At 63.1% G+C, this 49623-nt stretch carries 45 protein-coding genes and 2 pseudogenes; 20 read left to right on the top strand and 27 right to left on the bottom strand.

The annotated features are described in order from the left end of the window. Positions 1-78: 78 nt before the first annotated feature. The 9 genes from folD to V3W40_RS33890 all read right to left on the bottom strand — a co-directional run bounded on the left by folD (position 79) and on the right by V3W40_RS33890 (position 10997). A complete protein-coding gene (folD, locus tag V3W40_RS33930) occupies positions 79-1071 on the bottom strand; it encodes a bifunctional methylenetetrahydrofolate dehydrogenase/methenyltetrahydrofolate cyclohydrolase FolD (protein ID WP_330216476.1) in 993 nt (330 codons plus the stop codon). A 16-nt stretch (positions 1072-1087) separates the two neighbouring features. Next, positions 1088-2767 carry an APC family permease gene (locus V3W40_RS33925; RefSeq protein WP_315871569.1) on the bottom strand — a complete coding sequence of 560 codons (1680 nt, stop codon included), beginning with the start codon at positions 2765-2767 and terminating at the stop codon, positions 1088-1090. A 74-nt stretch (positions 2768-2841) separates the two neighbouring features. Continuing rightward, the gene (locus V3W40_RS33920) at positions 2842-5151 is read right to left on the bottom strand and encodes a DUF1989 domain-containing protein (RefSeq protein ID WP_330216475.1); all 2310 of its coding nucleotides are present in this window, start codon (positions 5149-5151) and stop codon (positions 2842-2844) included. 2 nt (positions 5152-5153) lie between these two features. Then, entirely contained in the window at positions 5154-6521 is a 1368-nt protein-coding gene (locus V3W40_RS33915; RefSeq protein WP_330216474.1) for an NAD(P)/FAD-dependent oxidoreductase, read from the bottom strand. Positions 6522-6541: 20 nt separating this feature from the next. Continuing rightward, the gene (gene purU / locus V3W40_RS33910) at positions 6542-7408 is read right to left on the bottom strand and encodes a formyltetrahydrofolate deformylase (RefSeq protein ID WP_330216473.1); all 867 of its coding nucleotides are present in this window, start codon (positions 7406-7408) and stop codon (positions 6542-6544) included. 30 nt (positions 7409-7438) lie between these two features. Next, positions 7439-8569 carry an aminomethyltransferase family protein gene (locus V3W40_RS33905; RefSeq protein WP_027603588.1) on the bottom strand — a complete coding sequence of 377 codons (1131 nt, stop codon included), beginning with the start codon at positions 8567-8569 and terminating at the stop codon, positions 7439-7441. A 30-nt stretch (positions 8570-8599) separates the two neighbouring features. Beyond that, positions 8600-9616 carry a heme-dependent oxidative N-demethylase family protein gene (locus V3W40_RS33900; protein WP_065926404.1) on the bottom strand — a complete coding sequence of 339 codons (1017 nt, stop codon included), beginning with the start codon at positions 9614-9616 and terminating at the stop codon, positions 8600-8602. Positions 9617-9627: 11 nt separating this feature from the next. Next, positions 9628-10557 carry a PDR/VanB family oxidoreductase gene (locus tag V3W40_RS33895; RefSeq protein WP_330216472.1) on the bottom strand — a complete coding sequence of 310 codons (930 nt, stop codon included), beginning with the start codon at positions 10555-10557 and terminating at the stop codon, positions 9628-9630. Further along, positions 10554-10997 (bottom strand): dimethylamine monooxygenase subunit DmmA family protein, encoded by a 444-nt coding sequence (locus V3W40_RS33890; protein ID WP_065926402.1) that lies wholly within the window; start codon positions 10995-10997, stop codon positions 10554-10556. The genes V3W40_RS33895 and V3W40_RS33890 overlap by 4 nt, the downstream gene beginning before the upstream one ends. Before the next feature lie 250 nt (positions 10998-11247). On the opposite strand from V3W40_RS33890, the gene V3W40_RS33885 reads away from it, so the two are divergent. The 3 genes from V3W40_RS33885 to V3W40_RS33875 are packed head-to-tail and all read left to right on the top strand — an operon-like array spanning position 11248 to position 13663. After that, the gene (locus tag V3W40_RS33885; protein ID WP_065926408.1) at positions 11248-12294 is read left to right on the top strand and encodes an ATP-binding protein; all 1047 of its coding nucleotides are present in this window, start codon (positions 11248-11250) and stop codon (positions 12292-12294) included. Continuing rightward, positions 12263-12922, top strand: coding sequence for a response regulator (locus V3W40_RS33880; RefSeq protein WP_065926401.1), 660 nt, complete (start codon positions 12263-12265; stop codon positions 12920-12922). The genes V3W40_RS33885 and V3W40_RS33880 overlap by 32 nt, the downstream gene beginning before the upstream one ends. Further along, the gene (locus V3W40_RS33875; protein ID WP_065946542.1) at positions 12923-13663 is read left to right on the top strand and encodes a PAS domain-containing protein; all 741 of its coding nucleotides are present in this window, start codon (positions 12923-12925) and stop codon (positions 13661-13663) included. A 279-nt stretch (positions 13664-13942) separates the two neighbouring features. Here V3W40_RS33875 and V3W40_RS33870 read toward each other — a convergent pair whose 3' ends face one another. The 5 genes from V3W40_RS33870 to ribBA form a co-directional block, all read right to left on the bottom strand. Next, a complete protein-coding gene (locus V3W40_RS33870) occupies positions 13943-15097 on the bottom strand; it encodes an ABC transporter ATP-binding protein (RefSeq protein ID WP_323147066.1) in 1155 nt (384 codons plus the stop codon). A 17-nt stretch (positions 15098-15114) separates the two neighbouring features. Continuing rightward, complete coding sequence (locus tag V3W40_RS33865) at positions 15115-15924, bottom strand: ABC transporter permease (RefSeq protein WP_010567348.1); 810 nt, start codon at positions 15922-15924, stop codon at positions 15115-15117. A gap of 6 nt (positions 15925-15930) precedes the next feature. Beyond that, entirely contained in the window at positions 15931-16848 is a 918-nt protein-coding gene (locus tag V3W40_RS33860; RefSeq protein ID WP_065926398.1) for an ABC transporter permease, read from the bottom strand. Beyond that, entirely contained in the window at positions 16845-17870 is a 1026-nt protein-coding gene (locus V3W40_RS33855; RefSeq protein ID WP_330216471.1) for an ABC transporter substrate-binding protein, read from the bottom strand. Before V3W40_RS33855 ends, V3W40_RS33860 begins: the two co-directional genes overlap by 4 nt. A gap of 228 nt (positions 17871-18098) precedes the next feature. Beyond that, positions 18099-19208: a bifunctional 3,4-dihydroxy-2-butanone-4-phosphate synthase/GTP cyclohydrolase II gene (gene ribBA, locus V3W40_RS33850; protein WP_250948260.1), complete on the bottom strand. Its 1110-nt coding sequence runs from the start codon at positions 19206-19208 to the stop codon at positions 18099-18101. Positions 19209-19277: 69 nt separating this feature from the next. Here ribBA and V3W40_RS33845 point away from each other — a divergent pair, with 69 nt between their 5' ends. Next, the gene (locus tag V3W40_RS33845) at positions 19278-19571 is read left to right on the top strand and encodes a DUF1330 domain-containing protein (protein WP_065946546.1); all 294 of its coding nucleotides are present in this window, start codon (positions 19278-19280) and stop codon (positions 19569-19571) included. Positions 19572-19648: 77 nt separating this feature from the next. Here V3W40_RS33845 and V3W40_RS33840 read toward each other — a convergent pair whose 3' ends face one another. From V3W40_RS33840 to V3W40_RS33815, 6 genes are all read right to left on the bottom strand, one after another. Beyond that, positions 19649-20212, bottom strand: coding sequence for an NUDIX hydrolase (locus tag V3W40_RS33840; protein WP_330216470.1), 564 nt, complete (start codon positions 20210-20212; stop codon positions 19649-19651). Between the two features lie 2 nt (positions 20213-20214). Continuing rightward, a complete protein-coding gene (locus tag V3W40_RS33835; RefSeq protein ID WP_027603600.1) occupies positions 20215-20967 on the bottom strand; it encodes a GntR family transcriptional regulator in 753 nt (250 codons plus the stop codon). A gap of 130 nt (positions 20968-21097) precedes the next feature. After that, on the bottom strand, positions 21098-21583 hold the full coding sequence (locus V3W40_RS33830) for a flavin reductase family protein (protein WP_027603601.1): 486 nt from the start codon (positions 21581-21583) through the stop codon (positions 21098-21100). 12 nt (positions 21584-21595) lie between these two features. After that, entirely contained in the window at positions 21596-23077 is a 1482-nt protein-coding gene (locus V3W40_RS33825) for an aldehyde dehydrogenase (RefSeq protein ID WP_065926393.1), read from the bottom strand. After that, positions 23074-23907: an alpha/beta fold hydrolase gene (locus tag V3W40_RS33820; RefSeq protein WP_027603603.1), complete on the bottom strand. Its 834-nt coding sequence runs from the start codon at positions 23905-23907 to the stop codon at positions 23074-23076. Before V3W40_RS33820 ends, V3W40_RS33825 begins: the two co-directional genes overlap by 4 nt. A gap of 39 nt (positions 23908-23946) precedes the next feature. After that, positions 23947-24537 carry an amino acid synthesis family protein gene (locus V3W40_RS33815; RefSeq protein ID WP_027603604.1) on the bottom strand — a complete coding sequence of 197 codons (591 nt, stop codon included), beginning with the start codon at positions 24535-24537 and terminating at the stop codon, positions 23947-23949. Between the two features lie 183 nt (positions 24538-24720). Here V3W40_RS33815 and ltnD point away from each other — a divergent pair, with 183 nt between their 5' ends. From ltnD to otnI, 5 genes are all read left to right on the top strand, one after another. After that, positions 24721-25695 (top strand): L-threonate dehydrogenase, encoded by a 975-nt coding sequence (gene ltnD, locus V3W40_RS33810; RefSeq protein WP_256097762.1) that lies wholly within the window; start codon positions 24721-24723, stop codon positions 25693-25695. A gap of 10 nt (positions 25696-25705) precedes the next feature. Then, complete coding sequence (gene otnK / locus V3W40_RS33805) at positions 25706-27004, top strand: 3-oxo-tetronate kinase (protein WP_330216469.1); 1299 nt, start codon at positions 25706-25708, stop codon at positions 27002-27004. Beyond that, the gene (gene otnC / locus V3W40_RS33800) at positions 27001-27645 is read left to right on the top strand and encodes a 3-oxo-tetronate 4-phosphate decarboxylase (protein WP_065946550.1); all 645 of its coding nucleotides are present in this window, start codon (positions 27001-27003) and stop codon (positions 27643-27645) included. Before otnK ends, otnC begins: the two co-directional genes overlap by 4 nt. A gap of 97 nt (positions 27646-27742) precedes the next feature. Then, positions 27743-29203 (top strand): GntT/GntP/DsdX family permease, encoded by a 1461-nt coding sequence (locus V3W40_RS33795; RefSeq protein WP_315871578.1) that lies wholly within the window; start codon positions 27743-27745, stop codon positions 29201-29203. A gap of 15 nt (positions 29204-29218) precedes the next feature. Then, positions 29219-30004 (top strand): 2-oxo-tetronate isomerase, encoded by a 786-nt coding sequence (gene otnI, locus V3W40_RS33790; RefSeq protein ID WP_330216468.1) that lies wholly within the window; start codon positions 29219-29221, stop codon positions 30002-30004. 157 nt (positions 30005-30161) lie between these two features. Here otnI and V3W40_RS33785 read toward each other — a convergent pair whose 3' ends face one another. The 4 genes and pseudogenes from V3W40_RS33785 to V3W40_RS33775 form a co-directional block, all read right to left on the bottom strand. Next, on the bottom strand, positions 30162-30983 hold the full coding sequence (locus V3W40_RS33785; protein WP_065926387.1) for a DeoR/GlpR family DNA-binding transcription regulator: 822 nt from the start codon (positions 30981-30983) through the stop codon (positions 30162-30164). Positions 30984-31074: 91 nt separating this feature from the next. Further along, positions 31075-31590 (bottom strand): annotated as a pseudogene (locus V3W40_RS35090) (methyl-accepting chemotaxis protein); the annotation flags it as partial. A 348-nt stretch (positions 31591-31938) separates the two neighbouring features. Beyond that, positions 31939-32862: pseudogene (locus tag V3W40_RS35085) on the bottom strand (HAMP domain-containing protein); the annotation flags it as partial. A gap of 300 nt (positions 32863-33162) precedes the next feature. After that, complete coding sequence (locus tag V3W40_RS33775) at positions 33163-34053, bottom strand: bestrophin family protein (protein WP_065926385.1); 891 nt, start codon at positions 34051-34053, stop codon at positions 33163-33165. Positions 34054-34314: 261 nt separating this feature from the next. Here V3W40_RS33775 and V3W40_RS33770 point away from each other — a divergent pair, with 261 nt between their 5' ends. From V3W40_RS33770 to V3W40_RS33750, 5 genes are all read left to right on the top strand, one after another. After that, positions 34315-35193, top strand: a complete 879-nt coding sequence (locus V3W40_RS33770) for a hypothetical protein (RefSeq protein ID WP_065926384.1) — start codon at positions 34315-34317, stop codon at positions 35191-35193. Beyond that, positions 35178-36206: a GGDEF domain-containing protein gene (locus tag V3W40_RS33765; RefSeq protein ID WP_330216467.1), complete on the top strand. Its 1029-nt coding sequence runs from the start codon at positions 35178-35180 to the stop codon at positions 36204-36206. The genes V3W40_RS33770 and V3W40_RS33765 overlap by 16 nt, the downstream gene beginning before the upstream one ends. Positions 36207-36328: 122 nt before the next feature. Further along, entirely contained in the window at positions 36329-36592 is a 264-nt protein-coding gene (locus tag V3W40_RS33760; protein ID WP_137213080.1) for a hypothetical protein, read from the top strand. Then, entirely contained in the window at positions 36589-37344 is a 756-nt protein-coding gene (locus V3W40_RS33755) for a Fic/DOC family protein (protein WP_330216466.1), read from the top strand. The genes V3W40_RS33760 and V3W40_RS33755 overlap by 4 nt, the downstream gene beginning before the upstream one ends. A 7-nt stretch (positions 37345-37351) precedes the next feature. After that, a complete protein-coding gene (locus V3W40_RS33750; RefSeq protein WP_330216465.1) occupies positions 37352-37813 on the top strand; it encodes a metallophosphoesterase family protein in 462 nt (153 codons plus the stop codon). 8 nt (positions 37814-37821) lie between these two features. Here the strand turns inward: V3W40_RS33750 and V3W40_RS33745 are convergent, their stop codons facing one another. After that, on the bottom strand, positions 37822-38133 hold the full coding sequence (locus V3W40_RS33745; protein ID WP_027603612.1) for an ArsR/SmtB family transcription factor: 312 nt from the start codon (positions 38131-38133) through the stop codon (positions 37822-37824). A 78-nt stretch (positions 38134-38211) separates the two neighbouring features. Here V3W40_RS33745 and V3W40_RS33740 point away from each other — a divergent pair, with 78 nt between their 5' ends. Further along, positions 38212-39303, top strand: a complete 1092-nt coding sequence (locus tag V3W40_RS33740; RefSeq protein ID WP_074846065.1) for an NADH:flavin oxidoreductase/NADH oxidase — start codon at positions 38212-38214, stop codon at positions 39301-39303. A 275-nt stretch (positions 39304-39578) separates the two neighbouring features. Beyond that, positions 39579-41705, top strand: coding sequence for a TonB-dependent siderophore receptor (locus V3W40_RS33735; protein ID WP_330216464.1), 2127 nt, complete (start codon positions 39579-39581; stop codon positions 41703-41705). A 152-nt stretch (positions 41706-41857) separates the two neighbouring features. Here the strand turns inward: V3W40_RS33735 and V3W40_RS33730 are convergent, their stop codons facing one another. Continuing rightward, entirely contained in the window at positions 41858-42580 is a 723-nt protein-coding gene (locus V3W40_RS33730; RefSeq protein WP_330216463.1) for a FadR/GntR family transcriptional regulator, read from the bottom strand. 48 nt (positions 42581-42628) lie between these two features. Continuing rightward, positions 42629-44365, bottom strand: coding sequence for an IlvD/Edd family dehydratase (locus tag V3W40_RS33725; RefSeq protein WP_027603618.1), 1737 nt, complete (start codon positions 44363-44365; stop codon positions 42629-42631). A gap of 192 nt (positions 44366-44557) precedes the next feature. On the opposite strand from V3W40_RS33725, the gene V3W40_RS33720 reads away from it, so the two are divergent. Genes V3W40_RS33720 through V3W40_RS33705 form a run of 4 tightly spaced genes read left to right on the top strand, consistent with a single transcriptional unit; the run spans position 44558 to position 49362 of the window. Next, positions 44558-45880, top strand: a complete 1323-nt coding sequence (locus V3W40_RS33720; RefSeq protein WP_053139479.1) for an MFS transporter — start codon at positions 44558-44560, stop codon at positions 45878-45880. A 15-nt stretch (positions 45881-45895) separates the two neighbouring features. Then, positions 45896-46888, top strand: coding sequence for an AraD1 family protein (gene araD1, locus V3W40_RS33715; protein WP_330216462.1), 993 nt, complete (start codon positions 45896-45898; stop codon positions 46886-46888). Positions 46889-46898: 10 nt separating this feature from the next. Continuing rightward, positions 46899-48479: an aldehyde dehydrogenase (NADP(+)) gene (locus V3W40_RS33710; RefSeq protein ID WP_065926376.1), complete on the top strand. Its 1581-nt coding sequence runs from the start codon at positions 46899-46901 to the stop codon at positions 48477-48479. Positions 48480-48498: 19 nt separating this feature from the next. Beyond that, positions 48499-49362, top strand: a complete 864-nt coding sequence (locus tag V3W40_RS33705; RefSeq protein ID WP_065926375.1) for an SMP-30/gluconolactonase/LRE family protein — start codon at positions 48499-48501, stop codon at positions 49360-49362. The last annotated feature ends 261 nt before the right edge of the window (positions 49363-49623 follow it).

The raw sequence follows: 49623 nt of genomic DNA, 5'->3' as shown, positions 1-49623 counted from the left end.
TAAAGCAAGATCAAGAGCGGCTCGCTTCGCATCGTGGTTACCGTTGTGGATACCTAGGCGCCTACAGCGGTCTGCCAGTCAGCTTGGTTGTAGCTGAGCCACGGCCATCGGGGGCAAGTTCCCTCCCGCATTTGCCTTGCTGCGTTGCAGCTGGCTCGCCACCAGGGTGTTCTTCAGCAGGTAGGCAATCGTCATTGGCCCCACACCGCCGGGCACCGGCGTGATCGCGCTGGCCACGGTGCGTGCGCTGGCGTAATCCACATCCCCCACCAACCGCGTGCCGGTCTCGGTGGTGATGCGGTTGATCCCCACATCAATGACCACTGCGCCGGGCTTGAGCCAACTGGCGTCGATCAACTGCGGCCGGCCTACGGCGGCGACGACGATGTCGGCCAAACGGCACAGCGCCGGTGCATCGACGCTGCGCGAGTGCACCACGCTGACCGAGCAGTTGGCCTGCAGCAGCAGGGTTGCCATGGGTTTGCCGACAATGTTCGAACGACCGATCACCACCGCGTGCAAGCCGCTCAAGTCGCCGCAGGTTTCGTGCAGCAGGCGCATGCAGCCGCTGGGCGTGCAGGGCGTGAGCACCTCGATGCCTTGCACCAGGCCACCGACGTTTTCGCGGTGGAAGCCATCCACATCCTTGATCGGGTCGATCGCGTGGATCACTGCCGCTTCGTCGATATGCGCCGGCAGCGGTAACTGCACCAGGATGCCGTTGACCGTCGTGTCGGCGTTCAACTGGGCAAGCAGGTCGAGCACCTGCGTCTGGCTGGCATCCTCCGGCAGCCGGTATTCCAGGGAGCGAATCCCGACTTCCTTGGCCCGCAGCAGCTTATTGCGCACGTAGACGTGGCTGGCCGGGTCATCGCCCACCAGCAATACCGCCAGGGCCGGGTAGATTTGCTGCGAGGCAAGCAGCAGGACCTCTTCGCGAACCTCGTCGAGCACCTGGGCAGAGATGGCCTTGCCGTCGATATCGCGGGCAAGCGTGGGGAGAGAGCTGGTCAAAAGCGTCACCGTTGTCTGGGGAGATAAGGCGCTGAGGGATAAGACTCCCTCAGCCATAGGCAGGCCGGAAGGCTCAGGCTACCAGTTGATGGCAGGCATACACCACCAGCACACCGGCGACCAGCGTGGCATAGGGCAGCCAGCCGGCGCGGCGCTGGCCGTCATCGGCCTGGATATACAGGTCGGTGAGCATGGCGGCAGGGAAGCGGCCCTTGTCCTGTACATAGTGGCGGTAGCAGAACACCGGCAGGATCAGCAGCGCCAACAGCAAGCCGGTGACCAGCGTGCCTGCGCCCCAGATGTCCGCGCCCAGGCCCATGCAGGCCAGGTTGACGAAACTCAGCACGCCGCCGGCCGCCAGCAGCACGGTGGGGGCTTTGTACGGGCGCACCCAGTCGGGGCGGTCCAGGCGGTGGATCCAGCCGGCATTGAGGTTGAGGAAGTTGAAGATGATGTAGCTGACGTTGGACGCCGCTAGCACGAACACGTAGTCCGACATCAGCAACAGCAGCAGGTTGAACGACAGGTCGGTCCACATCGCCGCCGTCGGCGCGCCATGTTCGTTGGTGCGCCCCAGGTACTTGGGCAGCCAGCCATCCACCGAGGCCTGATACAGGGTGCGCGACGAACCGGACATCGAGGTCATGATCGCCAGCAACGTCGCCAGCACCAGCATGATCAGCACGATATTGGCCACCACCTTGCCGCCGCCGATGCTGTCGGCCATCACCTGGCCAACGCCCATGCCGCTGTAGATCGCCGGCGAGAGCAGGCCGCTGTACACCGCGGGCGTCACGATTGCGCCACTGGCGTCGAGCACCGCCGGCGTCACCAGTTGGCCCAGCCCGAGGCTGCCTTGGAACGCCAGCGGCACCAGGGTGAACACCAGGATGCACAGCAGGCCGGCGTAGAAGATCGCCTTGAAGGTGTCGCGCTTGGGGTCCTTGAACTCACGGGTGTAGCACACCGCCGTTTCAAAGCCGTAGGTGGACCACGCCGCCATGAACAGCCCTCCGGCCATCAGTGACCAGCCGGACATATCCCACGGCCCATCGATGACTTGCCCGGCCGCGTCATGGGCCAGGGGGTACAGCGGCAGGAAGTTGGCCTGGGTCGCATCCCCGGTGAACAACGGCACCACGCCCACCAGCAGCAGCGGAATCAACGAGGTGACGCCGAGCACCAGGGTCAGGCGCGCCGACCGCAGGATGCCGCCGTGCTGCACGGCAAACACCGTGAGCAAAATCAACAAGCCAATGGCGAACGTCGCGTTGATGCGCAACGACAGGCCGCTCTTGACCCAGCCGAGGTCCAGCAGGGTCAGTTGCCAGGTGTTGATCAACGCATCGGCGGGAAACAGCGCCGTGAGGATATACCCCGCCGCCAGCCCCGAACCGATGGACAGCACCGGCGACCAGGCCAGCCAGTTGCACCACACTGACACCGGTGCGATCAGCTTGCTGTAGCGCACCCACGCCACCGCGCCGTACACCGAGGCGCCGCCGGATTTGTGCGGGAACAGCCCGGCGATCTCGGCGTAGGTGAAGGCCTGTATAAACCCGAACAGGATCGACACGATCCACACGATCCATGCCGGTTTGCCCACCGTGGCGGCGATCGCACCGATGGAGAACAACACCAGCGCGGGCACGCCACTGGCGACCCAGAAGGCCCCGCGCCAGTCGATCTTGCGGTGCAGGCTGCCCACCGAGCCGGCAGCCTGCGGTACAGCCTCGAACGTCGTCGCTTCCATCTTCGTATTCCCATGTCTGAATAGCGGTTAGGTTGGGGCAGTCAAAATGGGTTGGCACACACGTTTCGGGACGATCAGCTGCGCACCCGGCTTTTGTCCGGGTCGTAGAAAATCGCTGCGCTGACCGTGGCGCTGATGCGCTTCTGCAGGCCATCGACTTTGCCAATCTCAAGTTCAGTGCCGGGCTCGGCGCAGCTCACGTCGACCCGGCACAACGCGATATTGCTGGCCAGCAGCGGTGAGCGGCAGGCACTGGTGATCACCCCGACCTGGGCTCGGCCCTGGTACACCGGGTCGCCATGGTGGGCGGTCTCGTTGCCGCTCAGGTGCAGGCCGACCAGCTTGTGGCTGGGGTGTGCGCTGCGCCGCAGCAGGGCGTCGCGACCGATAAAGTCATCGGTCTTGCTCTTGAGCGGCACGCTGAAACCGATACCGGCCTCGAACGGATCGGTCTGGTCGCTGAACTCGTAGCCGGCGAAAATCAGCCCGGCTTCGATGCGCAGCAGGTCCAGGGCTTCCAGGCCCAGGGGCACCAGCCCCAAGGGTTGGCCGAGTTGCCAGATGCGGTCCCAGACCCGTTCGGCGTCTTCGGGCTGGCACCACACCTCAAAGCCCAGTTCGCCGGTGTAGCCGGTGCGCGAAATCATCAACGGGCAGCCGTCGAAACCGTCCAATCGACCGACCAGGAAGCGAAACCAGCCGAGGGTTTCCACACTCGGTTGCGTGGGCGGGGTCCAGACCATCTGCTTGAGCAGCTCGCGACTCAGCGGCCCCTGCACCGACAGGTTGTGAATCTGCTCGCTGGCGGACTTGACCCACACCTTCATGCCCAGTTTCTGTGCCTGCTCGCGCAACCACACGCCGGCGTAGTCTTCGCCGCAGATCCAGCGGAAGTTGTCCGGGCCCAGGCGCAGCAGGGTACCGTCGTCGAGCATGCCGCCGTGGGCGTGGCACATCGCCGAATACACCACCTGGCCCACCGCCAGGCGCCGTATGTCGCGGGTCAGGCAGTACTGCAACAGGGCTTCGGCGTCGGGGCCGATGATTTCGAATTTGCGCAGGGCGGTCAGGTCCATCACCGCCACCCGTTCGCGGCAACCGAGGTATTCCTCGGTGACGCCGTAACCGTCGTAGCGCAGCGGCAGCCACCAGTTGCGGTAGTCGGTGAAGCTGCCGGTGAGGGCGCGGGTACGTGAGTGAAACGCGGACTCACGGGTGAGGATCGGGTCGGCATCCGCCGTGGTTCGAGTGCTCATGGCGATGGAAAAACGCTCCTTCTCGCTGTAGATGCGGACATGGATATCGGTCGGGTTCCAGCCATTGGCCGGGTCAATGTCATCCGGGCACGAGGTACTGCCACACAGCAGGTCGGTCATGGCCCGCAGCAGCACATAATCGCCGGGCCGTGACCAGGGTTCATCCAGGGTCATCTGCTGGTGCGCATCGATACCGGTGTTGAAGAAGAAATTGATCGCCGGCCAGCCGTTGCGCGCCTGCACGCCATGGGGGGCGAGGACGCGGCTGAGGTTGTCGCTGCAGTTGTCGTGCCCGAAATAGCCATGGGTTTCGTAGTAGCGCGCCGCGCAGGCCAGGGCGAATGAATCGTGGCGCCCGACGGTGTCTTGCACCACCTCCAGCATCGGTTGCATATGGCGGTCGAAAAACTTCGAAAACAGCCCCGGTGCCGGGTAGGCGCTGCCGTTCAGGGTGCGCGTGACGGTCTGGTCCAGGTCCAGCTCGACGCCGCGATCCAGGGCGCGCCGGTCGAGGGCGACGAAGTCCGAACACTGGCGGCCTGCGACGTCCAGCACCTGGATGTACTGCCCTTTGGCGACGGTGTAGCTGTGGGCCGTGCCCGCGCGCAGGGTGAATTCGTCGAGTACATCGCCCAATGGCTCGGGCAGGGCCGGTACCAGCAGCGGCGAGGGGTTGGCCCGCGTCACCCGCAGGCGCAGCTCGCTGGGCCGGTATTGCCGGTCGACGGCGGTGGCCTCGGCGGGGGCGGCGACGATCACCAGCAGCGCGTCCTCGGCGACAAACTGCCGGCTGTGGCCGGGCGGGCTGTCGGCGTCCCACAGCGAGGCAGCCAGCGGCAAGGCCTGTGCGTCGATGCCGCGCCGCTGGAGCGCCTGGCCGATACGCCCAGGCACGCTGCACGCCGTTGACCCGCTCAGCCCCCAGCTCGCCAGGGCGCTGCGGCCGCCGGCGTCGAGGGCCAGCAGTGCGCAGGTTTGCAGGCCTTCGACGTCGATCACTTGCAGACCGTCGCCGGGCTGCAAGTCGACCAGGGTCACGCCGCCGGCGGCCACACGGTAGCGTTCCAGGTTCGGCGCGCGGGCAAACAGCCCGGGTTCGCGGGGATGGGAAACACGCGGTGCATTCATCATCAGCCGACCGACTTGATGGGTGTCGTGGGCTCGCCCAGGTACGCCGCCATCGAGTCATCCAGGGCCTGCAACCACGGCGTGTGGTGCGGCGGCGACTGGGTGCCGGTCATCAGCGAGCGATAGGACTTGTCGCGATAGCCCATGATGTTTTCCGCCTTGTCGTGCTTCCAGTGCAGAAAGGTTTCGTTGACGGCGGCGATGTCGAAATTCGGGTAGTCGGTGGCGTCCACCAGCTGCTGGATATAGGCGCCCTGGTACTCGAACATCTGCTGGTTGGTTTCCAGGGTCTGTTCCCGTGCGTGCCATGCTTGGCTGTCGGCGACCATGTCGGCGTGGCCGGGCAACTGAATGCGCCCGAGGATCACGTCGCGGGCATACCAGGCCTGGGCGTCGAACATGTTGAAGGAGTACCACTGGTCCTGCATGCCGAGGTAGATCAGGCGGGGGTTGGGTTCCCAGAACACGCCCTTGTAGAGGTTCATCGGCCACAGGCGGTTGTCGGTCTTGAGGCTCAGTTCATCGGGCAGGAACGGGAAGTGGTGCTTGTAGCCGGTGCACAGAATCACCGCGTCGATGTGCTTGCTGCTGCCGTCGATAAAGTACGCGCGGTTGTTTTCCAGGCGCTGGAGCAGCGGTTTTTCTTCCCAGTTATCCGGCCAGGCATAGCCCATGGGCGCGCTGCGGTAGCAACTGGTGATGCTGCGCGCGCCGTATTTGTAGCATTGCGAGCCGATGTCCTCGGCCGAATAGCTGCTGCCGACGATCAGCAGGTCCTTGTCCTTGAACTCCAGCGCCTCGCGAAAATCGTGGGCATGCAGGATGCGCCCGGCGAACTGTTCGAAGCCTTCGAAGTACGGCACCTTGGGCGTGGAGAAGTGGCCGCAGGCGTTGATCACGTAGTCGAATTCTTCACAGGTCAAGGTGTCGCTGGTGTAGTCGTGGGCGTAGAGGGTGAAGCGCTGGCTCTGTTCGTCGAAGGTGACTTGGCGCACCACATTGTTGAAGCGGATGTAGTCGCGCACGCCGGCCTTTTCCACGCGGCCCTTGATGTAGTCCCACAGCACTTCACGCGGCGGGTAGGAACCGATGGGCCGGCCGAAATGCTCTTCGAAGGTGTAGTCGGCGAACTCCAGGCATTCCTTGGGGCCGTTGGACCACAGGTAGCGGTACATGCTGCCGTGCACCGGCTCGCCGTTCTCGTCGAGGCCGGTGCGCCAGGTGTAGTTCCACATGCCACCCCAGTCCTGCTGTTTTTCAAAGCACACCAGCTCAGGGATGGCGGCGCCTTTGTCGCGGGCCGACTGGAACGCGCGAAGTTGCGCCAGGCCGCATGGGCCGGCACCGATGATTGCAACACGTAGGGTCATGAGCGTGCCTCCTGAAGGTTTCAGCGAAAGATCACTGTCTTGTCCTGGTTGATGAACACCCGGTGTTCCAGGTGGTATTTCAGGGCTTTGGAAAGGGCCACGGTTTCGGTGTCGCGGCCGATGGCGACCAGCGAGTCGGGCAGGTGGGTATGGTCGACGCGCTGGATTTCCTGCTCGATGATCGGGCCTTCATCCAGGTCGCTGGTGACGTAGTGGGCGGTGGCGCCGATCAGCTTGACGCCACGGTCATAGGCTTGGTGATACGGCTTGGCGCCCTTGAATCCTGGGAGGAACGAGTGGTGGATATTGATCGCCCGGCCCGACAGTCGCTGGCACAGGCCGTCGGACAGGATCTGCATGTAGCGCGCGAGCACCACCAGGTCGGTCTGGGTGTCTTCGACGATGCGCATCAGCTCGGCTTCCTGGCCGGCCTTGGTGTCCTGGGTGATCGGCAGGTAGATGAAGCGGATGCCTTCGCGTTCGGCCATCGCCCGCAGGTCCAGGTGGTTGGAGACCACGGCGGTGATGTGCATGTCCATCTCGCCCTTGCGGTGGCGGTAGAGCAGGTCGGTGAGGCAGTGGTCGAACTTGCTGACCATCAGCAGCACGCGGGTCGGTTGGCGTGAGCTGAACAACTGCCAGTGCATGTCGAAGCCACCGGCCAGGTCGCCGAGGCCTTTGCGCAGGGCGCCGATGTCGCCGCTCACGCCAGTGTTGAAGCGGAACACCGCGCGCATGAAAAACTGCCCGGTGAACTCATCGTCGAACTGTGCCAGCTCGCTGATGTAGCACTGCTGTTGGGCCAGGCACGCGCTGATCGCGGCGACAATCCCGGACGCCGCCGGGCAGGTGATCTTGAGGATGTAATGTTCGCTGGAGGCGTCCATCGAAGGCTCCTGAATTGCGTGAAGGAAGGCTCAGCCCTTGGCCGTGCGCTTGGTTTTTTGCGGGTCGTCGAAGGGCAGGGCGTGGGTGCTGGCGCTGGCCTCAAGGCTGCCGCGAACCTGCAAGGCAATACCGGGTTCGGAACAGGCGACGCTCATGCGCGCGATGGCCATCGAGCGTTTGCTCAGGCGTGAATACATGCCGCAGGTGATCACGCCGACTTGTTGGTTGCCTTGCCACACAGTGTCGCCGGCCTCGGCGGCGCGGACGCCCTCAAGCAGCACGCCGGTGATTTTGAAGCGCTCCTGGCCGCGCAGGCGCAGGTGTTCTTCGGCGCCACGGAAGGCGTTCTTGCCAGGTGAAACAGTGAAATCCAGGCCCATTTCCCAGAGGGTGTCGCCGGCCTTCTGGTCGGCGAAGGGGTACATCTGCGAGTTGTCGTAGGGGAAAAACATCAGCGAGCTTTCCACCCGCAGCCAGTCCAGGGCGGTGAAGGCGCAGGGGATGATCCCCAGGCTCGCGCCTTGTTCGAGGATGCTGTCCCACAGGAACGGCGCATCGGCGGCCTTGCAGAAAATCTCATAGCCACGTTCGCCGGTGTAGCCGGTGCGCGAGATCATCACCGGGCGGTCGAACAGGCGGGTTTGCAGGTGGTGGAAGTACGCCAGTTGGCGGATGCCCGGCACGTGTTCGGCGAGGAAATCCACCGCCAGCGGACCTTGCAGCGACAGGTCGTGCAGGTCGTCATCGAACAGCACCGCCACTTGCCGGCCCTGGGCCGAGCGCACGAGCATTTCATGCCCGGTGCCGGCGCCATGCACCACCATGAACGCGTTGGGGCCGGTGCGGTAGACGATGCAGTCATCGACGAACTTGCCGTCCTCGTCGAGCATCGAGGCATACACCGATTTGCCCGGGTAGAGCTTGGCGATGTCGCGGGTGGTAGCCCACTGCAACAGGCTCTCGGCGTGGGGCCCCACGTAATGGACTTTTTTCAGGCCGGACACGTCCATCAGGCCGGCGCGGGTGCGGATCGCCTGGTGGTGGTCGGCGAGGTCACTGCTGTAGGTCCAGGCAGTGCCCATGCCGTTCCAGTCTTCGAGGTGGGAGCCGAGGGCGCGGTGCCGGTCGGCCAATGCAGAAATACGCCATGAGTGGGTCATGTGAGGTTCCTTGTCGTAGAAGAAGGGGCATCAGGCCTGTGGGTCGAACTGGCTCAGCCACTCGACCAGCGTGTGGCGGTAGCGGGTCATGCCCTTGTAGTCGGCGATGGGGTCGGGCAGGTCGCGCAGCACGCGGTGCAGGCGGCAGCCCCAGCCGGGTTGCGTGACCAGCTCGTCCAGGCTGATCAGGTAGGTGCGGATGCTGAACATCACCGCGTGGCTGCGCGGCAGGCGCGCCATCACTTGCAGCTCGACCCGCAGGTGCACCTGCTGGCCGACGTTCTGCGCGGTGATCCGGCCGCGATCGGCGCCCCATTCATGGAAGGTTTCCGGCGACGAATCCAGGCGCGGGTTGATGGTCAGGGTCCAGTTCAAGCGCCGTACCGGCTGGCCGACCTGCAGGTTGAGCAGGTACTTCAGCGCCCGTTCGAACACGCCCATCTGATGGGCCATGGGCACCGGTGCGTGCCATTGCTTGAAACTCATGCCGGCGTCGAACGCCAGCGACCAGTCGGCCGGGCTGGTGACCAGGCCGGCGTCCATGTACAGGTCGCCGTCGCGCTGGTCGAGCAGGGCGAAATCCCCCTGCACCTGGCGGCCGATGTACTCCAGCGGCGCACAGGGCAGGCTGCTGGCATCGCCGAAGATGAAGGCCTGGTCGATGTCCAGCAGGTGGTTGCGCCACTGCCAGCGCTCGCCGTTTTGCGTCAGGCTGAACGACTGCGGGTAGTCGGCGGCCAGGTGTTCCATGATCATCTGCAGCGCATCCCAGGCCGCCACTTGCATGTGGGGCATCACCAGGTAGCGGCGTGGGTCCTTGTCCAGCACCAGGGCGCGCTCGGCCATTTCCGAGCGGTAGTGCTCGTCGATGTCGAAGGCGTGCTCATAGATCGAGCCGGGGTCGCGGGAGATGGCCGGTTCGATGTTTACCGAGTACAGGTAGCTGTCCTCGATAAAGGGAAAGGGGAAACGCCGGATCGCTGCCGGGCTGTTGCGAAAGCTGAAATCGTCGCGATAGCTCAGCACGGGGCTCGTTTGCAGGGGCATGGCACTCACTCCTATAGGTCCAGCGAAACGCAGGGGCCGCTGCCGCGCGAGACGCAGGGCATCAGAAAGTCGGCCTGCTCGGCCGGGCTGAGGAAGCTGTCGCGGTGTTCGATGGCGCCGCCCTGGTGGCGCGTGATGCACTGGCCGCAGACCCCGCCACGGCACAGGTTGGGCACCTGCAGTCCGGCGTGTTCCAGGGCTTCGAGCAGGCTTTGCTCGGCCTCGACCCGCAGGCGTCGGCCGCTGCGCAGCAGGTGCAGGTCGAATGGCTGGCCGGGTTGTGCGCCCTTGAAGGCTTCCGAATGCACACGCCTGCTCGGCCAACCGAGGCGTGAAGCGTGTTGCTCAACCGCCTCGAGCAAGGGCTGCGGACCACAGGTGTAGACGTGGCTGCCCAGCGGCCGGTTGCCGAGGATCCGGTCCAGATCCGGGCGTCGGTCGTAGGTGTGCAGGCGCGGGCCGAGGCGCTGTTGCAACTCGTCGAGGTAGGCGTCGCTGAGGCCCCGGCGGAACAGGTAATGCAGTTCGAAGTCGGCCTGCTGTTGTTCCATCGCGGCGATATAGGCCATGAACGGCGTGATCCCGATCCCGGCGGCGATGAGGATATGCAGGCGCGCGGTGCCATGGGGTGCGAACAGATTGGCCGGTGGTGAAATCTGCAAGGTGTCGCCGACCTGCACCTGCCTGTGCAGGTACTGCGAGCCACCGCGCGAGGCATCTTGCAGGCGCACGGCGATGCGGTAGTGCTGGGTGTGCGCCGGGTCGCTGGTGAGTGAATAGGCGTTGCGCACCGTGCCCTCGCCCAGCGGCAGGTGCACCTGCACGTGGCTGCCGGGCGAGAAGCCGGGCAGGCTGCCCGTGGCGGGCGTCAGGGTGAATTCGCGCACCACCGGCGTGAGCATGCGTGCGGCGCTGACCTGGACGTTGAGGGCCGCGCTCATGGCTGGAACCCCGCGTAGGGTTGGTCGGGGTTGATGCACACGCCGAGATACGCCCCCAGACGCCGGGAAAAATGCGTGCGGACCTCCAGCCCGACGTGGCAGCCGATGCAGTTCAACAGCGGCTCCGGCCCGGCCGCCTGGGTCAGGCCGCAGTGTGCGCAATACACCTGGCGCAGGCCGGGGATGCAGGTCATGTCGATCTCGTCGTGTTCCAGGCCAGCGACGCGGGCCTCGCCGTGCACACGCCAGATAAAGGCTTCGTCGCCCAGCAGGTAGAGCCGGCAGCCCACGGTGGCGCTGGCCAGCGCCTGTTGCAGGCGTCGCGCAAACTCGGGGTGTTCGCCGTTCAACAGCACGGGCATGTGCAGTTCGCTGATGAACGCTGCGCTGGCGGCGGCTGATTGCATCACCACGATGGGGCGGCTGCGGGTAGGCGTCATGCGGGCTCTCCACGGTGTGTGTTTGTTTCCTGTTGGGAGAGATACTTTCCTATGGGGAAAATCTTCTCAATCTGGAAAAAGGGCTATGCCTTTGGAGATAAGCCTTGCGCGCCGGCCATTCGGGGCATGGAAGTTGCTGGGCCTTTCGACCACACAGAGCAACCGGACGGGGAGTTATCAAAGAGTGCTGACACGACCAAAAGGCTGGCCGCTCTGGTTGGGGCCTGTACGCGCCGAACAGGCGCGCAGCGTGCGCAGGTTGTTGGCCGGGTTGCCCCTGCACGCTGACGGTGCCTTGTCGGGTTTCCTGGACCGTTTCGACGCACTGCTGCCGCCTGCCCGGCTTAACCTGATCCTCGGCGGCGAAGACCTGGGCCCGACGCGGCGAGGGTGGGTCGACGGCTGCCAGGCGGTCGCGCGTTGCCCCTGGCGCGACGCCAGCGTGACGGACGCTCCCCAAGCCTGCGGACCTTGCCGGCAACGGGGCGTGCACCGTCTGGTGTGCGCCTTGCCCGAGGGTGAAAAGGGCGCATTGCTGCTCGACACCCCCCGGCGCGCCGGTGCCAGTTGGCGCCAGTTACTGGAAGAGGCGGCGCAGGCGGTAGGCGTGAGCGTACGCCTGCGCAGCCACAACCGTGAGCAGCAGCGCAAACAGGCGACCTCCCGCCACGGCGCCCTGGCCCGTGAGCTGCACGATTCGGTGGCGCAGCAGTTGGGCTACCTGTCGTTCCAGGCCCATGGCTTGCAGTCGCAGCTGGGCGAGCCGGCACTGCAGGACTTGTGCACCGGCCTGAGCCAACTGCAACGCCAGGTGCGCGAGCTGATCACCAGTGCGCGTCTGACCATGGACGGGCGCTCGCTGCGCCAGGCGCTGGCCGATTCGGTCGCGGAGTTCTCGCGGCGCTGCATCATTGTCTTCGAACTCGACAACCGCCTGGCCGACGACGCCCTGAGCCCGGAAACCGAATTGCAGATCCTGCAGATCATTCGCGAGGCCCTGGCCAATGCGGTGCGGCATTCCCACGCGCGCCACGTGCGCATCGAACTGCGCCAGACCCAGGACGGCGACGCCTCGGTGTCGGTGGAAGACGATGGCATCGGCTTGATCCCGGCCTGCGACGAGCACAACCATTTCGGCCTGGCGATTATCCGCGAGCGCGCCGCCAGCATCGGCGCACGGCTGAGCATAGAAGCGATCCGCCCGCACGGGGTGCGCGTGCACCTTGGCCTGCGCCGCCACCACGATCTGCCACAGGGGAGTCTCGATGGACTGCACGACCTTATTACTGATCGATGATCACCCGTTGTTTCGCAAGGGCCTGGCGCAGTTGTTCGATGCCAGCGGCGACTTCGAAGTGGTGGGGCAGGCGGCCAGCGGCCGCGAGGGCATCAACCTGGCCGTGAGCCTGACGCCGCAACAGGTGCTGCTGGATTTGCACATGCCTGGCCTCAGCGGATTACAGGTGCTGGATGAGCTGCGCCAGTTGCGCCTGGATTGCCAGGTGGTGGTGCTCACCGCCTCCATGGACCGCGCCGAGTTGCTCACGGCCTTGCGCCTGGGCGCCAGCGGTTATGTGCTCAAGGAAACCGAGCCGGATGCGTTGCTGGCGTATATGCGCAACTGTCACAAGGGCGCGATCGTGCTGGATTCGAGCCTGATTGCCTTGCTCGCCGACCAGGCGGAGCCCACGCAAGCGTGTGAGGCTGCGGGCAGCGAAAACCTTACCGAGCGCGAAGGCCAGACCCTGGCGCTGATCGCCGCCGGCATGAGCAACAAACAGATCGGCCGGGAGCTGGGGATCAGCGACGGCACGGTGAAAATCTACGTACGCAGCCTGTTGCAGAAGCTCGGCCTGCATTCGCGCCTGGAGCTGGCGGCCTGGGTGCACAGCGGCGCCTTGATGAAACACGAGGAGCGCCACTAGATGAGGGACAGCCCCGAAGCGTTTGCGCCCCCGCCGATTGACCTGATGGATTGCTTTCCCGCCGCCTTATTGCAACTGCGCGACAACGGCCAGATCGCCCACTTCAACCTGGCCTGGGCCGAGTTGATGGGCCCGCCGGGCGCGGAGCGCAACCTGATGGACTACGTGCACCAGGAAGACCGCCCGCTATGGCGCCAGGCCCTGAATGAACTGCGCCGTCGCCCCGACACCTCATTCAACCAGCGCCTGCGCTTTGTGCACCCCAGTGGCGAACTGCGCTGGTTCGAGATCAGCCTCAAGCGCGGCCCCCAAGGCTTCTATTTGGTGGCCGGGGACGTTACTGCCCACAAGCGCCGCGAAATCGCCTGGCAGGCCAGCCAGCGCAGCAGCATGAGCTTGCTCGACAGCATGCCGGGCCTGATCTATCGCGGCCGCAACAACCGCGACTGGACCATGGAATTCGTCAGCGCCGGCTGCCTGCAACTCACCGGCTACCCTGCCGAACGCCTGGTGGACAACCATGAGTTCACCTACAACAGCCTGATCCTGGCGCAGGACGCTGACTACGTATGGCGCGAGGTGCAATATGCGTTGTCACGGCAGGAGCCGTTCGAGCTCAATTACCGGATTCGCTGCGCCGACCGCTCGATCAAGCATGTGTGGGAGAAGGGCGTGGGGATTTATGCGGATACCCGTGAGGTGTTGGGGATCGAGGGGGCGATTTTCGAGCGCAAGAGTTGACGGATAAACGCACTTCAAATGTGGGAGGGGGCTTGCCCCGATGAGGGAGTGTCAGTGAATGCATCTTTAACTGACACAACGCTATCGGGGGCAAGCCCTAATGCCAGTCAGTTAAGCGTACATCGCCTCCTGTAGGAGCGAGCTTGCTCGCGAAAAACGTCAACGATAACGCGTGCTTCCTGAATGAACGCGGCGCCTGTGAGTTTTTCGCGAGCAAGCTCGCTCCTACAAAAAGCCTTAACTGACTGGCATTAGGGCAAGCCCTCTCCCACATGGGATTCAATGCGCGCCTGCGGCCTTGTTCAGATCACTCTCCGCCCACTCCGTATACACACACGCATCCGCCGTCGCCCAGCGCACACGCACCGGGTCGCCGGCCTTGAGGGGCATGCCCGCAGCGGACAGCGCCTTGACTGTCATCGATGTGCCGCCGAGGGTTTTCACTGTGCAGGTCTGGCTTTCGCCGAGGAACAGCACCTCACCCACAATCGCCGACACTTCATTCCAGCCCGCCGCCAGCGGTTGCTCAGCGGCCTGTTCGACACTCAGCGCCAGGGCTTTTTCCGGGCGTACCATCAGCAGCACCTCCTGCTCGGTGTGCAGGCCGCTGGTCAGGCGGATCGACACGGATCGGCCTTCGAACGCCGCCGCCGCGTTGCCCTGGGCCTTGAGCTTGAGGAAGTTGGAGTTGCCGAGGAACGACGCCACGAACGCGTTCGGCGGGTTCTGGTACAGGTCGAAGCCGCTGCCCAGGCCGACGATCTTGCCGTGGCTGAAAATCGCGATGCGCTGGGACAGGCGCATGGCTTCTTCCTGGTCGTGGGTCACGTAGACGATGGTGATGCCCAGGCGCCGGTGCAGTTGGCGCAGTTCGTCCTGCAGGTCTTCGCGCAACTTCTTGTCGAGGGCGCCGAGGGGTTCGTCCATCAGCAGGATGCGTGGTTCGTACACCAGCGCGCGGGCGATGGCGACCCGTTGCTGTTGGCCGCCGGACAATTGCGAAGGGCGGCGATGCGCAAATTGCTCAAGCTGCACCAGCTTGAGCATGGCGTCGACGCGCTTTTCGCGTTCAGCGCTGGCCAGTTTGCGAATCGCCAGGGGGAAGGCGATATTGTCGCGCACCGACAAATGCGGGAACAGCGAGTAACGCTGGAACACCATGCCGATGTCGCGTTTGTGCGGCGGTACGTTGACCAGCGATTGGCCACTGACCAGGATCTCGCCGCTGCTTGGCGTTTCGAAGCCGGCCAGCATCGACAGCGTGGTGCTTTTGCCCGAGCCGCTGGAGCCGAGGAAGGTGAGGAATTCGCCGTCCTGGATGTCCAGCGAGATATTGTCCACGGCAGCGAATTCGCCGTAGTGCTTGTTCAGGTTGCGCAGGCTGACCAGGGGTTGGCCATGGCTCTGCGCGACATCGTTGATCACTGCACTCATGTTCTTCTCCTCGGCGCTCAAGCGCGGGTTTCGGTACGCCGGCGAACGGCGGCGGCAATCACCATGACCAGCACCGAGAGGCCGATCAGCAGCGTCGACGCGACGGCGATCACAGGCGTCAGGTCCTGGCGCAGGGTGGTCCACATTTTTACGGGAAGGGTTTGCAGGGTCGGGCTGGCCATCATCACGCTGAGCACCACTTCGTCCCACGAGACCAGGAAGGCGAACAGCGCACCGGCGACCATCCCCGGACGAATCGCCGGAAAGGTCACCTTGAACACCGCCTGCAACCGCGAGGCGCCGCAGATCACCGCCGCGTCTTCGATCGACTGGTCGAACAGTTTCAGCGAGTTGATGATCGAGATGATGGTGAACGGCAGCGCCACGATCACATGGCTGACCACAAAGGCGAACATCGTGCCGGTGTAGCCAAGCTTCAGGAACAGCGCGTACACCGCCACGGCGATGATCACCAGCGGCACGATCATCGGCAGGGTGAACAGGCCGTAGAGCAATTCGCGGCCGGGGAAGCGCCCGCGCACCAGGGCAAAGGCGGTGGGCAGGCCGAGGGCGACGGCGAACACGGTGGTCAGCACGGCCACCTTGAGGCTGGCCATGGCCGCGTTCATCCAGTCGGCGTTGGAAAAGAACTGGCCGTACCATTTCAGCGTCCAGCCCGGTGGCGGGAACACCAGCCATTGGGACGAGCCGAACGACAGCAGCACGATGAACACGATCGGCAGCAGCAGGAACAGGCCGATCAACCCGGTGGTGGTGTAGAGGCCCAAGCGCATCCTGCGGCTCATGGCATTGGGGGTCAGGAGCATGACGGCTTACCTCGCGTTGCTGGCGCCAACCGGGGATTCCGGCTGAAGCTTCAGGTAGAAGTAGAACAGCACCAGCGTGATGAAGATCAGCAACGCGGCGCCGGCACTGGCCAGGCCCCAATTGAGGAACGATTGCACCTGCTGGATGATGAACTCGGGCAGCATCATGTTCTGCGCACCGCCGAGCAGCGCCGGGGTGACGTAGTAACCGAGGGACATCACGAACACCATCAGGCCGCCGGAGAACAATCCCGGCCGGCACAGCGGCAGGAACACGCGGAAGAAGTTGGTCCACGGGCTCGCGCCGCAGATCGAGCCGGCCTGCAGGATCATCGGGTCGATGGCCTGCATGGTCGCCTGCAATGGCAGCACGATGAACGGGATCATGATGTAGCTCATGCCGATCACCACGCCGGTGAGGTTATGCACCATCTCCAGGGGCACATCGATGATGCCCATGGCCATCAGCGCCTTGTTGATCACCCCGGAGGCTTGCAGCAAGACCAGCCAGGAGTAAGTGCGGGCGAGCAGGCTGGTCCACATCGACAGCAGCACAATATTCAGGATCCAGCGCCCCCAGCCGCGCGGCACCAGGGTGATCGCCCAGGCCAGTGGAAAGCCCAGCAACAGGCTGAACAGGGTCACCAGGCCCGCCACCGAAAAGGTGTTGAGCAGCACCCGTGCATAGGCCGAGTTGGCGAACAGCTGTTCATAGTTGCCCAGGCCCGGCACCGGCTCCAGCACGCCGCGCAGCAGCAGGCCGATCAGCGGCGCCAGGAAGAACAGGCCGAGGAACAGCAGGGCCGGGATCAGGTTGCTCGAGCCCCGCCAGCGCTGTGCCAGGGACGGTGCCCCGGCCTTGGGCGAAACCGCGCCGGCAGCGCCGAGGGCGCTCCCGGTCGGTGTGGTTGCCGTCATTTTCATTTGACTAGCCATTCATTCCACCGTGTCGCAATGGCCGGACCGTTCTTGGCCCAGTAGGCGAAATCGAGGGTGATCTGGTCCTTGACATAGGCGGTCGGCAGGTTCGGCGCGAGCACCGAATCCAGGCGCTGCACGCTGTCGATGTTCACCGGCGCATAGGCGGTCAGGTTGGAGAAATCCGCCTGGCCCTTGGCGCTGCTGGCGTTGGCGAGGAATTTCATCGCCGCCGCTTTGTTTTTCGAACCTTTAGGCACGACGAGAATGTCGGCCATCACCAGGTTCTGCTTCCAGCTCACGCCCACGGGCGCGCCGTCTTCCTGCAGGGCGTGGATGCGACCGTTCCAGAACTGGCCCATGCTGACTTCGCCGGAGGCCAACAACTGTTGCGACTGCGCACCGCCGCCCCACCAGACGATGTCTTTCTTGATGGTGTCGAGTTTCTTGAAGGCGCGGTCCAGGTCCAGGGGGTAGAGCTTGTCGGCCGGGACGCCGTCGGCCAGCAGCGCCAGTTCGAGCACGCCGGGGCTTGGCCATTTGTAGAGGGCGCGTTTGCCGGGGTAGGTCTTGGTGTCGAACAGCGCGGTCCAGTCCTGGGGCTTGCCGGCGCCGAGCTTGCCTTCGTTGTAGCCGAGCACGAAGGAGAAGAAGAACGAGCCCACGCCATGGTCGGAGACGAAGCGCGGGTCGATCTTGTCGCGCTGGATCACCGAGAAGTCGAGGGGTTCGAGCAGGCCTTCGGCGGCGGCGCGCAAGGCAAAGTCGGCCTCGACATCCACCACGTCCCACTGCACGTTGCCGCTTTCGACCATAGCCTTGAGTTTGCCGTAGTCGGTGGGCCCATCCTGGACCACGGTAATGCCGCTGGCCTTGCTGAACGGGTCGGCCCAGGCCTGCTTCTGCGCATCCTGGGTGCTACCGCCCCAGCTCACGAAATTGACGCTTTCGGCCGCCATGGCCGCGTGAGTGGTCGTGGCCAATAAACCCGCGAACAGCACTGCGGTTGCACGTTTGTTCAACACCATTTTCACGCCCTCATTTGTTTTGTTATTGAGCGGGCTTGGTAATGCCCGCCTATCGGGAGCAGTAGGTCCATCCGGGGCCTCTAATCGAGGCCCCAAAAGGCGACCGTGCCAAGGGCTGTTATTGGTGCTCTCCCTGGCGGGCGCACTTGGCGGAAGCGTTCGGTCTATGGAATATCATATTATGGTATTCCAAACTTTGTGCAAGCATTTTGCCTTACCGGTTATCCGTCATTCGGTGAAGGGAATGCTCTCGACCACCTCCAGGTCGTAGCCGGTCAGCCCGGCGTATTTGAGGGGCGGGCCGAGGTGACGCAACTTGCCGACGCCGAGGTCCTGCAAGATCTGCGCCCCGGTGCCCACTTCGGAATAGATGCGCGACTGCGAGCGGTTGAACTGGCGCGGTGCCTGAGTCAGTTGCGGCACGCGTTCCAGCAGCGCCTGGGACGACTCATGGTTGGCCAGCACCACCACCACGCCGCTGCCTTCAGCGGCGACACGTTGCAAGGCCGCCCACAGCGTCCAGTTGGACGGGCCGCTGTAGTCGGCACCGACCAGGTCGCGCAGCGGGTCGATCACATGCACGCGCACCAGCGCCGGGGTATCGCGGCGCAACTGGCCCATCACCATTGCCATGTGCACGCCGCCGTCGATGCGGTCTTCAAAGGTGATCAGGCGGAACGTGCCGTGCACCGTGGGCAGGTCGCGTTCGCCGATGCGCACCACGGTGCGTTCGGTGCTGAGGCGGTAGTGGATCAGGTCGGCGATGGTGCCGATCTTGATGCCGTGCTTGCGCGCGAAGATTTCCAGTTCCGGACGGCGGGCCATGGTGCCGTCGTCGTTCATCACTTCGACGATCACCGACGCCGGGGTGTGCCCGGCCAGGCGCGCCAGGTCGCAGCCGGCTTCGGTGTGGCCGGCGCGCGTCAACACGCCGCCATCCTTGGCGCGCAACGGGAAGATATGCCCCGGCTGCACGATGTCGGCCGGCCCGGCATTGACATCTACGGCCGCTGCCACGGTGCGTGCGCGGTCGGCGGCGGAGATGCCGGTAGTCACGCCGCTGGCGGCTTCGATGGACACGGTAAACGCGGTGCTGAACACGCTGCCATTGCTCGGCACCATCTGTTCCAGGCCCAGGCGCTGGCAGTGTTCGTCGGTGAGGGTCAGGCAGATCAGGCCACGGGCTTCGCGAGCCATGAAACTGATAGTCTCGGCGGTACAGCAGGCCGCAGGCAGCAACAGGTCGCCTTCGTTTTCCCGGTCTTCGTCGTCCACCAGGAGCACCATCTTGCCTTGGCGGTAGTCTTCGATGATGTCTGCGATGCTGTTGAAGGACATGGAGAGTGCTCGATTTGTTGGTTGTATGTATTATGGTATACCACAAAAACTCAACAAGAGGATGTCACGATGAAGGCCTACTGGATTGCCCATGTGGATGTGTCCGATGCCGAGCAATACACGCAGTACACCCAGCGCGCGCCGGCGGCGTTTGCGAAGTTTGGCGGGCGGTTCCTGGCCAGGGGCGGGCGCAGCGAGGCAATGGAAGGCGGGCCGGCACGGCAGCGTAATGTGGTGATTGAGTTTGAGAGCTATGAGCAGGCGGTGGCGTGTTATGAGTCCGCTGAATATCAGGAGGCGAAGGCGCACCGTGAAGGGGCGGGGCTGGCGCAGATCATCATCGTGGAAGGGCTGGCGCGCTGATTTTTCCAGGTATAAACCGATTCAAATGTGGGAGGGGGCTTGCTCCCTCACACATTTGGACCCGGTTTACCTGAAGATCAGCGGATAAAGTGGATCTTGCCGCTGTCGTCATTACCGATATAGATGCCATACACCCCAGCCTGGCGTTCCTCGATATACCGTTCGAGAATCTGCCGGATCGCCGGGTAGTAGATGCTCTCCCAGGGAATCTCCTCGGGCGCGAAGAACTTGTAGTCGAGGGTTTCCGGGCCGAACTGGCCGGTGATCTCCAGCGCGATGGCGCGGAAGATGATGTACACCTCGCTGATTTTCGGCACGCTGAAGATCGAGTAGGGCGAGAGGATCTCGGCACGTACGCCGCTTTCTTCCCAGACTTCACGCAACGCCGCCTGCTCAGTGGTTTCGCCACCTTCCATAAAGCCGGCAGGCAAGGTCCAGGTGCCCGGGCGGGGCGGGATCGCCCGTTGGCACAGCAGGTATTTGCCGTCCTGCTCGATGATGCAGCCGGCGATGATCTTGGGGTTGATGTAGTGGATATAGCCGCAGCCCCGGCACATCAGGCGCTCATGGGTATCGCCCGGTGGCAGCTGGTGACCGAGGTCACTGCCGCCGCATGTCGGGCAAAAACTGGGGCTGGCCAAGGTCAGTGACCTATGCGCGGTTCTTTCAGCGCGATGGGCAGGGTGATTTCCGGAATCTTGCCGGTTTCTTCCTGTTTGCGCTTGAGGTAGTCCAGGGCCACAGCGGCGGCGGCGCGCACGTGATCGACGCAGGCCTGGTGGGCCGCCAGCGGGTCGCCGCTCTTGATCGCCTGGACCATGCGTTCCATTTCCTGGTTACTGGTGCCGCGACGGTTTTCCTGGGACACCGAGGTGGCGCGCAGGTAGCTGATGCGCGCTTGCAACTGGCGCAACTGGGTGGCCGCCACATGGTTGCCCGAACCTTCAAGCAGCACGTCGTAGAAGCCCTGGACCGAGTCGATGACCTGTTGCAGCTCACCGTCCTTGAGGGCCTTGCGGTTTTCTTCCAGGGCTTTTTCCAGGGCCTTGATGTCCTTGGCCTTGGCGCGCAGGGTAAACAGCTGCACGATCAAGCCTTCGAGCACGCAGCGCAGTTCATAGATGTCGACGGCGTCGGCCAGGGTGATGATCGCCACCTGCGGGCCCTTGGCATCGGCGAATTCCACCAGGCCTTCGGACTCCAGGTGACGCAAGGCTTCGCGTACCGAGGTGCGGCTGACGCCGAGGCGGTCGCACAGGTCGCGCTCCACCAGGCGGTCACCGGGCAGCAGTTGGAAGTTCATGATGGCGCTGCGCAGTTTTTCCAGCACGATTTCGCGCAGGGTGACCGGGTTGTGATTGACCTTGAAGCTGTCGTCGAGGGGCGCGCGTTTCATGGGGTCTGCTCTGAATTTAGCGGTTAACTGGAGGCCTCGGCCGGCCGGGGCCGATTGAGGGCCGAAAATCGTGCCCAAGTTTATCATGCTGCGTTCCTTAAGCGACAAACCCTCACGGCCCCCGCGCGCCTCAGGCCAGGGCCGGCAGCGGGCCCAGCTTGCCCTTGTGGTAGATCATCGGCGTGACCGGCTCCTTGGGCAGGATCAGGTTCTTTACCGCGCCGACGATGATCGCGTGATCGCCGCCGTCGTATTCGCGCCACAGTTCGCACTCAATGATCGCCGTGGCCTTGGCCAGCAGCGGGTTGCCCAACTCGCTCAGGTGCCACTCGATGCCCTTGGCCTTTTCCTTGCCTTTGCTGGCGAAAGCATAGGCCTCGGCGGTCTGGTCGGCGGACAGCAAGTGGATCGCGAAGCGCTTGCTGTCGCGCAGGATCGGGTAGGTGTCCGACCCATAGTTAGGGCAGAACAGCACCAGCGCCGGGTCGATCGACAGCGCGCTGAACGCACTGGCGGTAATGCCGACGATACCGCCGTCCGGGTCGAGGGTGGTGACCACCGTGACCCCGGAGGGGAATGAGCTCATGACGTCTTTGTAAATGCCGGGTTCGATCATGGTCGGGGTCTCTTAGCGCATCACGAAAGGATCAGGCATGGGCGCCTGGGAGAGGTTGATCCACACCGTCTTCAGCTCGGTGTAGGCGAGCACCGAATCAATGCCGCTTTCACGGCCGTAGCCGCTGTTCTTGAAGCCGCCGATAGGCGCCATTGCCGACACGGCACGGTAGGTGTTGACCCAGATGATCCCCGAGCGCACGTCCCGCGCCAGGCGGTGGGCGCGGCCGAGGTCGCGGGTCCAGATGCCGGCGGCGAGGCCGAATTGCGAGTCGTTGGCGATGGCCAGCGCTTCGGCTTCGTCCTTGAAACGGATGACCGAGGCCACCGGGCCGAACACTTCTTCCTGCATGATCTTCATCGAGTTGCTGTCGCACTCGAACAAGGTTGGCTCATAGAACCAGCCTTCACCGAGGTTCTGCGGGCGTTTGCCACCGGTGCGCAGGCGCGCGCCTTCAGCGATGGCATCGGCGACCAAGCCCTCGACCACGGCCAGTTGCTGCGCGGTGGCCATGGGCCCCATTTCGCTGGCGTCGTCCTGGGGGTTGCCGATGCGGATGCGCTCGGCACGCGCCACCAGGCGCTCGACGAATTCGTCGTAGATCTCATCCTGCACCAGCAGGCGCGAACCGGACACGCAGCTCTGCCCGGACGCCGCGTAGATACCGGCAATCGCACCGTTGATGGCGCTGTCGAGGTCGGCGTCGGCAAAGATGATATTCGGCGATTTGCCGCCCAGTTCCAGGGACAGCCTGGCGAAGTTCTCCGCGCTGCTGCGCACCACGTGGCGGGCCGTGGCCGCGCCGCCGGTGAAGGCGATCTTGCGTACCAGTGGGTGGCGGGTGAGGGCGGCGCCGGTGCTGGGGCCGTAGCCGGTGACCACGTTGACCACGCCCGCTGGGATCCCGGCTTCGAGGGCCAGGCGCGCGAGTTCGAGGATGGTCGCCGAGGCGTGTTCCGACGGTTTGATCACGATGGTATTGCCCGCCGCCAGGGCCGGCGCGAGTTTGATCGCGGTCAGGTACAGCGGGCTGTTCCACGGAATGATCGCGGCGACCACGCCCATGGCTTCGTGCACGGTGTAGGCGAACAGGTCCGGCTTATCCAGCGGCAGGGTGCCGCCTTCGAGCTTGTCGGCCAGGCCGGCGGTGTAGTGGAAAAACTCCGGCAGGTAGCTGACCTGGCCACGGGTTTCGCGGATCAACTTGCCGTTGTCGCGGCTTTCGAGCTGGGCCAGTTGCTCCTTGTTGTCGGCGATCAGGTCACCCAGGCGGCGCAGCAATTTGCCCCGTGCGGTGGCGGTGAGGCCACGCCAGGCCGGGCTGTCGAAGGCGCTTTGGGCGGCCTGCACGGCGCGCTCCACATCGGCCTCATCGGCGTCGGGCAGTTGCGCCCAGGGTTCGGCCAGGGCCGGGTTGAGGCTGTCGAAAGTCTTGCCGGACAGGGCATCGACCCATTCACCGCCGATGCACATCTGGAAGCGTGTGAGTGTCATGCAACGATCCCCTTGATTGGATTGTTTTGGGCGTACACCGTGTCGAGGAAGCCCAGCAGCAGCTGGTTGACCAGGCGTGGCGATTCTACCGGCATCATATGCCGTTGCTCGGCCAGCACCGCAACGGTGGCGCCGGGAATACGATCGGCCAGTTGCCGGGCCATTTCCGGGGTTGAACCGGGGTCGAGTTCGCCGGTGGCGACCAGGGTCGGTACGCGCAAGCCCTTGAGGTCGTCGGCGCGGTACATGTCCTGGGTCGCAAACAGTTCGTAGGTAGTCAGGTAGCCCTGGGGGTCGTTGCCCGCCAGGGTTTCACGCAGGGCGGCGATCTGCGCCGGGTTGGCCGCCTGGTATTCACGGCTGAACCAGCGCGACAGCGCAGCTTCGGCATTCGCATCCGGGCCGTGTTCGGCGGCCTGGGCGGTGCGTGCGATCACGCCGGCACGCTGTTCGGGGCTGCGGTTGAACACACTGTTGAGCACTACCAGGGATGTGAGGCGCTCGGGGTAGTGCAGGGCAAACGCCCGGGCGACCAGGCCGCCCATGGAAAAACCGATCACCGTGGCCTGGGGCAATTGCAGGTGGTCGAGCAACTCCAGCAACTGATCGGCATACCCCAGCAGCGGCGTGCCGGCGGCCGGGCGCGGGCTGGCGCCATGGCCGAGCATGTCATAGGTGATCACGCGGTAATTCGTGGCCAGGCCAACGACTTGCCCGCCCCACATTTCTTTATTCAGGCCCACGCCGTGGATCAAAACCACAGGCTGGCCTTGGCCGGTCGCCAGATAACTGGTGCCAGCCGGGGTGCGTTCAGCGGTGAGCCGAATCATGGAGCGCTCCTGCATGCTTTTTGTTTTGGCCGGTCTTGCTTACTGGGCTTTTTCAGCGGCCAGCTCTTCCAGGTCGATATAGCGGTTGCCGATACGAGGGTGCAGGCGGCCGCCATCGGCGCAGCCCAATACCACGACGATTTCATCGGCACGCGGCGAATCCTCGATGTGCATTTCCAGGGTGATGTAGTGCGAACGCAGGCCTTCGTCGTCCTTGTGCATCATCGGGATCTGGATCGAGGTGCCCGGGCCGCCGCGCTTGTTGGTGAAGCTCAGGTAGCTCTTGGCCTTGACCGCTTCACGGTAGTGATTGCCGAAGCGCAGGGTATGGATGATCGCGCTGGCGTGTTCGATCTCGCCATCGGCCCCGACCACAGCAGCCTTGCCATACGCCTCGATGTTTTCGGCGCCGCCAATGATGCCCACCAGGCGCTCGACCATCAGCGCGCCGAGGTCGGAGCAATTGGCCCGGATTTCCGGCTTGAGGTCTTCGACGAAGCCACGACCCAGCCATGGATTCTTCAGCACCACGGCGAGGCCGACCATCTTCACCGGGGTATCCGAGGCCTTGCCGCCTTCGATAAAGGTTTCTTCAACGTAGCTGACGATCTTGCGAATTTCGAAACTCATGAGCGGCTCCATCAGGTGTGGGGGAGTGGATTACGTATGATGGTATACCATAATACGCAAAGCACAAGCGTCGCAAATGAGTTTGCGTGGGTAAGGCGATAAAGGGGGTGTGAAATTCTTCTTGGGGCGATGTTAAAAAATGTTAGATCGAAAAAATACTTCACATAATCCGTTCATTGGTGGATGATCGATCCCAATTCCAACGCGGCTCGCCGGTGTGGTGTCAGCCGCCGTTTTCCCCTGGAGTACCCCATGAATAATAAGAATGTCGGTGTGATCGGTCTGGGCGCGATGGGGCTGGGCATTGCCCGCTCGCTGTTGCGCGCAGGTTTCAATGTGCATGCCTGTGATGTACGCGAGGCGGTTACCCGGCAGTTCGCCGGCGAAGGCGGGGTGGCGTGCGCGTCGCCGGCGCAGATGGCCGAGGCCTGTGATGTGCTCATCACCGTGGTGGTCAACGCCGAGCAGACCGAGACCGTGCTGTTTGGTGAGGGCGGTGCCGTGGCGGCGCTGCGTCCCGCCAGCCTGGTGATCGGCTGTGCCACCGTGGCCCCGACCTACGCCGTGGACCTCGGCCAGCGCTTGGGCGAACACGGCCTGCTGTACCTGGATGCGCCGATTTCCGGCGGTGCGGCCAAGGCCGCCGCCGGTGAGATGACCATGATGACCTCCGGCCCGCAGGCCGCTTATGCCAAGGCCGATGCAGTGCTGGCGGGCATGGCCGGCAAGGTGTATCGCCTGGGCGACGTCCATGGTTTGGGCTCCAAGGTCAAGATCATCAACCAGTTGCTCGCCGGCGTGCACATCGCCGCCTCCGCCGAAGCCATGGCCCTGGGCCTGCGCGAAGGCGTGGACGCCGATGCCTTGTACGAGGTGATCACCCACAGCGCCGGCAATTCCTGGATGTTCGAAAACCGCGTGCCGCACATTCTCAAGGCCGACTACACGCCACTGTCGGCGGTGGATATTTTCGTCAAGGACCTCGGCCTGGTGCTGGATACCGCGCGTGCGAGCAAATTCCCGCTGCCGTTGTCGGCCACTGCGCACCAGATGTTCATGCAGGCTTCCAGCGCCGGTTTTGGCCGCGAGGACGACTCGGCGGTGATCAAGATTTTCCCCGGCATCGACCTGCCGACTGCCAAGCCCGAGCCGGTGTAAGGAACGCGTTATGACTAACCACACCACGCGCCCGTTGCTGGGCTGCATCGCCGACGATTTCACCGGCGCCACCGACCTGGCCAACATGCTGGTGCGCGGCGGTATGCGCACGGTGCAGAGCATCGGCATCCCCAGCCGCGAAGTCGCGGACGGGCTGGATGCGGACGCCATCGTCATCGCCCTCAAGTCGCGTACCACGCCGGTCGCAGAGGCTGTGGAGGAATCCCTGGCCGCGCTGGACTGGCTGCGCGAGCAGGGCTGCGAACAGATTTTCTTCAAGTATTGCTCGACCTTTGACTCCACTGCCGCCGGCAATATCGGCCAGGTCAGCGAGGCCTTGCTCAAGGCGCTGGGCAGTGATTTCACCCTGGCCTGCCCGGCGTTCCCGGAAAACGGCCGGACGATTTTCCGTGGCCACCTGTTTGTGCAGGACCAGTTGCTCAATGAGTCGGGCATGCAACATCACCCGCTGACGCCCATGGGCGACGCGAACCTGGTGCGCGTGCTGCAGAGCCAGACGCAACTGCCGGTCGGGCTGCTGCGGTACGACAGCATCGCCGCGGGCGTCGAGGCGACCCGTAAAAAAATCGCCGCACTGCGCGAGCAAGGCGTGGGCATTGCCATCGCCGATGCGCTGTCCGATCAAGACCTCTACACCCTCGGCAGCGCCTGCGCCGACTTGCCTTTGCTCACGGGTGGCTCGGGCCTGGCCTTGGGTTTGCCAGGCAATTTCCGCCGTGCCGGTAAGCTGCGCGACTTCGATGCGGCGACGCTGCCGACTATCAGCGGTGGCGAGGTGGTGCTCGCCGGCAGTGCCTCGGTAGCGACCCTCGGCCAGGTCGCGGCCTGGTGCGAGGCGGGCCGCCCGGCATTGCGCATTGATCCCATCGCCCTGGCTGCCGGTGAACCGGTGGTGGCGCAGGCGCTGGCGTTTGCCCGCGACAGCGCACACACCGTATTGATCTACGCCACCAGCACCCCCGCCGAGGTCAAGGCCGTGCAAGAGCGGCTCGGCGTCGAACGCGCCGGGGCCCTGGTGGAGAACGCCTTGGGCGAGATCGCCGCGGGCTTGCGCGAGCAAGGCGTGCGGCGTTTCGTGATCGCCGGCGGGGAAACCTCCGGCTCGGTGGTCAAGGCCCTCGGCGTCAACCTATTGCAGATTGGTGCGCAGATCGACCCTGGCGTGCCGGCCACCGTCAGCAGTTCCGCCGAGCCGCTGGCGCTGGCGCTGGCGCTCAAATCCGGCAACTTCGGTGGCCGTGAGTTCTTCGCCAAAGCCCTCGCGCACCTGGCCGGAGGTGCCCAGTGACTGGCATCGACGAACAGGCCCTGCGCGAAGAAATCTGCGATGTCGGCCACAGCCTGTACCAGCGTGGCTACACCGTCGGCAGCGCCGGCAATATCAGTGCGCGCCTCGACGATGGCTGGCTGATCACCCCCACCGATGTCTGCCTCGGGCGCCTCGTGCCAGGCGCTATTGCCAAGGTCAACCTGAAGGGCGAGTGGGTGTCCGGGGACAAACCGTCCAAGACCCTGGCCCTGCATCGCCAGGTGTATGACCGCAACCCCTCGGTGGGCGGTGTGGTGCACACCCACTCCACCCACCTGGTTGCGCTGACCCTGGCAGGCGTGTGGAGCGCGGAGGATATCTTGCCGCCGCTCACGCCTTACCAGGTGATGAAGGTCGGTCACATTCCCTTGATCGGCTATCAGCGTCCGGGTTCGCCCAAGGTCGCCGAGCAGGTCGCGCAACTGGCCAACAGCGTGCGAGGGGTGATGCTCGAACGCCTGGGGCCGGTGGTCTGGGAGAGTTCGGTGGCCAAGGCCAGCTACGCCCTGGAAGAGTTGGAAGAAACCGCACGGTTGTGGTTGATGAGCAACCCCCGGCCGGCGCCGTTGGATCAGGCTGCACTGGATGAATTGCGCGAGACCTTCGGCGCGCACTGGTAACCCGCAAGACGACACGGCAAGTGCTGCCCGAGCGCCTGGTTTGACGCTCGACGGACCCGGCTTGCCTAAAAAAACAATAACAACAGGACATTCTTGAATGAGCCCACTGATTTTGATGTTGACCGCTGGCGCGGGTATCGCGCTGCTGCTGTTTCTGGTCCTCAGGTACAAATTCCAGCCGTTTGTCGCGTTGATGCTGGTGAGTATCGTGGTGGCGCTGGTGGCCGGGGTGAAACCGGCTGACCTGGTGGCGACGATCGAGGGCGGCATGGGCAAGACCCTGGGCCATATCGCGATCATCATTGCCCTGGGCGCGATGATCGGGCGGATCATCGAGCTGTCCGGCGGTGCCGAGGCCCTGGCCAAGTCGTTGATCGAGCGCTTCGGCAACAGCCGTACGCCGCTGGCGCTGACCATCGCCGGGTTCATCATCGGCGTGCCGGTGTTCTTTGAAGTCGGGGTGATCATCCTGATGCCGTTGGCCTATGGCGTGGCACGCCGGGCGCGCAAGCCGCTGCTGGTGTTCGCCTTGCCGATGTGTGCGGCGCTGCTCACCGTGCATGCCTTCCTGCCGCCCCATCCGGGCGCCGTAGCCGCCGCCAGCCAACTGGGCGCTGACCTGGGCCGGGTACTGATGTTCGGCCTGCCGATCACCGCATTGTTGTGCTACATCGGCTACCGCGTGGCGGGACGCATGACCCGGCGCTTCTATCCGATGACCGACGATATCCGTGCAGAAGTCTATGGCCCCCACGTGACCAATGAAGACCTGCGGGCCTGGACCAACGGCAATCACCAGGCGGTGCAACAGAGCGCCGTGGCCGAGTCCCATATGGGATTGGAAGAGTCCACCAGCGCCATTGCCGCCAAGCTGCCGGCGGCGCCTGCACCCGGTTTTGGCCTGATTGTGAGCCTGATCCTGCTGCCGATTGTGCTGATTTTGCTGGGCACCCTGGCCACCTCGCTGCTGCCGATCGAATCGGCGTTGCGTGGGGTGATGACCGTGCTGGGCGCGCCGTTGGTGGCGCTGCTGATCGACACCTTGCTGTGCGCCTGGTTGCTGGGTTCGCGCCGGGGTTGGAGCCGCAGCCAGGTGTCGGATGTGATCGGCTCGGCCTTGCCGGGCGTGGCCATGGTGATCCTGATCGCCGGCGCCGGGGGCGTGTTCGGCAAGGTGCTGGTGGACACCGGCATCGGCGCGGTAGTCTCCGACATGCTGCGCACCACCGGCCTGCCGGTGCTGGCCCTGGGCTTTTTGTTGACCATGCTGCTGCGCGCGGTGCAGGGTTCGACCACCGTGGCCCTGGTGACCACGGCGGGGATCATCAGCCCGCTGATCGTGACCCTCAACCTCACGCCCAACCACCTGGCGCTGCTGTGCCTGGCCATGGGCGGTGGCGGGCTGGCGATGTCGCATATCAACGACGCCGGCTACTGGATCTTCACCAAGCTCGCCGGGCTCAACGTGGCAGACGGTCTGCGCACGTGGACGGTGATCACCACCTTGCTCGGTACCTTGGGGTTCGTGATTACATTGTTGATCTGGCCTTTTGTCTGACTCTTGGGAGCTTTTATGCCTCGTTTTGCTGCCAACCTGAGCATGCTGTACCCGCAACATGATTTTCTCGAGCGTTTCGCGGCGGCGAAGGCCGATGGTTTCGACGCGGTGGAATACCTGTTCCCCTACGACTACAGCGCCGAGGCACTCAAGCAACGCCTGAGTGACTACGGCCTGGTCCAGGCCCTGTTCAATGCACCACCGGGCGATTGGGCGGCGGGGGAGCGCGGCATCGCCACGCTGCCGGGGCGTGAGGCCGAGTTTCGCAGTGGCTTCGACCGCGCGTTGGAATACGCCGCCGTGCTCGGCAACGACCGCGTGCACGTCATGGCCGGCTTGCTGCCCTCGGAAAACCTGCGTCAGCGCCATCAGGCCGTGTACCTGGAAAACCTCGCCTACGCCAGCGCCGCTGCGGCCAAGGTCGGCGTCACCGTGTTGCTGGAACCGATCAACACCCGCGACATGCCCGGGTTTTTCCTCAACCGCCAGGGCCAGGCCCACGCCATCTGCCGGGAGGTCGGCGCGCACAACCTCAAGGTGCAGTTTGACTGCTACCACTGCCAGATCGTCGAAGGCGACTTGGCCACCAAGCTGCGTCGCGATTTCGACGGCATTGGCCATATCCAGATTGCCGGGGTACCGGACCGTCACGAGCCTGACCTGGGCGAGCTGAACTATGGGTTCCTGTTCGAACTGATGGACCAGTTGGGCTACGACGGCTGGGTCGGCTGCGAATACCGGCCAAAGGGCGACACCTCGGCGGGCCTGCAATGGTTACGGGACTGGAAAGCGGCTCGGTAGTCGACGAGCCTCTGTGTCGGTTCGGTTCAAATGTGGGAGGGGCGGTGCGACGATTCGACTTGCCCCCGATAGCGGTATGTCAGCCAACACCTCTACCAACCCTGCCACCGCCATCGAAGCCTAGCTAAAGCTCGACCTCTCCTACAAAGGGAGGGCATCACGCCGGCAACGGATCACCCGGCAGCATCAATTCAATCCCGCGCTTGCGGATGCCATCTGCCGCTGCCGGGGCCAGGGCGTCGTCGCTGATGATCACGTCGAACGGTTCCAGCCCGGCGATGCGGTACATGCTGAAGGTGCCGTATTTGGAACTGCTCGCCACCAGCACCACCTGGGACGCCGATTGCATCGCCACTTGCTTGACCTCGACTTTCAGCGCCGAGGGGGTGGTGATACCTCGGTGCAAATCCCAGGAGCTGGTGGACACAAAGGCGATGTCCGTCACCACCTGGCGCAGGGTTGCCACGGCCAGCCCGCCGACGGAAGAATGGTTGTCATGGTCCAGTTGGCCGCCGGTGTGGATCACCGTGACCTGTGTCGCATCCATCAGGGCCTGCACGATCCCGAAGTCATTGGTGACCACGGTCATCCCCGACAGCGCCTTGATATACGGGACGATCTCCAGGGTGCTGGTGCCGGCATCCAGGTACACCGTCATGTCCGCGTGCAGCAACCGTGCGGCCAGTCGTGCCATGGCCTGCTTTTGCGGCAACTCCACCACGGCTTTGGATTGATGGCTGGGTTCGCTGTGCAACTGGCTGGCGATCCGGACCCCACCGGTGACGGAGTACGCCCGGCCTTCCTGCTCCAGCAGGGCGATATCGCGGCGCACGGTCATGTGCGAGCAGTCGAACATCTCCATCAACTGGTGCACGCTCATCACCTGATGCTTGCGCAACTGCCGCAGGATCTGTTCGCGACGCTGCTCGGGAATCATCGGGGTGCTGCTGTCGGTGGCCGTGTCCTTCGGGTTGGGCATTAAGGCTCCGCAGTGGTTGGGTAAGAGGCGGGGAGTGCGTGGCTATAGTAGCCAATACACGCCCCCGCCGGCGACCCCGGTGTGACAGCGGTCAGAACTTGAACCGCCCCACCAACCCCTTGAGCTGACCGGAAATATCCGTCAACCGCCCTGATCCGGTCTGCGCCGAGTGGGCAAAGCCTTCGACCAGTTGCGCATCGGCATGGATCTGCGCGATGTGCCGGTTGATCTCTTCGGCCACCTGGTGCTGTTCTTCGGCCGCGGTGGCGATCTGGGTGTTCTGGTCGCGGATCGAGTCCACCGAGCCTTGGATCTTGTCGAAGCTGTCGCGGGCCTGCTGGATGCGTTCCACGCTGGTGTGGGACACCAGCAGGCTGCCCTGCATCTGCTGGGTGACTTCCTGGGTGCGGCGGGCGAGGTTGCCCAGCAGGCTGTCGATTTCACCGGTGGAGTCGGCAGTGCGGCGCGCCAGGGCGCGGACTTCGTCGGCGACCACGGCAAAACCGCGGCCCTGGTCACCGGCGCGCGCGGCTTCAATCGCGGCGTTGAGTGCCAGCAGGTTGGTCTGTTCGGCGATCGAGCGGATGGTGTCGAGGATGGTGTTGATGTTCTGGCTGTCCTGCTCCAGCAACTGCATGGTCTGGGTCGACTTTTGCAGGTCTTCGCTGAGCTTGAGCACGCTGCCGGTGGCTTCGCCGATGTGCTGCTGGCCATTGTGCACGTCGCGGTAGCCCTCGTCGGCACTCGCGGCGGCGGCGCTGCAGGAGCGCGCGACTTCGTTGGCGGTGGCTACCATTTCGTTGAACGCGGTGCTTACCAGCTCCACGGCTTCACGTTGGCGCCCGGCGGCCTGGTTCATGTTGTTGGCGACTTCGCTGGTGTCGGCGGCGGCGGTTTGCAGGTCGGAAGAGGCGTTGCCGATGCGCTGTACCAGTTGCGCGATCATGCTCAGGAACTGGTTGAACCAGCCCGCCAGGCTGGCGGTTTCGTCCTTGCCTTGCACCTTGAGTTGGCGCGTCAGGTCGCCTTCGCCTTCAGCAATTTCTTGCAGGCCGTCGGCCACCCCGCGAATCGGGCGTACGATCATGCTCGCAAAACTGGCGCCGACAATCGCGAACACCACGGCCAGGGCGGCGGCAATCGCGGCGATCAACCACGTGAGGCTGGTGGCGCCGGCCATGACTTCATCGCGTTTGATCAGGCCGATAAAGCGCCAGCCCAGATCCTTGGAACTGACCACGTTGGCCATGTAGGCCACGCCGTCGATGTCGATCTGGGTCACGCCGTCGCCGCGCTTGGCCAGTTCGGCGTAGTTGGGGCCCAGGTCGGCCATCGGCTTGAAGTTGTGCTTGGCGTCGCTGGGGTCCACCAGCACGTTGCCGTTGGCTTCCACCAGCATCAGGTAGCCGCTGTCGCCCAGCTTGATGTTGCGCACCAGCTCGGTGAGCTGCTTGAGCGACACGTCCAGGCCGACCACGCCGAGTATGTTGCCGGTGGCGTCGGCGACGGTGTGCACGGTGCCGATCAGGACCACGTCGTCCGGTGCCCAGTAATAGGCGCCGGTGCGCACGGTGGCGCCTGGCGCGGCGATGGCGGCTTTGTACCAGGGGCGTACGCGTGGGTCGTAGTTGTTCAGTTTGGTGTCATCAGGCCAGCTGGCATAACCGCCGTCGGCGAGGCCCAAAGACAAGTAGGCGGTGCTCGGGTGGCTCTTGGCGAACTGGTCGAAAATCGCCAGCAGGTCTTTGTTGGTCTGGGTCAGGGGGATTTGCGCGGCGTCGGCGCCGGCGTAGCTCTTGAGATCCTTGGCCGCGACAACGCGCGGGTCCTTGGCCACGAAGTCGACGTTCTGGCTGATGCCATCGAAGAACTGCTTCATGCCGTTGTCGATCTGACGGATCTCGCGACCGCTGCTGTCGAGGAAATTGGCCAGGGCCCCCTCGCGCAGATTCAGCACTACCAACACGGCCACCAGGATGACCGGGAGGCACGCGATAGCCGCGAACGCCCAGGTCAGCTTCTGCTTGATATTCATGACTTCACCTGCGGGTATTTATAGTTTTGGCAAGGGGAAACGCTAGTGCTGAATGCCGCATGTGTTGTTATGAAGGGGGTAAGGCCCATGCGTACCTCCGGTTTATCGACCGAAGGGGCACGCACTTTAGGGCGCGGGGCGTGATCAGCCGATTGAGTGGTCGGCCAGGGCGTCGCGGCGCATCGATTGCAGGTTCTTCTCGATGGTTTCGCAGATGGCTTCCATCTGGATCTGGTGTTCGCTGGAGCGGAACGGGCTTTGCAGGTCGGTGCCGATGCGTTCGATGGCCAGCAGCATAAAACCCACCACGGTGGACGCCAGCGGGGTGAACCAGCCCAGGGATTCCACCAGGCCCACGGGCACGATCAGGCAGAACAGCGAGATAAACAGGCGTGGGAAATACACGTAAGGGTAGGGCAGTGGTGTGTTGGCGATCCGTTCCATGCCGCCCTGGGCATTGGACAGATCCACCAGGGTCGACTCCAGCCGCGCCAGGCGAATGCTGTCCAGGTGCCCGGCCTTGTATTCGCGGGCCAGCAACGCCGCCGAGCCGGTGAGGATGTCATTGGCAAAGTTGTTGGTGGCGCCGTTGCGGGCGAATTCCTCGGTGGGGATAAAGGCGCGTACTTCATCAGGGCACGGTTCGCCCCTGAGGTGCGCGGCCAGGCAATTTACGTAGGCCACGTGGCGGCGCAGCAGGGTGGACTTGATCGGGTTCACTTCGCCGTCAGGATCGTCCAGCAAGGTCAAAACCTGACGGGCAAAACTGCGCGAATTGTTGACCATCGCACCCCACAGCGTGCGCGCTTCCCACCAGCGGTTATAGGCGCTGCTGTTGCGAAAGCTGATGAGCACGATCAGTGCCGAGCCCAGCAGGGTGAGGGGCATCAGCGGCAAGTTGATCTTGGCGGTGAGGAACAGCATGAAGTCCACGGTGACGGCGACGTCCCACAACAACAGCCAGAACAGCGACCAGCCCACATAGCCCATGGTCTTGATGATCAGGCGGTACTTTTTGATGATGGCGGCTTTCAAACGACAACCTCGCGGCGAGCAGTAGGCAACAGTGCCTTAGCTCGGACGTCGGCTGGCGGGGAAGGTTCGCTGCGGCGCCTGAAACGGTTAAGCCGCCTGAGTTTTCTGGAACAATTTTGGTAGCGACGGTGTCCTCAGAGCTAATCACGCTAGATTGCGCCCAAGGCAAAACGCCATTATCGGTGCTGCAATTGAGATCAGTGGATCCAAGTTGTTTGATCAGGGCTCTTTCTCATGTGCAGTGGTTCGTTAAAGTTGGCGATGGAACAGTCGGCGCGGGCGTTTGAGCGCCATGTGGAGTTTGAAGCGAGTATTCGTACCCATTATTCGATTTTGCTGGAGTCCTATTCAAAAAGACCGTTTTTCTACAAGACCGCACTGAAGTTCAGTCGCTTGATGGTGTCCTTTACGTTATTGAGCACGTATTTCTCCAAGCCAGTTCCCTTACTGTCCGAGGTGAAAGAGTTTTGTGTGGCGCGCGGGTTCTGTTCGAGAAACAGCCTGGAGTCGATCTTCCTGCTGTTCAGGGTCCTGGGGTTCATGACGGTGTCGAGGCATGCGGATGACAGTCGTTTGCGGGTATTCAGTCCGTCATCCCAAGCCTGCGAGGAGATCAGGCTGATGCTTACGTCCGTGGTCGAGCCGCTGGGCGTGATGTGCCCGGAAACCGAGGTGTGCGGGTCAATGGCCGGGTTGGATGATCGCGCCTATCTGGCCCGTTATTTCAAAGGTTTTTCGGTGCTTCTGCGCCAGAACGTGACGATTGACCTGTTGATGCCTGATTGTTATTGGCTGGTAAAACGCGATGCCGGACATATGTTGATGCTGGCGATCTATAACGATGCGTGTGCGCTGGATAATCAAGGGGCAAGTTTCAGGTCTTCGTCCTACCTTTCCATCGCTGAGCAACTCTCGGTGTCCAAGACCCACGTTATTCGTCTGGTGCAAGAGGGGGCCGACCGGGGCTATTTCAAGATTCATTCCAAGACACTGCTTGAAGTCCTGCCACCTTTTATCGTGTTGGTAAGGCGGTTCATGGCGTATTCGTTTGCGACCTGCCTGCACAGTCTTCAACTGAGTCATGTCGATAATAAAGCGGCCACTCATGCACAGGGAGTGACGGGATGCCGGCTAATGTAAAGCTCAGGCCACGGATGCAAAGGCTGCTGTCGCCCGCCATTGCCCAGGCCGAACTGATCGGGATTTTCGCCTGGCTGGCGGTGTTGCTGGTTGATCGCGGGAGGATGTTCGGCTGGCCGGTCGTGCTGGTCACGATGGGTCTGTGCGCGGTGTATGGGGTCCACCGGGTGGTGACTCAGTATGTGCTGTGGCGGGCGCTGGGCGTGGCCTACATGGCGCTGCTGTCCGCAGGTTTTGCCTATGTGGTTCACACCCGGCCTGCGTTGCAGGTGTTTGCCTTGCCGCTGGCCGTGACCCTGGTAATGAGCAGCGCAATCCTGTTTATCGTGGTTCAGGATTTTCTGTTCTGCGCCGCGTTGGTCTGGTTACTGACGTGGCCCCACATTCAGTTGAGCCTTTACGCAGGCGTCGACACCTACGTGTTTATCTTTTGCGCCGCGTCGGTGGCGATCGGTTCTGTCTTGAATGTCTACTACCTGAAAAACCTGCGCTCCGTGTTACTGGTCGAGAGTGAGTTTCGGGAATTGGCCGAGACGGATTACTTGACCTCCATCCTGAACCGGCGCGCCTTTATGGAGAGCTTCGCCAAACTGATTGCGGCCGGTGATACGGGCTACTTCATGATGTTGGATATCGACAGTTTCAAATTGAAGAATGACCAGTTCGGCCATGACGTCGGCGACAGGATTCTCTGTGCGATGGCCGCGTGCCTGAAAGCCACCCCCGGCAGCCACAGTTTCGGCAGGATTGGCGGTGAAGAATTCGGCGTGCTGCTGGTGGGCGATGACCCTGATGTCGCCACCGACTACGCGCTGCGCCTGCTGCAGGGGATTCGGTGCAGTGTCGCGCCGCCCCATCACTACACCTGCAGTGCGGGCATGACACGCTTTACGGCCGGGGCCGATATGTCGGCGGTCCTCAAACGTGCCGACCGCAACCTCTACGCCGCCAAGGGCAACGGCAAGGACCGTGTATATCTGGATGGCGCGCCGGTCTGCCATGGAGTGCCTTAGCTCGGACGCCGGCTTGCGGGGAAGGTTCGCCCTGAACCAGAAACGTTTAAGTTACGTGCGCTTCGGTTGAGGTGGAAGGAGGGCACCATGCTATGCTCTGGAGGCTAATTGAGGGATTTCAGATGACTAAAACAGCCGATATCAGTATTGCCAGCCACGTGCGTCGCCTGGCCAGGGCTCATCATGTTACCGCTGAGCGTGATGGCATAAGCCGAATGGCTGCTGCGATTACTAGCCTGGCTGGCGATGTGGTCGAGTTGGATGGTGTGGAGCAGTTGTTGGTCAATCTCAAGAGGAAGGGCGTTCTGAGTAAATCGGAAACCATGGCGCTTCAGGGCAGTTACCTCCAAGAGAAGCGACGCTCCAAGAAGAAGCTAAGCGCATGAATTTTGATCCCTTCGGCGATTTTGAGACCGCTGGGTACCTTCAAAATGCTCTACAGCTTAAAGATCCCATCGAAGTAAAAGAGTCAGAGCATCTATCGTTCGAACTGAGCATGGAAGACGCGCTTCGATACTTGGCCCAAAAAAAAAGTATCGATTACTCGTCCGTACTCAAAGTACACGAGCTCCTGTTCTCTGATTTTTATCACTGGGCGGGTAAGGATCGAACTGAGCTTGTTCCACATCTTGCCGTTTTCAAAGGTTCTCAAGACGATCCACACCATACCCCGTTTGAGCATCCGGCATCGATCAGACTCTCCGTCGACTATGCATTTGAGCTGGCGTCGAACAAGAAGCGCTTCAGGGATCGCCCTGGTGACGTCATGGGCCAGTTGGCATTCGCGCATCCTTTTCTCGATGGCAATGGGCGCACGATTCTGCTGGTTTTCATGGAACTTTGTTATCGAGCCAAGTTCGCCATTGAATGGTCAAAAACCAACAAGGATGATTACCTCCGGGCACTCAGTGCGGAAATCAAAGAGCCGTTTAAAGGGCATCTGAATGATTACCTGCAACCCTTCGTGGTCGATATTGCACATCGTGACGAATGGCCAGGAATGATAGGTGGTCTAAAAGGTTTGGATGGGCTTGATAAGGAAAGGATTACCTACGAAAGCCTTGATAATCCTGAGGTTCAAAAGATTTACACAACCTACAGAGCGCAATCGCTCGCTGCGCCTTCATCCAAAAAATAGGACCACGATGCCCAGAGTTGGCTTGATTTCCGATACCCATGGCCTGCTGCGGCCTGAAGCGGTGGCGGCCTTGCAGGGATGCGAGCAGATCATCCATGCCGGCGATATCGGCAGCCCTGAGATTCTTCAGCAATTGGCACAGATCGCGCCCCTGCACGTGGTGCGTGGCAACAATGACCAGGACGCGGCGTGGGCGGAGCAGGTGCCCGATCATCTGATGCTGGAGGTGGACGGATGGCGGACGTTGGTGGTGCATGATATCGCCGACGTACCCGCCTTACTCCACACGTCTACTCGGCTGGTGATCACCGGCCATTCGCACAAGCCCCTGATCGAATGGCGGGGCGCAACACTGTACGTAAACCCCGGCAGTGCAGGGCGGCGGCGCTTCAAGTTGCCGGTGACGTTGGCGGTGCTGGACGTGCGGGAAATGACGATCGAGTCGCAGCTGATCGCGCTGCTGGACTGATCCGGCTTTTATCGTTGCGTCAGGATGCTCTGCAACAATCCCGGAAACCGTTCCTCAAGCACCTCGCCGCGCAATGAATTCATGTGGGTAGTGCCCACGCTGCGGGTGTGTACCAGGCCGGCATCGCGCAGGACCCGGAAGTGGTGGGACATGCTGGACTTGGGGCGCCCGCCGTCCAGTTCGCCGCAACTGGCCTCGGGCACGCCGGCCAGGCAGCGGACAATCTCCAGGCGCACCGGATCACTCAGCGCGTATAGCAGACGCTCGAGGGTCAGGTCTTCCGGGGTGGGGTGTTTAAAGGCTCGCATGAAACGAATCATAACAGGGGGCTATCATCGAATACCATAGTTCGATTACCATCGAACTATCGAATCATCCACTCGCTCCCGGAGTTCTCAATGTCCGCTTTGTTCGAACCGTTCAAACTCAAAGACGTCACCCTGCGCAATCGCATCGCCATCCCGCCAATGTGCCAATACATGGCCGATGACGGCATCGTCAACGACTGGCACCTCGTACACCTGGCCAGTATGGCTCGGGGTGGTGCCGGTTTGCTGGTGGTCGAGGCCACCGCTGTAGCGCCTGAGGGGCGTATCACCCCAGGCTGCGCCGGTCTCTGGAGCGACGCCCACGCCGAAGCGTTCGTGCCCATGGTCAAGGCCATCAAGGCCGCCGGTTCGGTGCCCGGCATCCAGATCGGCCACGCCGGTCGCAAAGCCAGCGCCAACCGCCCGTGGGAAGGGGACGACCACATACCTGCCTCCGATGCGCGCAGCTGGGAAACCATCGCGCCGTCGGCCATCGCCTTTGGTGCCAACCTGCCGCAAGTGCCACGCGCCATGACCCTGGACGACATCGCTCGGGTCAAGCAGGACTTCGTCGACGCCGCCCGCCGTGCCCGTGACGCCGGTTTCGAGTGGATCGAACTGCACTTCGCCCATGGCTACCTGGGCCAGAGCTTCTTCTCCGAGCATTCCAACCAGCGCACCGACGCCTACGGTGGCAGCTTCGACAACCGCAGCCGTTTCCTCCTGGAAACCCTGGCTGCCGTGCGCGAGGTCTGGCCGGAAAACCTGCCGCTGACCGCGCGTTTTGGCGTGATCGAATACGACGGCCGGGACGAACAGACCCTGACCGAATCCATCGAACTGGCCCGTAACTTCAAGGCCGGCGGCCTGGACCTGCTGAGCGTCAGCGTCGGTTTCACCATCCCCGACACGAATATCCCGTGGGGCCCGGCCTTTATGGGCCCGATCGCCGAGCGCGTGCGCCGCGAAGCGGGCATCCCGGTGACCTCGGCCTGGGGCTTTGGCACGCCGCAACTGGCGGAGGGTGCGTTGCAGGCTGGGCACCTGGACCTGGTCTCGGTCGGTCGTGCGCACCTGGCTGACCCGCATTGGGCGTACTTTGCGGCCAAGGAACTGGGGGTTGAGAAGTCGTCCTGGACCTTGCCGGCGCCTTACGCCCATTGGTTGGAGCGGTATCGCTGATCGGATCCTGACGACGTATAGAAATCCAAATTTGGGGGGGCTTGCTCCCGATAGCGGTGGAACAGCCAGCTTATTTTCAGCTGATCCACCGCTATCGGAGCAAGCCCCCTCCCACATTGGGTTCGCATCAAACTTCCTGCATGTCGATACCAAGGGGTTACCTGAAAAATAGCGAATGAGAACAGATGTCAAACGCGAATGGATTGGTATACCATTCGCGCGAATTTTTGGCAGGTTTGCCGCCCCATCTGGCTCATTCACTAGGTTCAACATCCATGCGTCGTACCCTGATTTCCCTCTGCGTGCTTCAGGCGTTTTCCCCGTTTACCTGGGCCGAGGTTGTCCCTGCCGACAAGGCCAGTCTTGAGCTGCAAGCCACCAATGTCACCGGCGAGGCGGACTACGAGACGGCTCAAGGGCCGGTCAAGGGCTACCACGCCACACGTTCGGCGAGTGCGACGCGCACTGACACCTCGATTCATGAAACCCCGCAGTCCATCAGCGTCGTGTCCAAGGATGTGGTCGAAGACATCGGCGCCACCCGTTTGCAGGACGCCCTGGACTACGCCGGTGGCGTCGGCCGCGCCAATAACTTCGGCGGCCAGGGGCTCACCACCTTCACCGTACGTGGCTTCACCACCGGCGAGTTCTACCGCAACGGTTTCCCGATCAACCGCGGTTACCCGAACATGCCGGACGCCAACACCATCGAACGCCTCGAAGTGCTGCGCGGCCCGGCGACCATGCTGTATGGCCGTGGCGATCCCGGCGGCACCTTCAACGTGGTGTCCAAGCAACCGCTGGCCGAGCCGACCGTGACCCTCGGCAGCCAACTGGATGACCAGGGCATGCAGCGCGCCACCCTCGACGCTTCCGGCCCGCTGGACGAACAAGGTCGCCTGGCCTATCGCCTGAACGTGGTGGGCGAGGGCGGTGACACGTTCCGTGATCACGTCGAGACCGAACGCTACGGCGTGACCCCGGTGATCACCTGGCAGGCCAGCGATGACACCAAGGTGATCTTCGAAGGCGACTTCATGCGCAACAACCACCCGCTGGACCGTGGCCTGACGCGCTACCCCAATCAAAAAGGCACTGCCTCGCGCGACACCTTCTGGGGTGAAAAAGACGTCGGCAAACTGCACAACGACAACAGCATGGCCCAGCTGCGTTTCGAGCACCTGCTCAATGACAGCTGGACCCTGGGCGGTGGTTTCCAATGGCTGGACGGCACCTTGCAAGGCAATGCCATTGAAGCCAACGGCCTGGCCGCCGACGGTCGCACCCTGGGCCGCAACTTCAACTATCGCAAACTGGAGTGGACCGACAAGGACACTCAGCTCAACCTCACCGGGCATTTCTCCACCGGTGGTTTCGACCACACCTTGCTCACCGGCGTCGAATTCGAAGACTACGACTACAAGTCGATCATCCAGCGCTCCAGCGGCGCAGTGGGTGCTTATTCAATCGACATCTTCAACCCGGTCTACGACCAGGCGCGCCCGAACCTCACGCGCACGCCGACCCACGACAAGGAAAACCTCAAGACCTACGCGGCCTTCGTGCAGGATCAGGTGGCCCTGACCGAGCGCCTTAAAGTGCTCGCCGGCGCACGCTTCGAGCGCTTTGAACACGACTACCACACCTACGTGCCGGGCGGTAAAAGCTGGGAAGCCAGCGACAACGCCGTCACCCCACGCGTGGGTGTGATCTACGACCTCACCGACACCGTTGCGGTCTACGCCGACGCCGCGCGTTCGTTCAAGCCCAACACCGGCGCCAGTCGCCAGGGCGGTGGTTTTGAACCGGAGAAAGGCAAATCCTACGAGATGGGCATCAAGTGGGAAGCCCTGGACCGTCAACTGAGTGTCGACGCCGCGATCTACCAGATCGAGAAGAAAAACGTGCTCACCACCGACCCTCTCGACTCCACCTTCAGCGTCGCCGCCGGCCAGGTGCGCAGCCGTGGTTTCGACCTGAACGTGGTGGGCAATATCACCCCCGAGTGGCGTGTGATCGGTGGCTACGCCTACGTGGATGCCGAAGTGACCAAGGACAACACCCTGCGCAGCGGCACGCGCTTGCTGAACATCCCGCGCAACAGCTTCAGCCTGCTCAACGTCTACGAGTTCCAGGACGGCGCCCTCAAGGGCCTGGGCCTCGGCGCGGGTGGCAAGTATGTGGATGAACGGGCCGGGCAGACCTCCAACAACGCCTTCTCGATGGATGCCTACACCGTGGTCGACCTGCTCAGCTACTACAAGGTCAACGACAAGGTGCGGCTGAACCTGGACGTGAAGAACCTGTTCAATCGCGACTATGAAGAAGGTGCGTTCGGCAACGTATACGCCTACCCCGGCGAACCGCGCACGGTGCAGGTAGGGATCGCCTACACCCTCTAACGGCTTGCACAGTGCCAGTGTGGGGGCTTGCTGTGGTGAGGGGGCTTGCTGTGGTGAGCGGGCTTGCCCCGCGTTGGGCTGCGAAGCGGCCCCAATACGGGGCAAGCCCGCTCACCACAGCAAGCCCGCACCCACATTTGATTGCATTTACATTACAGCGGCGTCAGCACATTCATCACCGTATCCAACGCCACCCGCGTGTCATCCAGCTGCACCAGCGACGCATGCCGCGCGCCAAGGGCGTCGCGGTTTTTTATCGCGGTGAGGATCGCCTTGTGCCGGGGCAGGCTCAGGCCTTGGATGTCCGGGCGGCGGTTGGTGATGTTGATCGACTCGCGCAGCGGCAACGACAGCATGTTGCACATATAGGCGAGCAGGTCGTTGCGGGTGGCGTCGGCAATGGCGCGGTGGAAGTCCAGGTCGGCCTGCAGCAGCTGCTCGTGGGTCTGCGCGGTTTCCATGCCCTGGTAGGCTTTTTCGATGGTGGCGATGTCTTCATCGGTGGCGGTGGTCGCGGCCATGGCGGCGATCTCCGGCTCGAGGATGCGCCGCACACCGGCCAGGGTATTGAAGAATTCACTGTGGGGCGTGGACTGCATCAACCAGGACAACACGTCCGGGTCGAGCAGGTGCCATTTCAAGCGCGGTCGCACCACCGCGCCCACCCGCGGCTTGGAATACACCAGGCCCTTGGCGCTGAGCACCCGGGTCGCTTCGCGCAACACCGAACGACTGACCTTGTACTCCTCGCAGAGCGTGGCCTCCATGGGCAACCGTTCTTCGGGCTTGAAGCGACCTGAAACGATGTGCATGCCCAAGTCCTGAACGATCTGGGCATGCATGCTCTTGCGCGGCTTGGGCGGCTGGTGATCCATAACGACAGGGATGCTCTGACTTAAATTCGCGGCATCATAGCATCCCAATTAGTGGGAATGCCGGGGGACTTCAGCCCCACGGCAACCCACCAGGAAGTCAAAGTCGCAACCCTGGTCGGCCTGCAGCACATGATCGATGTACAACTGGCGGTAGCCGCCGACGATCAGGTTCTGCGGCGGTTTCAGGTCGGCCATGCGCGCCGCCAGCTCTGCGTCGGGGATGTCCAGGTGCAGGCGGCCATTGGCGCAGTCGAGTTCGATCCAGTCACCTTCCTTCACGGTGGCCAACGGTCCACCGGCAGCGGCTTCCGGCGCCACGTGCAAGACCACGGTGCCGTAGGCGGTGCCGCTCATGCGCGCATCGGAGATCCGCACCATATCGGTCACGCCTTGGGCCAGCAGTTTGGCCGGCAAGCCCATGTTGCCGACTTCGGCCATGCCTGGGTAACCCTTGGGCCCGCAGTTTTTCATGACCAGGATCGAGTTGGCGTCCACGTCCAGTTCCGGGTCATTGATACGCGCCTTGTACATGTCGAAGTTCTCGAACACCACCGCACGGCCGCGATGCTGCATCAGCTCGGCGCTGGCCGCCGACGGCTTGAGCACCGCGCCGAGTGGCGCCAGGTTGCCGCGCAGCACGCAGATGCCACCGTCGGCGCGGATCGGGTTGTCGAGGGTGCGGATCACTTCGTCCTGGCCGTAGATCGGCGAGTCCTTGGTGTTTTCGCCCAGGGTCTTGCCGTTGACGGTCAAGGCGTTCGGGTGCGGGATCAGGTTGGCTTCACCGAGGCGACGCAGCACGGCGGGCAGGCCACCAGCGTAGTAGAACTCTTCCATCAGGAAGCGCCCCGACGGTTGCAGGTCGACGATGGTCGGCATGCCGCGACCGATGCGGGTCCAGTCGTCCAGGTCGAGCTCGACGCCGATGCGCCCGGCGATGGCTTTCAAGTGGATCACGGCGTTGGTCGAACCACCGATGGCGGCGTTCACGCGGATGGCGTTTTCAAACGCCTCCTTGGTGAGGATCTTCGACAGCTTCAAGTCTTCGCGCACCATCTCTACCGCACGCATGCCGGACATATGGGCCAGCACATAACGCCGCGCATCCACCGCCGGGATCGCCGCGTTGTGGGGCAGGGACGTGCCCAGTGCCTCGGCCATGCAGGCCATGGTCGACGCAGTGCCCATGGTGTTACAGGTGCCCGCCGAGCGCGACATGCCGCCTTCGGCCGCGAGGAAATCATCCAGGGTAATGGTGCCGGCCTTGACCTGTTCACTGAGCTGCCACACCACGGTGCCCGAGCCGATGTCCTGGCCCTTGTGCTTGCCGTTGAGCATCGGCCCACCGGTGACCACGATGGCCGGTACGTCGCAACTGGCGGCGCCCATCAGCAGGGCCGGGGTGGTCTTGTCGCAGCCGGTCAGCAACACCACACCGTCAATCGGGTTGCCGCGGATGGCTTCCTCCACGTCCATGCTCGCCAGGTTGCGAGTGAGCATGGCGGTGGGGCGCAGGTTGGATTCGCCGTTGGAGAACACCGGGAATTCCACCGGGAAGCCACCGGCCTCGATCACGCCACGTTTGACGTGCTCGGCGATCTGGCGGAAATGCGCATTGCACGGGGTCAGCTCCGACCAGGTATTGCAGATGCCGATGATCGGCTTGCCATGGAACTGATGGTCGGCAATGCCCTGGTTCTTCATCCAGCTACGGTACATGAAGCCGTTTTTGTCGGCGGTACCAAACCACTGGGCGGAGCGTAGGCCGGGCTTTTTATCAGACATGATCGATTCTCTTATTGTATGACTATATGTTCTATGCGTGCTTAAACATAAGCGCAAAATCGATGCTTTGGAAGAGTTGTTTTGCAAATAGTCCTACTATATAGTCTGGCTTAACTGAGGTATGACCCTGGCGGATTTCCGCGAGAGGCGTCCCCCGAGCTTCTATAAAAACAACAATCGGAGATCGACCCCATGAGCCAGGAACTGCGGCTTATTCGGCGCATCACGCTGAAACTGATTCCCTTCCTGATCCTGCTGTACCTGATCGCCTACGTGGACCGTTCCGCCGTGGGGTTTGCCAAGCTGCACATGGGCGCCGACGTCGGTATCGGCGATGCGGCCTATGGCCTGGGCGCGGGGTTGTTCTTCATTGGCTACTTCCTCTTCGAGATCCCCAGCAACCTGATGCTCGACCGCTTCGGCGCACGGCGTTGGTTCGCGCGGATCATGATCACCTGGGGCGCGATCACCATCGGCATGGCCTTCGTGCAAGGGCCGCACAGCTTTTATGTGATGCGCTTCCTGCTCGGCGCTGCCGAAGCCGGGTTCTTTCCCGGCGTCCTGTACTACATCACCCAATGGTTCCCGGTGCGCCATCGCGGCAAGATCCTCGGGCTGTTCATCCTCTCCCAACCGATTGCGATGATGATCACCGGCCCGGTGTCCGGCGGCCTGCTGGGCATGGACGGCATCCTCGGCCTGCATGGCTGGCAGTGGCTGTTCATCGTGATCGGCACCCCGGCGATCCTGCTCACCTGGCCAGTGCTGCGCTACCTGCCGGATGGCCCCAAGCAGGTCAAATGGATGAGCGACGCGGAAAAAACCTGGCTCACCGATGAATTGGCCAAGGACCTGCAAGCCTACGGCCAGACCCGCCACGGCAACCCGCTGCATGCCCTCAAGGACAAACGCGTGTTGCTGCTGGCGCTGTTCTACCTGCCGGTGACCCTGAGCATTTACGGCCTGGGCCTGTGGTTGCCGACCCTGATCAAACAGTTTGGCGGCACCGACCTGGTCACCGGCTTTATCTCCGCCGTGCCGTACATCTTCGGCATCATCGGCCTGCTGATCATCCCGCGCAGTTCCGACCGCCTGAATGATCGTTACGGCCACCTGGCCGTGCTGTATGTGCTGGGCGCCATCGGCCTGTTTTTCAGCGCCTGGCTGAGTGTGCCGGTGCTGCAAATGGCCGCGCTGTGCCTGGCGGCGTTTGCGATGTTTTCCTGCACCGCCGTGTTCTGGACCTTGCCGGGGCGCTTCTTTGCCGGCGCCAGTGCGGCGGCGGGCATTGCCTTGATCAACTCGGTGGGCAACCTCGGCGGCTATATCGGTCCGTTCGTGATCGGTGCGCTCAAGGAATACACCGGCAACCTCGCCTCGGGCTTGTACTTCCTGTCCGGGGTCATGGTGTTTGGGCTGGTCTTGACCGGCGTGGTCTACCGCCTGCTGGAGCGCAAGCACGTACTGCCCGCCGATCAATTCGCCGCCAGCGCCCGTGGCGCCACACGTACTTAATCTGGGAGAAGTTTCATGCGTTTAGTTCAGTTCGAGTCAAGCAACGGTGAACGCCGGGTCGGCGTTGTAGAAGGCGCCACAGTGCGCGAAGTGCGTACCGCGCGCAGCGTGCGCGAACTGGCGCTGGCCGCCATCGAGGCGGGCGTCAAGTTGCAGCAGCAGGTCGAGAGCCTGGGCCTGGGCGACAGCCATGACTACGCCGCACTGCTGGCCGACCTGAAGATTTTGCCACCGCTGGACCACCCGGACCCGGCCCATATGCTCATCAGCGGCACCGGCCTGACCCACCTGGGCAGCGCCTCGGCGCGGGACAAAATGCACCAGCAGGCCGGCGATGAGAGCGCCTTGACCGACACCATGCGCATCTTCAAATGGGGCGTGGAGGGCGGCAAGCCCGCTGCCGGCCAGGCCGGTGTGCAACCGGAATGGTTCTACAAGGGCGACGGCAGCATCGTCGTGCGCCCAGGCGAAGCCTTCCCGGTGCCACCGTTTGCCGAAGACGCCGGTGAAGAACCGGAAATCGGCGGCCTGTATGTGATCGGCCTGGACAGCAAGCCCTATCGCCTGGGGTTTGCAGTGGGCAACGAGTTCTCCGACCACATCATGGAGCGCAAAAACTACCTGTACCTGGCCCATTCCAAGCTGCGCAGCTGCAGCTACGGCCCCGAACTGCGCGTGGGCGAGTTGCCCCAGCACCTGGCCGGCACCAGCCGCATCCTGCGTAACGGCGAGGAAATCTGGCGGAACGAATTCCTCAGTGGCGAGGCCAATATGTGCCACAGCCTGGAAAATCTTGAGTACCACCACTTCAAATACCGCCAGTTCCTCAAGCCGGGCGATGTGCATATTCACTTCTTCGGTACCGCCACGCTGTCATTCGCCGATGGTATACGTACCCAACCGGGCGATGTGTTCGAGATCAGCCAGGCCGAGTTCGGCGCGCCGTTGGTCAATGGCGTCGGCAGCAGCGATGCGGCCTTTGAACCCGGCCAAGTCACCCCCCTTTAAGGAGATCAACATGACCCAGTTCCTCGGCCACAACTACATCGGCGGCCAGCGCAGCGCCAACGGCAGCGTCAAGCTGCACAGCGTCGATGCCAGCACGGGCGAAACCTTGCCGCAGGATTTCTATCAGGCCACGCCGGAAGAAGTCGACGCCGCCGCCAAGGCCGCCGCCGCTGCGTATCCGGCGTACCGTGCGTTGAGTGCTGCGCGCCGTGCGCAGTTCCTGGACGCGATCGCCGACGAGCTGGATGGCCTGAGCGATAACTTCATCGAGCTGGTCTGCCGCGAAACCGCGCTGCCTGCCGCCCGTATCAAAGGCGAGCGTGGGCGTACCAGTGGCCAGATGCGCCTGTTCGCCACGGTGCTGCGTCGCGGTGATTTCTACGGCGCACGCATCGACAAGGCGTTACCCGATCGCCAGCCGCTGCCACGCCCGGACCTGCGCCAATACCGCATTGGCCTGGGCCCGGTGGCCGTGTTTGGCGCGAGCAACTTCCCCCTGGCGTTTTCCACGGCCGGTGGTGATACCGCTGCGGCGCTGGCGGCGGGCTGCCCGGTGGTGTTCAAGGCCCACAGCGGGCATATGGCCACGGCTGAACAGGTGGCCAATGCCATCATCCGTGCGGCTGAAGCCACCGAGATGCCCGCCGGTGTGTTCAATATGATCTTCGGCGGCGGCGTCGGTGAGGCGCTGGTCAAGCACCCGGCGATCCAGGCAGTGGGCTTTACCGGCTCGCTCAAGGGCGGTCGCGCCTTGTGCGATATGGCCGCGGCACGCCCGCAGCCGATCCCGGTGTTTGCCGAGATGTCGAGCATCAACCCGGTGATCGTCCTACCCCAGGCCCTGCAAGCGCGGGCGGATGCTGTCGCTCGGGATCTGACCGCGTCGGTGGTGCAAGGCTGCGGCCAGTTCTGCACCAACCCTGGCCTGGTGATCGGTATCGCTTCGCCGCAGTTCACCGCGTTTACCCAACAGGTCGCCCAACTGATCGGTGAGCAACCGGCGCAAACCATGCTCAATGCCGGCACCCTGAGCAGCTACGGCAAAGGCCTGGAAAAACTCCTGGCGCACCCTGGCATTCAGCATTTGGCCGGTAGCACCCAGGCGGGCAATCAGGCGCAACCGCAGCTGTTCAAGGCCGATGTGCGCTTGCTGATCGATGGCGATGAAGTGCTGCAGGAAGAAGTCTTCGGCCCTACCACGGTGTTTGTCGAAGTTGCTGATCAAGCCCAACTCAGCGCTGCCTTGCACGGCCTGCACGGCCAGCTCACGGCGACGATCATTGGCGAACCGGCAGACTTTCAACAGTTCGCCGAACTCACGCCGCTGCTGGAACAGAAAGTCGGGCGCATCCTGCTCAACGGCTACCCGACCGGCGTCGAAGTCTGCGATTCGATGGTGCACGGCGGCCCGTATCCGGCGACGTCGGATGCCCGTGGCACCTCGGTCGGCACCTTGGCCATCGACCGTTTCCTGCGTCCGGTGTGCTTCCAGAACTACCCGGATAGCCTGCTGCCTGACGCGTTGAAAAACGCCAACCCGTTGCGCATCCAGCGCCTGGTGGATGGCACGCCATCCCGCGACTCGCTGTAAACACTTATCAGGAGGCGTCATGTCGTGTACCGCTGTCACTGAGCACCGTGCGCAACTGGGGGAAGGCCCGTTCTGGGACGTGCCGACCCAGGCGCTGTACTGGGTCAATATCGCCGGCAAACAGGCCCTGCGCCTGATGGACGGGCAGTTGCAGATCTGGCAGTTGCCCGAGCACGTTTCGGCGTTTATCCCGTGCGAACGCGGTGATGCGCTGGTGACCCTGAGCAGCGGTGTCTACCGTCTGGACCTGGCCACCGAAGCCCTGACCCTGTTGTGCGTGGCCGACCCGCAACCGGGCAACCGTGGCAATGAAGCGCGCTGCGATGCCCTGGGCCGCCTGTGGCTGGGCACCATGCAGAACAACATCGGCGAACACGGCGAAGACTTGCCGATCACGCGGCGCTCCGGCGGCCTGTTTCGCATCAATGCGGATGCGCAGGTCACGCCGTTGCTTCATGGCCTGGGCATTCCCAACACCTTACTGTGGAGCGAGGACGGCCGCCAGGTGCATTTCGGCGACAGCCTGGACGCCACGCTCTACCAGTATTCGATTCAGGCCGACGGCCAACTCGAGCCGGCACAGGTGTGGTTCGGCCCCCATGAGCGTGGCGGGCCGGACGGCTCGGCCATGGACAGTCAAGGCTACATCTGGAACGCCCGTTGGGACGGCAGTTGCCTGCTGCGCCTGACGCCCGAGGGGGAGGTGGACCGCATTATCGAGTTGCCCGTGAGTCGCCCCACCAGTTGCGTATTCGGTGGCCCCAACCTCACCACTTTGTATATCACCAGCGCCGCCAGCCCATTGGATCACCCTCTGGACGGTGCGGTGCTGGCCATCGAAGTCGATGTCCCCGGCATGCCTTGCCATCGCTTTGCCGGTTAGCTGCACCGCTTCACTGTAGGAGCGAGCTTGCTCGCGAAAAGCCTGAACGCGCCGCGTGCATTCAGGATGTACGCGTCATCGTTAACGTTTTTCGCGAGCAAGAACTAGGCGTCCCCCTCGCTCCTACAAAAAACAGCAAACAAAAAACAACAACAAGGAGTCACCCGTATGAATCATCGTCGTCGTGGTATCCGTTCCCTGTGCTGCGCCGCTGTGGCGGTCTCGGCCATGAGCTTGAGCGGGCTGTTGCTGGCCGCTGAA

The sequence above is a fragment of the Pseudomonas sp. AM8 genome (genome assembly GCF_036346475.1).
GTDB classification, from domain to species: Bacteria; Pseudomonadota; Gammaproteobacteria; order Pseudomonadales; family Pseudomonadaceae; genus Aquipseudomonas; species Aquipseudomonas marginalis.
Note: the sequence above shows the minus strand (reverse complement) of the source record. Positions and strands in the feature narration are given on the sequence as shown.

What these genes read in the sequence shown, in the direction of transcription:
- V3W40_RS33760 (WP_137213080.1), top strand. Translation starts at nt 36,329, where the DNA reads ATGACTAAAACAGCCGATATCAGTATTGCCAGCCACGTGCGTCGCCTG.
- V3W40_RS33795 (WP_315871578.1), top strand. Translation starts at nt 27,743, where the DNA reads ATGAGCCCACTGATTTTGATGTTGACCGCTGGCGCGGGTATCGCGCTG.
- V3W40_RS33740 (WP_074846065.1), top strand. Translation starts at nt 38,212, where the DNA reads ATGTCCGCTTTGTTCGAACCGTTCAAACTCAAAGACGTCACCCTGCGC.
- V3W40_RS33880 (WP_065926401.1), top strand. Translation starts at nt 12,263, where the DNA reads ATGGACTGCACGACCTTATTACTGATCGATGATCACCCGTTGTTTCGC.
- V3W40_RS33815 (WP_027603604.1), bottom strand. Translation starts at nt 24,537, where the DNA reads ATGAGTTTCGAAATTCGCAAGATCGTCAGCTACGTTGAAGAAACCTTT.
- V3W40_RS33770 (WP_065926384.1), top strand. Translation starts at nt 34,315, where the DNA reads ATGGAACAGTCGGCGCGGGCGTTTGAGCGCCATGTGGAGTTTGAAGCG.
- V3W40_RS33830 (WP_027603601.1), bottom strand. Translation starts at nt 21,583, where the DNA reads ATGATCGAACCCGGCATTTACAAAGACGTCATGAGCTCATTCCCCTCC.
- V3W40_RS33825 (WP_065926393.1), bottom strand. Translation starts at nt 23,077, where the DNA reads ATGACACTCACACGCTTCCAGATGTGCATCGGCGGTGAATGGGTCGAT.
- V3W40_RS33900 (WP_065926404.1), bottom strand. Translation starts at nt 9,616, where the DNA reads ATGCCCCTGCAAACGAGCCCCGTGCTGAGCTATCGCGACGATTTCAGC.
- V3W40_RS33895 (WP_330216472.1), bottom strand. Translation starts at nt 10,557, where the DNA reads ATGAGCGCGGCCCTCAACGTCCAGGTCAGCGCCGCACGCATGCTCACG.
- V3W40_RS33860 (WP_065926398.1), bottom strand. Translation starts at nt 16,848, where the DNA reads ATGAAAATGACGGCAACCACACCGACCGGGAGCGCCCTCGGCGCTGCC.
- V3W40_RS33755 (WP_330216466.1), top strand. Translation starts at nt 36,589, where the DNA reads ATGAATTTTGATCCCTTCGGCGATTTTGAGACCGCTGGGTACCTTCAA.
- V3W40_RS33925 (WP_315871569.1), bottom strand. Translation starts at nt 2,767, where the DNA reads ATGGAAGCGACGACGTTCGAGGCTGTACCGCAGGCTGCCGGCTCGGTG.
- otnK (WP_330216469.1), top strand. Translation starts at nt 25,706, where the DNA reads ATGACTAACCACACCACGCGCCCGTTGCTGGGCTGCATCGCCGACGAT.
- V3W40_RS33915 (WP_330216474.1), bottom strand. Translation starts at nt 6,521, where the DNA reads ATGACCCTACGTGTTGCAATCATCGGTGCCGGCCCATGCGGCCTGGCG.
- ltnD (WP_256097762.1), top strand. Translation starts at nt 24,721, where the DNA reads ATGATCGATCCCAATTCCAACGCGGCTCGCCGGTGTGGTGTCAGCCGC.
- V3W40_RS33865 (WP_010567348.1), bottom strand. Translation starts at nt 15,924, where the DNA reads ATGCTCCTGACCCCCAATGCCATGAGCCGCAGGATGCGCTTGGGCCTC.
- V3W40_RS33750 (WP_330216465.1), top strand. Translation starts at nt 37,352, where the DNA reads ATGCCCAGAGTTGGCTTGATTTCCGATACCCATGGCCTGCTGCGGCCT.
- V3W40_RS33820 (WP_027603603.1), bottom strand. Translation starts at nt 23,907, where the DNA reads ATGATTCGGCTCACCGCTGAACGCACCCCGGCTGGCACCAGTTATCTG.
- ribBA (WP_250948260.1), bottom strand. Translation starts at nt 19,208, where the DNA reads ATGTCCTTCAACAGCATCGCAGACATCATCGAAGACTACCGCCAAGGC.
- V3W40_RS33720 (WP_053139479.1), top strand. Translation starts at nt 44,558, where the DNA reads ATGAGCCAGGAACTGCGGCTTATTCGGCGCATCACGCTGAAACTGATT.
- V3W40_RS33835 (WP_027603600.1), bottom strand. Translation starts at nt 20,967, where the DNA reads ATGAAACGCGCGCCCCTCGACGACAGCTTCAAGGTCAATCACAACCCG.
- V3W40_RS33705 (WP_065926375.1), top strand. Translation starts at nt 48,499, where the DNA reads ATGTCGTGTACCGCTGTCACTGAGCACCGTGCGCAACTGGGGGAAGGC.
- V3W40_RS33875 (WP_065946542.1), top strand. Translation starts at nt 12,923, where the DNA reads ATGAGGGACAGCCCCGAAGCGTTTGCGCCCCCGCCGATTGACCTGATG.
- V3W40_RS33890 (WP_065926402.1), bottom strand. Translation starts at nt 10,997, where the DNA reads ATGACGCCTACCCGCAGCCGCCCCATCGTGGTGATGCAATCAGCCGCC.
- V3W40_RS33725 (WP_027603618.1), bottom strand. Translation starts at nt 44,365, where the DNA reads ATGTCTGATAAAAAGCCCGGCCTACGCTCCGCCCAGTGGTTTGGTACC.
- V3W40_RS33765 (WP_330216467.1), top strand. Translation starts at nt 35,178, where the DNA reads ATGCCGGCTAATGTAAAGCTCAGGCCACGGATGCAAAGGCTGCTGTCG.
- V3W40_RS33745 (WP_027603612.1), bottom strand. Translation starts at nt 38,133, where the DNA reads ATGATTCGTTTCATGCGAGCCTTTAAACACCCCACCCCGGAAGACCTG.
- V3W40_RS33730 (WP_330216463.1), bottom strand. Translation starts at nt 42,580, where the DNA reads ATGGATCACCAGCCGCCCAAGCCGCGCAAGAGCATGCATGCCCAGATC.
- folD (WP_330216476.1), bottom strand. Translation starts at nt 1,071, where the DNA reads ATGGCTGAGGGAGTCTTATCCCTCAGCGCCTTATCTCCCCAGACAACG.
- V3W40_RS33710 (WP_065926376.1), top strand. Translation starts at nt 46,899, where the DNA reads ATGACCCAGTTCCTCGGCCACAACTACATCGGCGGCCAGCGCAGCGCC.
- V3W40_RS33735 (WP_330216464.1), top strand. Translation starts at nt 39,579, where the DNA reads ATGCGTCGTACCCTGATTTCCCTCTGCGTGCTTCAGGCGTTTTCCCCG.
- V3W40_RS33845 (WP_065946546.1), top strand. Translation starts at nt 19,278, where the DNA reads ATGAAGGCCTACTGGATTGCCCATGTGGATGTGTCCGATGCCGAGCAA.
- V3W40_RS33855 (WP_330216471.1), bottom strand. Translation starts at nt 17,870, where the DNA reads ATGGTGTTGAACAAACGTGCAACCGCAGTGCTGTTCGCGGGTTTATTG.
- V3W40_RS33785 (WP_065926387.1), bottom strand. Translation starts at nt 30,983, where the DNA reads ATGCCCAACCCGAAGGACACGGCCACCGACAGCAGCACCCCGATGATT.
- purU (WP_330216473.1), bottom strand. Translation starts at nt 7,408, where the DNA reads ATGGACGCCTCCAGCGAACATTACATCCTCAAGATCACCTGCCCGGCG.
- araD1 (WP_330216462.1), top strand. Translation starts at nt 45,896, where the DNA reads ATGCGTTTAGTTCAGTTCGAGTCAAGCAACGGTGAACGCCGGGTCGGC.
- otnI (WP_330216468.1), top strand. Translation starts at nt 29,219, where the DNA reads ATGCCTCGTTTTGCTGCCAACCTGAGCATGCTGTACCCGCAACATGAT.
- V3W40_RS33870 (WP_323147066.1), bottom strand. Translation starts at nt 15,097, where the DNA reads ATGAGTGCAGTGATCAACGATGTCGCGCAGAGCCATGGCCAACCCCTG.
- V3W40_RS33920 (WP_330216475.1), bottom strand. Translation starts at nt 5,151, where the DNA reads ATGAATGCACCGCGTGTTTCCCATCCCCGCGAACCCGGGCTGTTTGCC.
- V3W40_RS33905 (WP_027603588.1), bottom strand. Translation starts at nt 8,569, where the DNA reads ATGACCCACTCATGGCGTATTTCTGCATTGGCCGACCGGCACCGCGCC.